The 57,671-nt window shown below is 57.2% G+C and carries 52 protein-coding genes, 1 pseudogene and 1 riboswitch (1 of these 54 running past the window's edge); of the genes and pseudogenes, 21 read left to right on the forward strand and 32 right to left on the reverse strand.

Annotation, left to right across the window (positions count from 1 at the left end):
* Positions 1-108 precede the first annotated feature (108 nt).
* Complete coding sequence (locus D0851_RS08155; RefSeq protein WP_117618192.1) at positions 109-1,377, reverse strand: MFS transporter; 1,269 nt, start codon at positions 1,375-1,377, stop codon at positions 109-111.
* A 181-nt stretch (positions 1,378-1,558) separates the two neighbouring features.
* Between D0851_RS08155 and D0851_RS08160 the strand changes: the two genes are divergently transcribed.
* From D0851_RS08160 to D0851_RS08200, 9 genes are all read left to right on the forward strand, one after another.
* The gene (locus tag D0851_RS08160; protein WP_117618193.1) at positions 1,559-3,418 is read left to right on the forward strand and encodes a histidine kinase; all 1,860 of its coding nucleotides are present in this window, start codon (positions 1,559-1,561) and stop codon (positions 3,416-3,418) included.
* A 17-nt stretch (positions 3,419-3,435) separates the two neighbouring features.
* Positions 3,436-4,092: a two-component system response regulator NarL gene (gene narL, locus D0851_RS08165; protein ID WP_117618194.1), complete on the forward strand. Its 657-nt coding sequence runs from the start codon at positions 3,436-3,438 to the stop codon at positions 4,090-4,092.
* 151 nt (positions 4,093-4,243) lie between these two features.
* On the forward strand, positions 4,244-4,741 hold the full coding sequence (gene ubiT / locus D0851_RS08170) for a ubiquinone anaerobic biosynthesis accessory factor UbiT (protein ID WP_117620328.1): 498 nt from the start codon (positions 4,244-4,246) through the stop codon (positions 4,739-4,741).
* 241 nt (positions 4,742-4,982) lie between these two features.
* The gene (pqqA, locus tag D0851_RS21045) at positions 4,983-5,057 is read left to right on the forward strand and encodes a pyrroloquinoline quinone precursor peptide PqqA (protein ID WP_099617646.1); all 75 of its coding nucleotides are present in this window, start codon (positions 4,983-4,985) and stop codon (positions 5,055-5,057) included.
* 137 nt (positions 5,058-5,194) lie between these two features.
* Positions 5,195-5,431, forward strand: coding sequence for a pyrroloquinoline quinone biosynthesis peptide chaperone PqqD (gene pqqD / locus D0851_RS08180; RefSeq protein WP_117620329.1), 237 nt, complete (start codon positions 5,195-5,197; stop codon positions 5,429-5,431).
* Positions 5,400-6,533 carry a pyrroloquinoline quinone biosynthesis protein PqqE gene (gene pqqE / locus D0851_RS08185; protein ID WP_117618195.1) on the forward strand — a complete coding sequence of 378 codons (1,134 nt, stop codon included), beginning with the start codon at positions 5,400-5,402 and terminating at the stop codon, positions 6,531-6,533. Before pqqD ends, pqqE begins: the two co-directional genes overlap by 32 nt.
* Before the next feature lie 105 nt (positions 6,534-6,638).
* A complete protein-coding gene (locus D0851_RS08190) occupies positions 6,639-7,145 on the forward strand; it encodes a urate hydroxylase PuuD (RefSeq protein ID WP_117618196.1) in 507 nt (168 codons plus the stop codon).
* The gene (gene serC / locus D0851_RS08195) at positions 7,145-8,227 is read left to right on the forward strand and encodes a 3-phosphoserine/phosphohydroxythreonine transaminase (protein ID WP_117618197.1); all 1,083 of its coding nucleotides are present in this window, start codon (positions 7,145-7,147) and stop codon (positions 8,225-8,227) included. The genes D0851_RS08190 and serC overlap by 1 nt, the downstream gene beginning before the upstream one ends.
* Positions 8,220-9,089, forward strand: a complete 870-nt coding sequence (locus D0851_RS08200) for a hypothetical protein (protein WP_117618198.1) — start codon at positions 8,220-8,222, stop codon at positions 9,087-9,089. Before serC ends, D0851_RS08200 begins: the two co-directional genes overlap by 8 nt.
* Here D0851_RS08200 and selD read toward each other — a convergent pair.
* Together selD and D0851_RS08210 are read right to left on the reverse strand one after the other, a co-directional pair.
* Complete coding sequence (selD, locus tag D0851_RS08205) at positions 9,079-10,116, reverse strand: selenide, water dikinase SelD (protein WP_117618199.1); 1,038 nt, start codon at positions 10,114-10,116, stop codon at positions 9,079-9,081. The two genes, D0851_RS08200 and selD, sit on opposite strands and share 11 nt — an antisense overlap.
* A 25-nt stretch (positions 10,117-10,141) precedes the next feature.
* The gene (locus tag D0851_RS08210) at positions 10,142-12,142 is read right to left on the reverse strand and encodes a putative bifunctional diguanylate cyclase/phosphodiesterase (RefSeq protein ID WP_117618200.1); all 2,001 of its coding nucleotides are present in this window, start codon (positions 12,140-12,142) and stop codon (positions 10,142-10,144) included.
* Between the two features lie 555 nt (positions 12,143-12,697).
* On the opposite strand from D0851_RS08210, the gene D0851_RS08215 reads away from it, so the two are divergent.
* The gene (locus D0851_RS08215; protein ID WP_227539488.1) at positions 12,698-13,462 is read left to right on the forward strand and encodes a cytochrome c oxidase subunit 3 family protein; all 765 of its coding nucleotides are present in this window, start codon (positions 12,698-12,700) and stop codon (positions 13,460-13,462) included.
* 24 nt (positions 13,463-13,486) lie between these two features.
* The gene (locus D0851_RS08220; protein ID WP_117618201.1) at positions 13,487-13,747 is read left to right on the forward strand and encodes a cytochrome C oxidase subunit IV family protein; all 261 of its coding nucleotides are present in this window, start codon (positions 13,487-13,489) and stop codon (positions 13,745-13,747) included.
* On the opposite strand, the gene D0851_RS08225 is transcribed toward D0851_RS08220, so the two are convergent.
* The 6 genes from D0851_RS08225 to D0851_RS08250 form a co-directional block, all read right to left on the reverse strand.
* Positions 13,731-14,039 carry a cytochrome C oxidase subunit IV family protein gene (locus D0851_RS08225; RefSeq protein WP_117618202.1) on the reverse strand — a complete coding sequence of 103 codons (309 nt, stop codon included), beginning with the start codon at positions 14,037-14,039 and terminating at the stop codon, positions 13,731-13,733. The genes D0851_RS08220 and D0851_RS08225 overlap by 17 nt on opposite strands.
* A gap of 4 nt (positions 14,040-14,043) precedes the next feature.
* On the reverse strand, positions 14,044-14,649 hold the full coding sequence (locus D0851_RS08230; protein WP_117618203.1) for a cytochrome c oxidase subunit 3 family protein: 606 nt from the start codon (positions 14,647-14,649) through the stop codon (positions 14,044-14,046).
* Between the two features lie 11 nt (positions 14,650-14,660).
* Positions 14,661-15,437, reverse strand: coding sequence for a CbbQ/NirQ/NorQ/GpvN family protein (locus D0851_RS08235; RefSeq protein WP_117618204.1), 777 nt, complete (start codon positions 15,435-15,437; stop codon positions 14,661-14,663).
* Between the two features lie 13 nt (positions 15,438-15,450).
* A complete protein-coding gene (locus D0851_RS08240) occupies positions 15,451-17,280 on the reverse strand; it encodes a nitric oxide reductase activation protein NorD (protein WP_117618205.1) in 1,830 nt (609 codons plus the stop codon).
* Positions 17,281-17,376: 96 nt separating this feature from the next.
* On the reverse strand, positions 17,377-18,789 hold the full coding sequence (locus tag D0851_RS08245; protein WP_117618206.1) for a cbb3-type cytochrome c oxidase subunit I: 1,413 nt from the start codon (positions 18,787-18,789) through the stop codon (positions 17,377-17,379).
* A gap of 15 nt (positions 18,790-18,804) precedes the next feature.
* Positions 18,805-19,251: a c-type cytochrome gene (locus tag D0851_RS08250; protein ID WP_117618207.1), complete on the reverse strand. Its 447-nt coding sequence runs from the start codon at positions 19,249-19,251 to the stop codon at positions 18,805-18,807.
* 374 nt (positions 19,252-19,625) lie between these two features.
* Between D0851_RS08250 and hemN (D0851_RS08255) the strand changes: the two genes are divergently transcribed.
* A complete protein-coding gene (gene hemN / locus D0851_RS08255) occupies positions 19,626-21,005 on the forward strand; it encodes an oxygen-independent coproporphyrinogen III oxidase (protein ID WP_117618208.1) in 1,380 nt (459 codons plus the stop codon).
* A gap of 16 nt (positions 21,006-21,021) precedes the next feature.
* On the opposite strand, the gene norR is transcribed toward hemN (D0851_RS08255), so the two are convergent.
* Entirely contained in the window at positions 21,022-22,599 is a 1,578-nt protein-coding gene (gene norR, locus D0851_RS08260) for a nitric oxide reductase transcriptional regulator NorR (protein ID WP_117618209.1), read from the reverse strand.
* Positions 22,600-22,712: 113 nt separating this feature from the next.
* Between norR and D0851_RS08265 the strand changes: the two genes are divergently transcribed.
* Positions 22,713-23,384, forward strand: a complete 672-nt coding sequence (locus D0851_RS08265) for a hemerythrin domain-containing protein (protein WP_117618210.1) — start codon at positions 22,713-22,715, stop codon at positions 23,382-23,384.
* Positions 23,385-23,450: 66 nt separating this feature from the next.
* The gene (locus D0851_RS20185; protein WP_162893703.1) at positions 23,451-23,624 is read left to right on the forward strand and encodes a hypothetical protein; all 174 of its coding nucleotides are present in this window, start codon (positions 23,451-23,453) and stop codon (positions 23,622-23,624) included.
* Positions 23,625-23,668: 44 nt separating this feature from the next.
* On the opposite strand, the gene D0851_RS08270 is transcribed toward D0851_RS20185, so the two are convergent.
* Positions 23,669-23,890 carry a hypothetical protein gene (locus tag D0851_RS08270; RefSeq protein WP_117618211.1) on the reverse strand — a complete coding sequence of 74 codons (222 nt, stop codon included), beginning with the start codon at positions 23,888-23,890 and terminating at the stop codon, positions 23,669-23,671.
* 16 nt (positions 23,891-23,906) lie between these two features.
* Entirely contained in the window at positions 23,907-24,086 is a 180-nt protein-coding gene (locus D0851_RS08275) for a hypothetical protein (RefSeq protein ID WP_117618212.1), read from the reverse strand.
* A gap of 143 nt (positions 24,087-24,229) precedes the next feature.
* Between D0851_RS08275 and D0851_RS08280 the strand changes: the two genes are divergently transcribed.
* Both D0851_RS08280 and D0851_RS08285 read left to right on the forward strand, forming a co-directional pair.
* Positions 24,230-24,943: a succinate dehydrogenase iron-sulfur subunit gene (locus D0851_RS08280; RefSeq protein WP_117618213.1), complete on the forward strand. Its 714-nt coding sequence runs from the start codon at positions 24,230-24,232 to the stop codon at positions 24,941-24,943.
* A gap of 119 nt (positions 24,944-25,062) precedes the next feature.
* The gene (locus D0851_RS08285) at positions 25,063-26,226 is read left to right on the forward strand and encodes a cytochrome P450 (RefSeq protein ID WP_117618214.1); all 1,164 of its coding nucleotides are present in this window, start codon (positions 25,063-25,065) and stop codon (positions 26,224-26,226) included.
* On the opposite strand, the gene D0851_RS08290 is transcribed toward D0851_RS08285, so the two are convergent.
* The 7 genes and pseudogenes from D0851_RS08290 to D0851_RS08320 all read right to left on the reverse strand — a co-directional run bounded on the left by D0851_RS08290 (position 26,210) and on the right by D0851_RS08320 (position 33,039).
* Entirely contained in the window at positions 26,210-27,319 is a 1,110-nt protein-coding gene (locus D0851_RS08290) for a methyl-accepting chemotaxis protein (RefSeq protein WP_117618215.1), read from the reverse strand. The genes D0851_RS08285 and D0851_RS08290 overlap by 17 nt on opposite strands.
* A 116-nt stretch (positions 27,320-27,435) precedes the next feature.
* Positions 27,436-27,798 carry a DUF488 domain-containing protein gene (locus D0851_RS08295; protein WP_117618216.1) on the reverse strand — a complete coding sequence of 121 codons (363 nt, stop codon included), beginning with the start codon at positions 27,796-27,798 and terminating at the stop codon, positions 27,436-27,438.
* A 35-nt stretch (positions 27,799-27,833) separates the two neighbouring features.
* Positions 27,834-28,538 carry an anaerobic ribonucleoside-triphosphate reductase activating protein gene (locus tag D0851_RS08300; RefSeq protein ID WP_205422294.1) on the reverse strand — a complete coding sequence of 235 codons (705 nt, stop codon included), beginning with the start codon at positions 28,536-28,538 and terminating at the stop codon, positions 27,834-27,836.
* Between the two features lies 1 nt (position 28,539).
* On the reverse strand, positions 28,540-28,686 hold the full coding sequence (nrdD, locus tag D0851_RS08305; protein WP_117618217.1) for an anaerobic ribonucleoside-triphosphate reductase: 147 nt from the start codon (positions 28,684-28,686) through the stop codon (positions 28,540-28,542).
* An 89-nt stretch (positions 28,687-28,775) separates the two neighbouring features.
* Positions 28,776-30,488 (reverse strand): annotated as a pseudogene (locus D0851_RS08310) (ribonucleoside triphosphate reductase); the annotation flags it as partial.
* A gap of 147 nt (positions 30,489-30,635) precedes the next feature.
* Positions 30,636-30,839: riboswitch (cobalamin riboswitch) on the reverse strand.
* Between the two features lie 160 nt (positions 30,840-30,999).
* Entirely contained in the window at positions 31,000-31,533 is a 534-nt protein-coding gene (locus D0851_RS08315) for an iron transporter (RefSeq protein ID WP_117618219.1), read from the reverse strand.
* 72 nt (positions 31,534-31,605) lie between these two features.
* Positions 31,606-33,039 (reverse strand): 4Fe-4S binding protein, encoded by a 1,434-nt coding sequence (locus tag D0851_RS08320; protein WP_117618220.1) that lies wholly within the window; start codon positions 33,037-33,039, stop codon positions 31,606-31,608.
* A gap of 245 nt (positions 33,040-33,284) precedes the next feature.
* Here D0851_RS08320 and D0851_RS08325 point away from each other — a divergent pair, with 245 nt between their 5' ends.
* From D0851_RS08325 to D0851_RS08340, 4 genes are all read left to right on the forward strand, one after another.
* Positions 33,285-33,923: a TetR/AcrR family transcriptional regulator gene (locus tag D0851_RS08325; protein WP_162893704.1), complete on the forward strand. Its 639-nt coding sequence runs from the start codon at positions 33,285-33,287 to the stop codon at positions 33,921-33,923.
* Entirely contained in the window at positions 33,907-35,280 is a 1,374-nt protein-coding gene (locus D0851_RS08330) for an efflux RND transporter periplasmic adaptor subunit (protein WP_117618222.1), read from the forward strand. The genes D0851_RS08325 and D0851_RS08330 overlap by 17 nt, the downstream gene beginning before the upstream one ends.
* Positions 35,277-38,372, forward strand: a complete 3,096-nt coding sequence (locus D0851_RS08335) for an efflux RND transporter permease subunit (RefSeq protein WP_117618223.1) — start codon at positions 35,277-35,279, stop codon at positions 38,370-38,372. Before D0851_RS08330 ends, D0851_RS08335 begins: the two co-directional genes overlap by 4 nt.
* A gap of 107 nt (positions 38,373-38,479) precedes the next feature.
* Entirely contained in the window at positions 38,480-38,950 is a 471-nt protein-coding gene (locus D0851_RS08340) for a cytochrome c (protein WP_117618224.1), read from the forward strand.
* 6 nt (positions 38,951-38,956) lie between these two features.
* On the opposite strand, the gene D0851_RS08345 is transcribed toward D0851_RS08340, so the two are convergent.
* The 4 genes from D0851_RS08345 to D0851_RS08360 all read right to left on the reverse strand — a co-directional run bounded on the left by D0851_RS08345 (position 38,957) and on the right by D0851_RS08360 (position 41,366).
* Positions 38,957-39,847, reverse strand: a complete 891-nt coding sequence (locus D0851_RS08345; protein ID WP_117618225.1) for a U32 family peptidase — start codon at positions 39,845-39,847, stop codon at positions 38,957-38,959.
* Positions 39,848-39,860: 13 nt separating this feature from the next.
* Positions 39,861-40,856, reverse strand: a complete 996-nt coding sequence (gene ubiU, locus D0851_RS08350; protein ID WP_117620332.1) for a ubiquinone anaerobic biosynthesis protein UbiU — start codon at positions 40,854-40,856, stop codon at positions 39,861-39,863.
* A gap of 86 nt (positions 40,857-40,942) precedes the next feature.
* A complete protein-coding gene (locus tag D0851_RS08355) occupies positions 40,943-41,089 on the reverse strand; it encodes a lmo0937 family membrane protein (protein ID WP_117618226.1) in 147 nt (48 codons plus the stop codon).
* 70 nt (positions 41,090-41,159) lie between these two features.
* A complete protein-coding gene (locus D0851_RS08360; protein ID WP_117618227.1) occupies positions 41,160-41,366 on the reverse strand; it encodes a CsbD family protein in 207 nt (68 codons plus the stop codon).
* A 276-nt stretch (positions 41,367-41,642) separates the two neighbouring features.
* On the opposite strand from D0851_RS08360, the gene D0851_RS08365 reads away from it, so the two are divergent.
* Entirely contained in the window at positions 41,643-43,670 is a 2,028-nt protein-coding gene (locus D0851_RS08365; protein ID WP_117618228.1) for a methyl-accepting chemotaxis protein, read from the forward strand.
* Positions 43,671-43,800: 130 nt separating this feature from the next.
* On the opposite strand, the gene hemN (D0851_RS08370) is transcribed toward D0851_RS08365, so the two are convergent.
* The 9 genes from hemN (D0851_RS08370) to D0851_RS08410 all read right to left on the reverse strand — a co-directional run.
* Positions 43,801-45,219 carry an oxygen-independent coproporphyrinogen III oxidase gene (gene hemN, locus D0851_RS08370; RefSeq protein WP_117618229.1) on the reverse strand — a complete coding sequence of 473 codons (1,419 nt, stop codon included), beginning with the start codon at positions 45,217-45,219 and terminating at the stop codon, positions 43,801-43,803.
* 327 nt (positions 45,220-45,546) lie between these two features.
* Positions 45,547-47,235 (reverse strand): HAD family hydrolase, encoded by a 1,689-nt coding sequence (locus D0851_RS08375; RefSeq protein WP_117618230.1) that lies wholly within the window; start codon positions 47,233-47,235, stop codon positions 45,547-45,549.
* A 79-nt stretch (positions 47,236-47,314) separates the two neighbouring features.
* Positions 47,315-47,779: a universal stress protein gene (locus D0851_RS08380; protein ID WP_117618231.1), complete on the reverse strand. Its 465-nt coding sequence runs from the start codon at positions 47,777-47,779 to the stop codon at positions 47,315-47,317.
* Positions 47,751-49,370, reverse strand: coding sequence for a BCCT family transporter (locus D0851_RS08385; RefSeq protein ID WP_117618232.1), 1,620 nt, complete (start codon positions 49,368-49,370; stop codon positions 47,751-47,753). Before D0851_RS08385 ends, D0851_RS08380 begins: the two co-directional genes overlap by 29 nt.
* A 169-nt stretch (positions 49,371-49,539) precedes the next feature.
* The gene (locus tag D0851_RS08390) at positions 49,540-52,662 is read right to left on the reverse strand and encodes an efflux RND transporter permease subunit (protein WP_117618233.1); all 3,123 of its coding nucleotides are present in this window, start codon (positions 52,660-52,662) and stop codon (positions 49,540-49,542) included.
* Positions 52,659-54,095: an efflux RND transporter periplasmic adaptor subunit gene (locus D0851_RS08395; protein ID WP_117618234.1), complete on the reverse strand. Its 1,437-nt coding sequence runs from the start codon at positions 54,093-54,095 to the stop codon at positions 52,659-52,661. The genes D0851_RS08390 and D0851_RS08395 overlap by 4 nt, the downstream gene beginning before the upstream one ends.
* Positions 54,096-54,100: 5 nt before the next feature.
* The gene (locus tag D0851_RS08400; protein WP_117618235.1) at positions 54,101-55,420 is read right to left on the reverse strand and encodes a TolC family protein; all 1,320 of its coding nucleotides are present in this window, start codon (positions 55,418-55,420) and stop codon (positions 54,101-54,103) included.
* Between the two features lie 617 nt (positions 55,421-56,037).
* Positions 56,038-57,168, reverse strand: a complete 1,131-nt coding sequence (locus tag D0851_RS08405) for a hypothetical protein (protein WP_162893705.1) — start codon at positions 57,166-57,168, stop codon at positions 56,038-56,040.
* Positions 57,161-57,671, reverse strand: partial view of an FtsX-like permease family protein gene (locus D0851_RS08410; RefSeq protein WP_117618237.1) — the 3' portion only. The gene runs 1,997 nt beyond the window's last position; the window shows 511 of its 2,508 coding nt (coding positions 1,998-2,508); its start codon lies off the right edge, out of view; the stop codon is at positions 57,161-57,163. Before D0851_RS08410 ends, D0851_RS08405 begins: the two co-directional genes overlap by 8 nt.

Genomic DNA, 57,671 nt, shown 5'->3' on the forward strand with positions numbered 1-57,671 from the left:
GCTGCTCTGATTCAGCTCCGATTTGAGACCATTGTGTGTGAGAAAAACCGCAAAATCTGCGTGGTTACTACCACATAACCCGCCTCTACCACCCTGGTGGTAGGTGGTTTATATCCCCCGGTGGAGAAAGCTCTCACGCTCGTGCCGGCGGCTCTCACGGGCAAACAGGAACAGGCAGCCGGCAAGCAGGAGGAAGAGAATCATGAAAACGGCGCTGCGAATGCCCAGCCAGTGGTTAACACCACTGAATATCACCAGCAGGCCAAAGGCCACGGAGTAGGCGCTCACCAGCAACAAACCGGCAACAAATGCCGCCACCGTGCGATTTTCAACAATAACCAGCCTCTGCAGGCTGCCCATGGTGCAACCCATGGCCAGCCCCAGGGTTACCACAAACACGCCCTCGACCCGCATGGGCAGAGCGAATTTCACCAGGATTGTGGCGTCGACGCCCTGGATAAACAGCGTCATGGGTGGGTACGACAGCACAAACAATGCGATGAGACAGACCACCAGCGCCCGGCTGACAACCCTGGCGCTGCCGAACCGGTCTGATAACCCGCCCCCGGCAATCTGGGCCAGGGCACCCGGAATAACGAACCACTGTGCCAGCCGTGCGCCAGAGTCCACCGGCAGCTCAAACTGGCCAGACAGGTAGTCCGGCAACCAGAGAGCCAGCGCAAAGAAGCTGCCAGCCACAATGCCAAAGTAGCCACACAGTTGTCCGGCCCGCTTTCGCCTCATTCTTTGCAACAATACCCTGACAGATGTTTCAGCGGCGGAGTCCGCCGCCGCATCTTCCGGATCGGTCAGCATGATCAGCAGCGCAAGAACCAGGACAAGCACGACAAGATAAGCCAGTGGAACCGCGTGCCAGGAAAAAGCCTCATGGACCAGCGGCACCAGATAGTAATTGAAGCCGGCACCGATAACGCCTGCGCCGAACACACCCAGCACCAGGCCGAGGCGCGAGGACTCGCAATGGCGCGTCACGAACTGCAACCCGGCACTGTAATAGCCCCCGGCCAGCCCAAGCCCACCAGCGGCGATGAGGTAACCCGGGAAGGTATCGGTGATCAGAAGTATCGCCATGCAGGCGGCCAGCCCGGACAGGCAGATCAACATGATCCGGCGGGCGCCGAATTTCTGCGCTGCCAGCCCGGCAGGAATGGCCAACGCGGCACTGACCGCCATAGGCATTGCCAGCAAGAAGCCGAACTGGAGATTGCCGAGGTTCAGCTCTGAGCGCAGGTGCACGCCAGCTACCGCAAACAGGGTCCAGCTTCCGGCAGCAATGACAAAGCCTGCCACCGCCAAGGGCAGCACGACGGCCAGTGACGCCAGCCGGTCATCTGCTCGATCCGCCTCTGACTCCATTAATGTCACTCTGTGAAACAAACCTGACTTTCAGTTTCATCCTTTGATCCCTGGAGGGTCAAAGATTATGATGGGTTACCAACTATTGGGGTAATTGACTATCCTCAAGGAGGTATGAGGGACCACAAAGCCCGGGCATAATCCGCCCCGGCGTGCCAGACGCACCGATGCGCGAGATCTCATGAAATCCAGAAGCCCACTTGTTAACCGAATTGCCCTTGTCGTCGGCGCCGTGGTGCTGACCGCGCTGGTGAGCATGGCCACCACACTTGCCGTGTCCAAGAGCATTGAGGGCAATGCCACTGCCATTAACCTGGCCGGCGCCCTTCGCATGGGGGCTTTCCAGTTGCTCGCCCGAAGCGCCGGCCCGGTAACGGCGGAATCCGGACCGGGCTCAATGGGGCAGATGCTTGACCGTTACCGGGAAAAACTGGCCGACACAGGTATCACCAGGACCATTCCGGGGGCCCGGGACCACCCTCTGGCCAGCCAGTACCAGGCTATTCTGGATTCGTGGGAAGAGGTGCTGCGGCCCGCGCTGAACGATCACCCCCAGGGCACCCCGGTAACGGGTGTCATGCTGACTGCAACCGAAAAGTACGTTGACGATGTGGATCGGCTGGTGAGCATGCTGGAACAGCGCACCGAAGCCCGGATCGATCTGTTGCATCTGATCCAGATCATCAGCCTGGCCTTTTCCGTCCTGATTATTGTCGCGCTGTTTATCGATCTCAAGAACCGCATTCTCCGGCCACTTCGCAAACTGGTCAGTGTAGCCATCGCCGTGGGCGACCAGGATTTCTCCAGGAAGACCAATATGAGGGGCTCCGATGAACTCGCCCAGCTCGGGCAGGCATTTGACCAGATGACCAGCGAGCTGGCGCTGACCTACTACGAACTGGAAGAAAGAGCCCGCCTGAAAACCGAGGAACTGGAAAAAAGCCACGCGGCACTGCAGTTGCTCCACTCAGCAAGCCGGGACCTGTTTGCCAACCACGATTTATGCCATGGCTCCATCCCCATGCTACAGGAGCTGGAACAGCTTCTCGGCATCGGGCCCATCCGCCTGTACCTCCATGACAGGGAATCCTCGGAGCCGGTGGAGGCTGTCACCACGGCCAGCCAGGAGCGGCCCTTCTATTGCAACGACCACCATTGCAACGCCTGCCTGGTCACGCCTGAGGTGTATGACGAACTTCCCCTGGAAAACAACGACGGGCGCCGGCTGCTGCTGCCGATACGCACCCCCGGCCAGCTGCTTGGCACCCTGGAAGTCTGGTACCCCGCCGACGAAGGCCTCTCGAAAACCGCCCGCCGGCTTCTGGAAACCCTCAGCGACCAACTGGCCACCGCCATTATCCTGGAGCGGCAGATTACCGAGGAACAGCAACAGACCCTGGCTGAGGAGCGCACCGTGATCGCCCGGGAACTGCACGATTCCCTGGCCCAGTCACTCTCCTACCTGAAAATGCAGGTTGCCCGGCTGAGGCGCCTCAACATCGACGGCGAGCAGCAATCGGTTCACGAAGCCATTCTGGATGAACTCAGCACCGGCCTGAACAGCGCCTACCGCCAGCTGCGGGAGTTGCTGGCCACCTTCCGACTGAAGCTGGACACGCCGGACCTGGCCACGGCACTGCGAAAGACCGTCGAGGAATTTTCGGTGCGGCTGGGCAAGCCGGTGGAGTTGCAATACAACCTGCCACCCCAGACCCTGTCACCGAACGAGGAAATCCACACCCTGCAGATTGTCCGGGAAAGCCTGGCCAATGCGGTCAAACACGCAGATGCCACCGACATCAGCGTCGATGTGCTGTTCGAATCCCCCCAGGTCCGGGTACAAATCCGGGACAATGGCAAGGGCTTGCCCGGCGGCGACCAGCCGGTCAATCACTATGGACTGATCATCATGCAGGACCGCGCCAGAACCCTGGGTGGCCAGGTCAAGGTACAAAACCGGGATGAAGGCGGCGTGGAAGTCACGCTATTATTTGTGCCCAAAAGCCGGAACCTGATTCCCACAGAAGCTTCAAACGCCTGATTACAAGAGAGAACCCGATGTCTGAATCACCCGCTAGTATTCTGCTGATCGACGACCACCCCCTTCTTCGCCAGGGCATCAAACAGCTCATCGAAATGGAAGACGACATGGTCGTTGCCGGAGAGGCCAGCAATGCCGCCGACGGCATTCGACTGGCCACTGAACTGGAGCCGGACCTGATTCTGATGGACCTGAACATGCCGGAAATGGACGGCATTGAAGCCCTGAAAAAACTGCGTGAGCAGAACATCAGTTCCCGTATTGTGATGTTTACCGTCTCGGACCAGGAAGACGACGTGGTGGCGGCACTGCGGGCCGGCGCGGACGGCTACCTTCTCAAGGACATGGAGCCTGAAGACATGATCGCCCAGCTTCACCAGGCGGCCGTCGGCAAGATGGTTATCAGTGACCGCCTGACTACGCTGTTAGCCGAGGCCTTGCGCTCCAACAAACCCCAACAGGCATCGCGCCCGGATTTCGACAGCCTGACCCCCCGGGAAAAGGACATTCTCCGCCTGATCGCCGAAGGCCTGTCCAACAAGATGATCGGTCGCAAGCTGGACATCAGTGATGGTACCGTCAAGGTCCATGTGAAGCACCTGCTGAAAAAACTGAACCTGCGCTCACGGGTGGAAGTTGCCGTGTGGGCGGTAGAGGAAGGCCTGCACCGCTGAGGGGCATTCCACCGGGGTCAGATGAAAATGGGGTCAGATGAAAGTTCATCTGACCCCATTTTCATCTGATCCCAGGCACTTCTGAGTTATATCAAAGTCCCGGCTCCGGTTTTCATCTACCCTGCTCCAGTCACCAAACATGGAGCTGATCATGCTGCTGCCCAGGTTGCCATCATTCCCCTCACACTTGCCACTGCTTGACCAGACCCTGACAGTACTCCGGGAATACCTGCCCTCCCCCGCGCCGGTGCTTGGCGCTATTGATCGCGGAATCCCGGTGCCCCTCAAACAGTTGGCGGCCGAGGCGCCCCTCAATCGGCTGTTTGCTCAAGCGATCAATGACGGAGAATTTGAAGACTTCGAAGGCCATCGTATCCGGCTGGAAGTGAGCGGCGGGCAACCGGGCATCACCATTGGCTTCTGGGCCGGCCGTCTGCGAGTGATCGATGGTCCGGGCGAGGCGACGATCCGGGGCTCATTAGCCGCCTTCAAAACCCTGGCGGAGCGTCGGCAAGATCCTGACCAGCTGTTTTTCCAGCGACGCCTGATAATCGAAGGAGACACCGAGCTTGGGCTGGCGCTAAAAAACCTGCTGGATAGTCTGGAGTGGAATTTCACCATCCGTCGGTTTCTGTTCAGTCAACAATAGCCCTGCAATGCCACCGCCCTCTCTTGATAACAATCAATAATAATACACCTATAACAACTGGCCGAACTAACGCTTTCCGGGCTCGCCTGGCTGTTTCGCCAGGAAGCCGGATAATTAATACCAAAGCGCCAGGTAATTAGGCCAAAGGTACCATTTATCCATCTGTTTCGTGGAGCCTAAAGTGAATGCAGCCAGAAAAACCACTGGCCATAAACATTCATTACATATACTGGAGATTGCCATGAAGTGGACCGACCCGGATTTCAAAGACCTGAGATTGGGCTTTGAAGTAACAGCCTACGTTTACGTTCGCTAACTGTCCCACTCTGTTCCCGTAAGTAATCTCTGCTGCGGGAACAGCTTCCGAATGTGCACCATTTCATCAGTGAGGCACCCGTGGCTGATTCAAACAATCACAACAGCCGGTCCAGATTCCGCATCGCCCCGGTATTCATGTTCCGGTGGGAAGAGTCCCAGCAAGCCTACGTTCTGATGTACCCCGAAGGCATCGTCAAGCTGAACACCACGGCCGGCGAAATCCTGACCCGCTGTAACGGAACGAACACAGTCGACGACATTGTTCATCAACTGTCCAAACTGTTCTCCGAACAACCTGAATTCATCGAACCCCGCGTTCACCAGTTTCTGGAGGTGTGCCATGGCAAAGGCTGGATCCAACCTCAATCTTGATGGCCAGGGCAACCCCGTGTGGCTGCTTCTGGAACTGACCTACAAGTGCCCTCTCAAATGCGCATTTTGCAGCAACCCGACCGATCTCGATGACCATCAGGATGAGCTGACCACCGCCGAATGGAAAACCGTGATTCAGGATGCCCGCAAGATGGGAGCCATGCAGATTGGTTTCTCCGGTGGCGAACCCACTCTCCGCAAGGATCTGGAAGAGCTGGTGGCGGAAGCCAACGAACTGGGGTATTACACCAATCTGATTACATCCGGCATCGGCCTTACCCGCAAGCGGCTGGAAAACCTGAAAAAAGCCGGTCTGCGCCATATCCAGCTCGGTTTCCAGTCGAGCGATCCACAAACGGCCCATTGGCTTGCGGGTGTCGACTGCTACGAAAAGAAAGTCAACATGGCCCGGGAGATCAAAGCCCTTGGTTTTCCGATGGTTCTTAACATGCCGATATCCAGCCTTAACATCCACCAGGTACCGGACATCATCGATCTGGCCGCCGACATCGGCGTTGAATATCTGGAACTGGCTAACGTGCAGTATTACAACTGGGCCCTGGTGAACCGGGACCAACTGATGCCCACCCGAGAAGCGCTGGAGACAGCAGAGGCCCAGGTTGCCGAAGCCCGCAAGCAGCTCGGCGACAAAATGACCATTTTCTTTGTTATACCGGACTACTACGAAGGCCGCCCCAAGGCCTGCATGAATGGCTGGGGCAGTATTCACCTGACCATCGCACCGGACGGTGTGGTACTGCCCTGTCAACAAGCCCGCTCCCTGCCCGATCTCAACTTTCCCGGTGTTCGCGATCATGACCTCAGTTGGATCTGGCACGAGTCCGAGAGCTTCAACCTCTACCGGGGGGACAGCTGGATGAAAGAGCCCTGTCGCAGCTGCCCGGAAAAAGAGCGGGATTTCGGTGGTTGTCGCTGCCAGGCCATGCTGCTGACCGGCGATGCTGCCAACGCAGACCCAGCCTGCAGCAAATCGCCCCAACATCACATTGTCCAGGAAGCCGTAATCCGGGCACTTGGCACAGAGCAGGACCACAAAAAGCTTATCGCCCGCGATGTGAGCTGGGTACCAACGGAGGTGTGATATGAAATTACCTCACGATTCGCTCGCGGGAACTCTGGCCACGGCCATTGCCCTGACCGTTGTACTCTATCTGGTAACGGGTGCCTGGATTCGGTCGGGCCTGTCATGAGCTGGATGTTGATGGATATCGCCCTGCGCTGGCTCCACATCGTGTTTGCGTTGATCTGGGTTGGCCATAACTACGCCAATGTGGTCAAGACCCCAAGGTTCATTCCCTTGCGTATTGATCCTGACGAAAGGAGTGCCAGATCCTCCGATCTGACCCGACGCATGCACCAGGAACATGGCACCTTCCGGTACGCGTCCCTGGTGGTTCTGGCGTCAGGCGCCCTAATGCTCTGGAATCGCGACATTCTTGCGGACGTACTGATGCTCCAGGGTCACCATGCGGTTATTGGAGTCGGCGCCTGGATCGGTGTCATCATGGTGCTGAACCTCTGGTTCGTACTCTGGCCCCATCAGAAGAAAGTACTGGGTTTTGTACCGGCACCGGCCACAGAGCGGATCCGCTGTTCACGAATCACCTTTTTATCCTCCCGAACCAACACCATCCTCTCTTTCCCGCTGATTTTCTTTATGACTGCCGGAAGTCACGGGCTGGCGCTGTTCTGATGGACCGCGTATATAACTTCGCTGCAGGGCCGGCCGCCTTGCCGCCAGAAGTGCTGGCGCGGGCCCGGGCAAGCCTGGCCGATTGGCAGGGGCTGGGCTACTCATTACTGGAAGCGCCATTTACCAGCGATGAATTCAAGGCCCTGATGGACACCACCCGGCTCCAGGTGAGGACGGCCCTGGCAGTGCCAGACCGCTATCAGGTGGCTTTTCTGCAAGGCGGCGCATCGGCGCAGTTCTCACTGGTTCCGCTGAACCTGTTACCGCCCACGGCCACCGCCGGCTATGTGGAAACGGGCCACTGGTCGGCAAGGGCACTTGAGGAGGGACGCCGGTATGGCCGAAGCCACCTGGTTGCCAGCACCCGAGGCACTGGTTTTGATCGTGTTCCTGCGGTTTCTGAATGGGCGCTGAATGAAAGTATCCACTATTGCCACATAACCCCCAACGAGACCGCAAATGGTGTCCAGTTCCCCGGAGACCCGGATTGTGGTGATATTCCCCTGATCGCGGATATGACCTCCGAGTTCCTGTCACGCCCTGTCGATATCGAACGTTACGGCATGATTTACGCGGGAACCCAGAAAAACCTGGGTCCCACCGGCCTGGTTATTGCCATCATCCGCGAGGATCTGCTGGGACAGGCACGACCGGAAACCCCGACTGTGTTCAATTATCAGTTACTGATTGAACGTCAGAATCGCATCAATACGCCCCTGATGTTCGCCATTTACCTGGTTCACCTGATGCTCGACTGGATTGAGGAGCAAGGCGGGGTCGAGGCTCTTCATTCCCACAACATTGCCCAGAGCCAGGCAATTTATCGCATCATTGACGAAGACGACTTCTTTTACTGCCCGGTAATACCAGAGCACCGTTCCATTATGAACGTGTGTTTTGGCACACGTGATGAAAGCCAACAGCAGCGGTTTCTTGGCGAGGCTGAGGCAATGGGGCTGGCGAATCTGGCGGGGCACAGCCACGGCGGAGGACTTCGAGCCAGCCTCTACAATGCCCAGCCGGACGCCGCTGTCGCAGCTCTGGCCTCTTTCATGAGCCATTTCCGTCAGCGTTATGGCTAATCTGCTCACCAGACCAGCCAGTGACCGGGAGCGGGCCTTCATGAGCGCCTGCAACCAGGCCAGCAATCTCCCGCCTGCACGGGAGCGCCTGAGCGAGGGCGCCACTGCCATAAACTGCATGGGGTTGTCATTTACCAATCGCCTGGGGATTGCCGCGGGTTTTGATCAATGTGGAAAGCTGGGCCGAAGTGCCGGCAACCTGGGATTTGGCGCTATTGAACTGGGCAACTGGACCCAGGAAAACTGGCCCCGAAGCCTACCCGCCCAGCACCCCGAAGCAATACTCAATACCCGGCTGGGAATTCGGCTGGCGGCAACCGCCCCTGTATCACCGGAGCAGGAAACCGCGCAACTCCTTCAACTGATCGAGAGAGCCTGGTTTACGGCGGACTACCTGACCATAGCTCCTGGCTGGCTTCAGCAGGCAGTTCCCTTCCGCCAGCTTTACCGCAATCTGCTCCGATTGCGGGAGGCTCAGCAGACACTGGAAAGTCAAACCCGAAAGTCCTGCCCCGTTGTTTACAAGCTCCGGGTAAAGCCGGGGAATGAAGAGGCCTGCAACCTCATTCCCTACCTCGCCTGCCAGGAAGTCGATGGCATCCTGATCAGCTTCGACTTCGGCAAACCCGTCGCCGATGCCCATTACCGCCAATGGCGGGACCCTGAACTTCAGGCGAGCACCTGCCGGGCCATTGAGGCCTGCCAGCATCATCTCAAAGGAAATACAGCTCTGCTGACCAATGGCGGCGTGTGTTCGCGCCAGAACTATCTGGACCGGCTCAATGCCGGTGCCGATCTGGTACAACTGCACAACGCGCTTGTGTTCGAAGGGCCTGACATTGGCTGGAAACTCAGTCAATAACCCGAACCAAAGGCTCACCTGAAGCGCGCTCATGCAACTGGCCGAAGGGATAGAGTTCCAGCCCGTGTTCCCTGGCCTTTTTCTCAAAGTCGGCCCGGTCCTGTTCGGCGACGCAGACCAGCAGGCCACCACTGGTCTGGGGGTCGAAAAGTAACGTCTTGTCCAGGTCTGTCAGGCCCTCAAAGGCATCGCCCAACGATGCGGCATTCCGATGGGTACCTCCAGGAATGCAGTCCGAATCAATATAGCGTGCAAGGTTCGGCATCTGCGGCACTGAATTTCGGTTAATGGTGGCGCCAACACCGCTACCCCGGCAGATCTCCAGCAAATGGCCGGCAAGACCAAAGCCGGTAACATCCGTCATGGCATGTACGCCGTCCAGTGAAGCGAAGACTTCACCTACTTTATTGAGGGTGCACATGGTTTCAACGGCGACCGCCAGATCAGCCTCGTTGATCCTATGCTTTTTCAGCGCACTGGTTAGAATTCCCACGCCAATCGGCTTGGTCAGGTACAGCAGGTCGCCAGGCCGGGCGCCATCGTTACGCACAATACGATGCACCGGCACCTGACCGGTAACGGCCAGCCCGAAGATCGGTTCCGGCGAATCAATGCTGTGCCCCCCGGCCAGTGCAATTCCAGCCTCCGCACATACCGCCCGCCCGCCCTCAATCACCCGGGCGGCGATCTCCGGCGCCAACTGGTTTACCGGCCAGCCCAGTATCGCGATTGCCATCAATGGCTTTCCGCCCATGGCATAGACATCACTGATGGCGTTTGCAGCCGCAATCCGGCCAAAATCATAGGCATCGTCCACCACGGGCATAAAGAAATCCGTGGTACTGATAATCCCCAGGCCATTGCCGACATCCAAGACGGCAGCATCATCCCGGCTGGCATTGCCGACCAGAAGTCGCGGGTCGTGATAATCGGGGGTCGTGGTGTGAAGAATGCGGTCCAGGACATCCGGAGCAATTTTACAGCCGCAACCGGCTCCGTGACTGAATTCGGTAAGTCGTGTTGACAAAGCGGGGTCCTTTTGTGGATGTTTTCTATTGAGATAGCGTCAGGCTTTCGGCCCATTGCGGAAAAGGCTTCCAGCCGGCAAGCCAGCCCGCCAGTTTTTCCCGGGCCAGTGGTGGTGATATCGCGTAGCCCTGGGCAAACTCGCAGCCCAGGCTTAGCAGTATTTCACCCTGCTCAATGGTTTCCACGCCCTCCGCAATCAACTCTCTGCCAAAAACCCGGGATAATCCGATGATCCCTCTCAAAATCGAATAATTCTCCTCAGTATCGTTCACACCGCTGACGAATTCGCGGTCTATCTTGAGGGCATGGACGGGCAACCGCTTGAGATAGGAAAGCGATGAATATCCGGTCCCAAAGTCATCCAGTGAAAAAGTGACACCCAGTTGCCTGCAATCGTCAATAATACTCACAACGTTATCAAGCTCACCCAGAGTCGCCGACTCCAGTATTTCCAGGTCAAGGCGAGCTGGGTCCAGGTCGGGAAACCTTCCCAGAATATCCCGGAGCCCGTCAGCGAACCCCGGCGCCTGCAACTGGATTGCTGCCACATTCACACTGATATTCATGTGAATTCCCCGAGCGTCCCACTGACTCATCTGCGTCAATGCTTCACATAAAACCCACTCACCTACCTCCACCATCAAAGGATGGTGTTCTATCGCGGGCAAAAAACCGCCAGGGGATAAAAAACCGCTATCTGGATGCTGCCAGCGAATAAGCGCCTCAACCCCTTTCACCTCTCCGGTCCTCAGACTTACTTTTGGCTGGTATAAAAGCCTGAACTGGCCGCATTCAAGCCCCTTCCTGATGTCCGATAAAAGCCGCTGGCGGCACCGGCCTGCTTTCTTTTCCCCAACGTCCAGGAACAGCCAGCTTCCTTTGAGCTCCTGCTTGGCGCGGAAAAGCGTGTGGTCTGCCTGGCGTAGAAGTAGGTCGGCATCTTCGTCGACATGCCCAAGCTCACTATCGGGAAACAATACAATCCCTGCTGTAAATGACACCAACGCCGAGCCGCCTCCCAGATCGAAGGGCTGGCGGGCAGTCAGTTGCAGAGCACTGAGCCGGATTTCCACCTGACTGGCATCCGGAAGAAGCAGGGCGAACTCATCGCCACCGATCCGGGCGAGAGCGGCATCGGGAGGTAGTGCATCCAGCCAGCGCCGGGCAAGCAATCCCAGCATGCGGTCGGCCGTTTCTTCCCCGAAACGCGCGTTAATCTCTTGAAAGTTGTCAAGATCCATGGAAACCAGCGCTGCGGAATCATTTTTCAGATCGCCACGGTCAAGCAGCTCCCGTATGAACCGGGTAATACCATTCCGGTTCCACAAACCGGTAAGGGGGTCTGCGTAGGCCAGGAATTCCACCTGCCTCTGATGATCACTTGCCTGGTCCTCCAGAGCCCGGTTCAACCGCTCACTCTGCAGTCGCTGCAACTCATCCTCAGCTTTGTGCCTGATCATTTTTTCCCGCATCAGTTGAATGGTGCTGGCAGAGAGTTTCCCGTAAATCTCCAGCAATGCGGTTACAAGAACGGATACGGAACCATTGAGCTCAGAATCAACCCGCTCTCTGGCCTCCTCCAAAGGTTTGCCTGCTTTCATGGCTTTTACAGTCAGGGCCATGCGCCGGTCTGATTCAAGGATGTGAAAGGCAAGCCAGCGAGTCAGATAATCAAACAGCTCGGCCAGGACATCTGCTTGTGGCGCTTTGCTTTGGCGAAGCATCTGGATCCGGACAAAAAACATCTGGTGTGAGTCGTGGTGATTCCGGGCCATCTCCGACGTGCCAAGACTTTCCGCCCAGACACCCTCCTCATATTTGAAATGGTAGGAGGCATAGGCAAGAAGCTCATCAAGCAGGTGTAAACTATCCAGATCCGAACTGTCTGAGGCAAAATGCCACGCCAGACGATTCAGAATAGTCACCAGCACCCGGTGCTGCTCATCAATGTCCTCCAGGCCCGTCTCGAAGTTACGGTTCCAGGGAAAGATCTCGAAGACATCCGTCTCGCTCTGCCAGGGCATTGTCACTTTTAACGCGCTCCCGATTGCAAAAGTAGGGCAACAACTGACAGTTTAGTTCAAAACCATGCCCCGGGCTTTGCTGTATATCAGAAGCGCAACAGTTACCGGGCCGACGGACGCTGGCCACCATAACGGTTCAGATCAGCCCCAACTCCAGGCGAGCTTCCCGCCTCGTTCACCCACTGAGAACAACTCTTGTCACCTGGATTTCGACTTCTCGACTCTTCTCTGCGTTTTTCACGCCCCCGCTTTAGTTGGTTGGATTTACACTCATTACTTACAAGACCCAGCCACCTCAGGTGCTGATCCCAGACCTCGTCTTTAATATGCTCCGGTTTTTTGCAAACCATCGTTATTTCCTCACCCGAATGGACCGTTGCTTTGCCTGGAAATGTTCGTTGTGAGATCTCCAGCAAACATTAAGGCAAATATTAAGCCAGATCGGAAAACTACTGGGATTACAACCTTCGGCTTTTAAAACCGAGGCAATAAGGACACAAAAACCGCTCCGTCCTGGCGAACAGTGTCGCGATGACATCAGTTACCAGGAAAACCGTGTCCAAAGAACAACGGCACCGGCATGAGAAACGAAAACTCTTGTTTTTTTGGCTAATTAACAACAACTTAATCAGTGGCACACAAAATGCTTATACATCCGCGAGAAAAGCCCTTTTGGTTTGTAACACTGAAATATTTGAGGTCCTTAGCCGGGTTGTCAAAATGGTACACGAGCACTTACTGACGAATGTCACCAGAGAGCCGGTCAGCGAAGAACTGCCGGGCGATTTTGCGATGTGGTTATTTATCCTCATGGAATTAACCGTATTTGCTATCTTCTTCATCAGTTTCGCGACCATGCAAAACCTTTATCCCGCCATGTTCGGGACTGGGAAATCCTCGCTTCATCCAGTGGCTGGCCTGATATGTACACTGGCACTGATTACCAGCAGCTATTTTGTCGCTCTGGCGGGAATCCGGTTGCGGCAGGGAAATGAATCCCGCTGTAGCCTGTTTCTGGCGGCGGCGCTAATGGCAGCAACGTTCTATCTGATCACAAAATTCTCGGAGTACTCGCAACTGATCCAGGCCGGATACGATCTGTCGACCAATACGTTCTACACACTCTATTTTTTCATAACGTTTTTCCACCTGATGCACGTTGTCCTGGGTATGGTAATTCTGGGTTACATGCTCCACCGCACCCGTCAGGGCGCTTATGCAACGGGGGAACATTCAGGTTTCGAATCCGGAGCCTCATATTGGCACATGGTTGACCTGGTCTGGATCATACTTTTCCCCATCATTTACGTAATCCACTAGAGTTGAATTCATCGGAGTGGCTGAATGAGTGCACTGACTATCAAGGCAACCAATTCCTGGCTGATCCTCATCTCCCTGACACTTCTATCGCTGGCCGTCTCCGAATGGGTAGAGAACCCGGCCATGATGATCCTGTTCGTCGTTTTGGCCGTGATCATCAAGGGTCGGAGTATTGTCGACATTTTTATGGGTCTGAATACCGCACCAGTTGTCTGGCGCCGGCTCCTGCTCAGCTATGTCATAGTGGTTCCCGCAATCATCGGTGCAGTTATTGTGTGGCTGTGAATTGCAGGTAGCCCACGAAAATTCCGACCAGTGATGTCATGACAAAGAAATAACCCGTTATAATCCAGCGAGTGAGCGGCGCAGCGTGCCGCAGGCCCATAAAGTCCCGTATGATCCAACGTCCCTTAAGAAGAACAATCAGGCAGATGAAAAAGGTTGCCATGACAGAAGGGGGGCCGGACTCGCCAACCAAAACACTAAGTAGCGTCAGTCCGACCAGTCCCAGCCATACCAGATTTGTCCTGTCCAACTTCTTCCTTCCTGCGTCGTAGTTCTGTGGTGTTTGCAGCATGAACTTATCTCAGGACGTAGATTAAGGGAAAAATGAGAATCCAGACCAGATCAATCATGTGCCAGTAGCTGGCGGCCCCTTCCAGGCCGTCGTGAGAGTCGACGGTATAATGACCCAGGGCGGCCAATACAGCGGTGCCGAGGATGGTACAGGTGCCGATGACAACATGAAGGAAGTGATTGAACATCAGATAGTAATAAGTAGCGAAAAAATAGTTGGTACGGGCTGTGATGCCTCTTGCTTCATTCCACTGGTATTCCCATGCCTTGACCAGACAATAGGTCACGCCGGCACCGACCGTGCAAAGTAACCAAATCACGGTCTGGCGTTGTGCGCCCCGTTTGATTGCCTGAACCGCCCGGGCAACACAAAAGCTGCTCGTGAGCAACACAAGGGTATTAAGAAAGCCAGCCAGGGTGTTCAGCTGTATGGGGCCTTCACGGAATTCCTCTGGAAAGTAAAACTTGGCAACCAGAAATGCGAGAAAGAAAAAAGCGAATTCCGTCAGCTCCGCATAAATGAAAATCCATACGGCGATACTTCCCGGCGTGTGGCTCTTTGTCCGGGCAACATCAGGGCCGGTTGATCTGAAAAGCTCAAATGTCGTCATTCTGCCAACCGTCAAAAGTGTGCGTCGACCAACCTCAGCAGCGGTTGCTGAGTTGTCGGTTCATCCGTCAGTGGCTCGATCAAGCAATACAGGCAGGCCTTTCGGGCGGGACAGCCACTTTTGAGCATCTTTCCGGCGTAGATCAGTAAGCGGGTTGAGACAGCTGCCGTGAGATCGATATCAGTCAGCCGGCGAATATCCGTCGCCAGTTTTACGAGTTGCCCGGCAGTGGCCTCATCAATACCTGCTTCATGGGCAATGATCGAAGCTTCAACCGAGGGCTCCGGATAATCAAAACTCATGGCAACAAACCGTTGCCGGGTGCTGGGTTTCAGGCCCTTGACCATATTCTGGTAAGAAGGGTTGTAGGAGACCACTAGCATAAAGTCGTCATGAGCGGTCAGGGTTTCGCCGGTGCGCTCAAGGTGAACGGTTCGCCGGTGGTCCGACAGCGAATGCAAAGCAACCGTTGTATCCTTGCGAGCCTCGATAATTTCATCGAGATAACAGATCCCGCCCTCACGAGCAGCCCGGGTTAGCGGGCCGTCCTGCCAATAGGTTCCCTCGGGGCCAATGAGGTGTCGCCCCAACAGATCCGCAGCGGTCAGATCATCGTGACAGGAGACGGTATAAAGAGGGCGTTCCAGCTGTTCTGCCATATGTTCAACAAAGCGTGTCTTGCCGCAACCTGTCGGGCCTTTGATCAGCACTGGCAAACGATGCTGAACCGCATATTGAAATATTTCACATTCATCATTCTGAACCTGGTAATAACTATGGCTATTCATGACCACCTCAAAATCAGTGCGTTGATACGTTCAGGTAAATCCGGGGCAATACTTTCGGGAGCTGGGTGGGATCATTGACTACGGCAAAACCATCGCGGCCAAATAGGTAGGGCAGGTAATCATGGCCCTGCTCATCCACCGTAACGCAGTAGGGTGTTATCCCCAGTTGTTGGGCTTCAATAATCGCCTGTCGGGTGTCTTCAATCCCGTAACGCCCTTCGTATTGATCCAGGTCGTTGGGCTTGCCGTCACTGACCAACAACAGGACACGGTGAGCCTGGGGCTGCATCTCCAGGATCCGGGTGGACTGCCGGATTGCGGCCCCCATACGGGTATAGAAACCTGGTTTGATTCGGGCAATACGGCCACGGACCCGATCACTGTACGGCTCACCAAAGTTCTTCATTAGCTGATAGCGGACATGACTGTTGCGCACGGAGGAGAAGCCATAGATAGCGAACTCATCCCGTGTCTGGTTCAGGCCTTCGGCCAGCACCATCAGACTGTCGCGGATTACATCAATCACCTGGCAGTCGTCATTGACGTAACCTTCGGTCGACAGGGACAGGTCCGCCAGGATCAGGCAGCAGAAATCACGATGGGTCTGGCGCTGATCGAGAAAAAAATTCTGTCTGGCGGTATCCCTGAGCGGTCTGCTGAAGTCATCAAGCCAGGCATCAAGGTCGAGGTCCTGGCCGTCCGGCTGGCCCCGAAGCCGGGTGCGCCGTAGTCCCAGCAGGGAAAACTTCTGCTTGACCTCCTCACTGGTCTGCCGGAGATGTGCCGGTAACATGACCGGCTCTGCTTCATCCGCCAGAAGCGGTTGCAAGAGGCAGGCATCGGGCCGTAAACGCCCTTGTTTGTAGTGCCACTCCGGTAAGCGGATTCCCGGTCCCAGGCACAGTTCGTCGTTTTCCGCTGCTGGCAGATCCAGATCAAACTTCACCTTTGCCGCATTGGCTTTGCGCTGGCGTGAAACCGTAATCAGGTCGATGTCATTGGCGATCTGCTCGAAATCATCATCGCTGTCATCATCCTGACAGCGATCAAGATTGATCTGTTCGGTCCAGCTCATGAGGCTGTCGGGCAGAAACACCAGCAAGCCATCCGTTTCATGCTCATCATCGATTCGCTGCGCCTGTTTGCGTTGCTGCAGGGTTTGTTGTTCGGACGAGCGTTCTCCCGCTTCAGATTCCGGCCCGGATCCGGCCGTGCTGACCGGTACGCTGAACAGGGTCGGCGGTGTGGGGTACAACCATAGCCAGACTGGAAAGCAGTCAAATGCCGATGATGGCAGATCAGCCCGAAGCCCCGGATTTCGCAATGCTTGGGCAACCGCCAGTTCCTGGCGCCGGAGATCCTCGGGAAGATTCTCAATTGACGGTCTCAATGCCATCAGTTCGGCCACAAGCTCCTTATACTGCCTGTTGAGGCCGGGATAAGACGATGTCAATGCCAGGACGGCCTGCTGATTGTCCCGAAACCAGTCGCGTACCTGTGGCAAGTGGGCGGCCACCGCCACCAGCCAGTAATAGAGCGATGTATTGAGCCGGGCGGACGAAAATACCGCCAGTGACGACGGCAAACGCACACTGCGGTCATCCTGCCAAGGCAGTGCAAAACGCTGATGGCTGCCGGCGACACGCTGCATGCCTGTTCGCCTGAGCCGGACCTTTCGGGTATCGGCAGGCTCCAGGGTTTTGCCCGGTGCGCCGCCCAGCGCCCGATAGTAGAGCGTAAGCTCTGCCTGCAGATCCGCGAGATTGACCGATGCGCTGGTAAAATCAGAGGTCACCTGCCGGGTAACCCAGCGATCCCAGACCTTGCCGATAAATTCTTCCATAGTTGCTCCCCGGGTATGTGGGCCACCCCTCGCCCGAACCCGCCCAAAAAACCGGGTCGCAGGCAGAGGCAGCCAACCGTTTACCTGATTATGTCACTATGAAGTTTGCGGCAGGGCCGCCCCGGCCTCAGCGCGAGCGACTTCGCGGCCAACGAAAAAGCTGGCGAAGTAGGCGGCCAATCCCAAGGCGAACATGACACCGAAGCCAAGACGAACCCAATAAAATCCCATCAGTTCGCCTTGTGTGGCCATGAAGCTGAGTGCATCGCCTGACTCTGGTATCCGTTGCAGAGCGACCTGCCAGGCGCCGGCGACTGTCAGCGCCAGGGTAATACCAACCATGCTGATAGACATGGCCCAGAAGCCGAACTTCTCCACTTTCTGGGCAGCCAGCGGATTTCCCTGAGGGCGGCCCCGGAGGATTGGCATGGCATAGGAAATAATACACATCACGATCATCGCATAGGCACCAAAGAACGCCAGGTGGCCATGGGCTGCGGTTAACTGCGTACCGTGGGTGTAGTAGTTGACCGGAGCCAGAGTATGAAGGAAGCCCCAGACTCCAGCGCCAAGGAAGGCCATCACCGAGCAGCCCAGAGCCCAGGTTACGGCAACCTGGTTTTGGTGCGTGCGGCGACGCTCTTTGACCACCTTGAAAGCAAACAGCACCATCATAAAGAAAGGCACCGGCTCCAGCGCGGAGAATACCGAACCCATCCACAGCCAGTATTTGGGAGGACCAATCCAGAAGTAATGATGGCCCATTCCGATCAATCCGGAGATCAAGGCCATGGCGATGATCAGGTACAGCCATTTTTCAATGTATTCACGATCTACGCCGGTGACCTTGATCAGTACAAAGGCCAGAATCGCCCCAAGAATCAGCTCCCACACACCTTCAACCCAAAGGTGTACGACAAACCACCAGAAATACTTGTCGAGCGTCAGGTTGGCCGGGTTGTAAAAGGAGAACAGGTAGAAAACCGCCAGCCCGACCAGGCCGGTGATCAGCACCATGTTTATAACGGTCTTCCGCCCTTTCAGAATGGTCATTCCGATGTTGAAAACAAAAGACAGGCAGACAATAACAATACCAATCTTGGTGATAGTGGGCTGTTCCAGGAACTCCCGGCCCATGGTTGGCCACAGGTAATTTTTGGTGATTCTCGCCAGTTCCGCATAGGGAACAAGAAGATACCCGAGAACGGTTGCAACACTCGCCACGGCAAAAATCCAGAAGGTAATTCTGGCCAGCCGGGGGCTGAACAGCTCGGTTTCGGACTCTTCCGGAACCAGGTAGTAACTGGCCCCCATGAACCCGAACAATATCCAGATGATGAGGAGGTTTACGTGGACCATCCGCGCGACATTGAACGGGATGGCGGGGAATCCGATATCGCCATTGATATACTGGATGCCCATCAGAAGACCAAAGGCAATCTGCCCAGCAAGCAGTATCAGCGCAAAAATAAAATAAGGTTTTGCAACCTGTTGAGAAGTGTACTTCATCATTGTTTTCCTGCCTCAACCTTCAATATTGGGTGGCCAGTTGTTGTCATCGACTCTGGACGTCCAGATCAGGAACTCCGCCAGGGCATCGACTTCTTCCTGAGTAAGATTGAACTGGGGCATTTTGCGCCGCCGGGGGTTATCCATGGGTTGCGCCGCAATCCATGACTGCATATAGCCCTTGAAGACTTCTTCATTCCCCATGCCTCTGCGATCAAAGACGTTAGCCAACTCCGGCGCATAGTAAGCGCCTTCGCCCATCAGGCTGTGGCACCCGATACAATTGTTGGTTTCCCACAGCTCCTTGCCATGGGCTACTTCAGGGGTAATGTTCTCACTGCGGCTTCGCTCCGGGAGTTGCCGTACGGTATCAACGGTCAAACCCAGGAGGAGCAACAGAAAGAAAAAACTACCGCCGTAGTAAATGTTCCTGGCCATACTTTTGGTAAATTTCTCAGCCATAGCTGACTCCTGTTATGCATTGGTGGTTCAAACTGCAAACCGATTAGGCAATTGGCACGCCAAAGTTTTATCTTGTTGCTTTAACTGGTTTTTTCCGATGCATACGGGGAGTGTGTGGTACGAACGACAACGCTGAATTCAGGTCGTTTCGATAGCGAGTGTCACTTTGACAATGCATCGTCATGACACAGGGGTGTTGTCAAACTGCAGATTGGGTTGTGTCAGAGTGACACCGGGTATTCGGGCAATTCCCGCAAGCAGAAATCTTTTCATTAGAAAACAGTTGGTTGAAGAGCTGGCCCCGGAATTGCTGTTGTATTGCAGCAGGCAAAACAGGCAGCAGTCCAGACACCCGGGAAAATGAGGAGTGCCCCATGACGGTCGATTTCAATGCGGATCTTCTGGTGAAATATGACACCTACGGCCCGCGCTATACCTCGTATCCAACTGCCGTGGAGTTTTCTGGCAGTTTTGGGGAAGCGGAGTACCGGCGTGAGCTTGAGCAAAGTAACCAGTTGCAGACGCCCCTATCCCTCTATTTTCACATTCCCTTCTGCAAATCCCTCTGTTTCTACTGCGCCTGCGCCAAGATTATTACCCACAAGCAAGAACGCAGTATTCCCTATCTTGAGCGCATTCATACCGAGATTGCCCGGCAGGCGGAGCTTGTCGATCCGAATCGGGAGGTCAGTCAACTTCATTTCGGAGGCGGTACACCCACTTTTCTGCATGATGACCAACTCTCGACGCTGCTGGGGGAGATCAGCCGGAATTTCACCCTGGCGCCCCCCGAGTCCCGGGAGTTCTCCATTGAGATCGACCCACGGGCGGTACGCAAGACCACGATCCCATTGCTGTATGAGCTTGGTTTCAATCGCATCAGTCTGGGTGTGCAGGATTTTGACCCCAAAGTTCAGAGTGCGGTGAACCGGATTCAGTCGGTCGAACAAACGTTCGCGGTGATTGACGCAGCGCGCGCCGCGGGCTACCGGTCAACCAATGTGGATTTGATCTACGGCTTGCCGCACCAGACGGTTGAGAGCTTCAGTACCACCCTGGATACCATGCTTTCGAAAAGACCGGAGCGTCTGGCCATCTATAACTACGCGCATATGCCTGACAAGGTAAAAGCCCAGAAACTTATCAATATTGACGATCTGCCATCACCGGAAACCAAGCTGGCCATCCTGGAGATGACCGTTGAGCGGCTGCAGGGGGCCGGCTATGTCTATCTTGGAATGGACCACTTTGCACTGCCTGACGATGAGCTGGCCCTGGCCAAAAACAGTGGCCAGCTGCAAAGGAATTTTCAGGGCTATTCCACATACGCCGACACGGACCTGATCGGAATTGGCATGACCTCAATCGGTAGAACAAATCACAGTTTCAGTCAGAACAAGCGACAGGAGGACGATTATTTTGCGGCCATCGACAGTGGCTCTCTGGCTATCGCCCGAGGTTATCAGCTGTCTTTTGACGACCGGATCCGGCGTGATGTGATTCAGTCGCTGATGTGTCAGAACGAGGTGGTTTACGAGACAGTCAGCGCACGTTATGGCATCGATTTCTTCGATTATTTTTACAGGGAGATGCGACAGCTTGCCGGGATGGCCATGGATAACCTCGTTATTATCAACGCTCACCGGGTAGCGGTTACACCGACCGGGCAATTATTGCTACGGAACATTGCCATGGTATTCGATGCCTACCTCCACCCAACCGAAAGCAAGCACCAGTTTTCCAAGGTTATCTGATCCACAAGGGGTTGCTTCAGGGCCTGCTGGTCACGCTTTTGAGACCAAGCCGCTTGGCCATTCGGTGCAGGTTGCCCCGATCCATGCCCAGGGATTTTGCGGCCTGTGACCAGTTCTGGTTGTTTGCCGCCAATCGCTCGGAAATGAGATTTCTCTGGAAGTCCGCCAGCGCATCGTTCATGGCGGTATCCGCGGGGGTTTCGGGTTCCGGAGAGGCATCTGGCTCGATATCCCGGGTAGACCGGGAAATTATCGGTTGAACCTGGCCTCCATCGATAAGGTCACAATGCCGCGATTCAATAGTGGCTATGCCCCGCCGCTGCTCTGACCTCGCCCTGAGTGATGCCCGGCTGATGACATGCTCCAGCTCACGGACATTACCCGGCCAGGAATAGGCGCCCATCTGACTTAGCGCTTCCGGAGCAATACGGAGGCTCTTCAGACCGAGCTTGAGTCTCATTTTTTCGGCAAAGTAACCGGCCAGTAGCGGAATATCTCCATGACGGTACCGCAGCGGGGGCACCTCCACCGGAAAAACACTGAGTCGATGGTAGAGGTCGCGACGGAAATGACCGTTTTCGACATCCTCTTTCAGGTCCCGGTTGGTAGCCGCCAGAATGCGAACATCCACATGCCTGGTCTTATCCGATCCCACCCTCTGAACCTCACCATTTTGCAAGACCCTTAACATTTTGGCTTGTAGGAGCGGAGACAGCTCACCAATCTCATCAAGGAACAGGGTGCCGCCGTCCGCCAGCTCAAACTTACCGTCCCGATCCGAGGTGGCGCCGGTGAAGGAGCCTTTGGAATGCCCGAAGAGTTCGCTTTCAGCAAGAGACTCCGGCAGCGCCGCGCAGTTGATATGAACCAGCGGCTGGTCCAACCGCGATGACAACAGGTGAATGGTCCGGGCTACCAGCTCTTTGCCAACGCCGGTCTCACCACCAATCAGGACAGACAAATCCGAGGCCGCTACCAATTCGAGCTCTTTGTTGAGGTGCTGCATTTCAGCGCTTTTACCAATGAGTTCTCCGCCATCCCGTTTCAGCGCCTCACTAACCAGTTCCTGCGCCAGCAGGTTTTTATGTCTGGCCTGCTGCTCCAGCCATTCGATCAGCAGAGCCGAGCGCATGGCAGCCGCCGCCAGGGCAGAAAATGCTGACATGGTCTGATCATCGACGCCATCGAACATGCCCGGCGTCAAGCCATCCAGCGTCAGAATTCCAAGCAGCTGTTGATCAACATAAAGGGCACAACCCATGCAAGCGTGAACTTCCAGGTTGCCTTCGTGCCCCAACACCAGACCGTCATAGGGGTCAGGCAACTCGGAATCGGCGGGAAAGCGCACCGGTTGCTCCGATGCGATGATCTGCTGGAAGCGGGGGTGCTGGCGAGGATCAAACCGCCGCCCCAGTGTGTCGGTCGACAGGCCGTCTATCGCGACCGGCACCAAGAGGTCATTTTCATACTTGAGCAGCACGGATGCATCACATGGCAGAACCCTGCGCACGGCGCCCAGCAGCCGCTGGTAACGATCCTGCGCAGACAGGTCTTTTGTCAGATCGACTGCGATATCCAGTAATGCATCAATCATTTTCACCCTCCAAACTTATGCCCCTGTTGATGCGCCGAGAAAATGAGAACAATTCTTGACACTAATTAAAATGTATTCTATATATATCTTAAAGTAAGAGAGGAGGATCAGCAATGAACTATCAGGATATTCTAGGCAGCTGCAGTGAAACCACCGTCGGCCAGTTGGTCAGCCGGTGCCCCCAGACCCTGGACGTATTCCGAAAGTACGTGCCGGAAATTGAGGCCCACCGCCTGACAACCGTCGACATCGTCGCATCCATTGCCGATGTCGAGCCGAAGCGGTTGTGTCAGGAACTGTTTGATACGGTGATGGAAAAGTCACCGATTGAGGAGCTGGACACAGATGTGCTGCTGGAGCTCATATTACGGGGCTACGATGCCGGGCATATGGCGAAACTGCCAGAAATTCACCGGCTCGCCCGCAAGATCGAGGCAGTGCACAGGGCGAACCCTGACGTCCCAAAGGGCATCACACTGGCCATCAAAAAGCTGGAGCACACGCTCACCGACCACATTGAGCGGGAGAATGCCTACGTTCTGAAGCGGATGGAGCATGACCAGCCACCGAACCCGGACACGCCAATCGCTCAAATGAACGAAGAGCACTCCCTCATCAAACGGCAACTGGACAAGCTGCGTCAGATGACCCGGAACTACCGGGCTCCGGAGTCCGCCTGCCGGTCCTGGCAGCGGTTTTACCGGGAGTTGAAAGCGCTGGATTTCCGGTTGTCCGAGCAGATGTATCTGGAAAGAGAAGTGTTATTCCCGAGGTTTCAGTTCTGAGGGTAGATTTATACGTTAGGAGCAAATGCGCATGAGTAAACAATCTCCCGGCCAGCTATTCACGAGGTGCTGAAGAATACCCTGCAGGCTCACAAGACCCTGACAGACATCTACGAGTTACGGTCCAAGCTGGCGCAGAACGCCCGGGAGGCAGAAGAGCTGTTCCGGGAGTTGGCGGCCAACCAGCAGGCCGAAGCCCGGCTGCAGTCCAGGGATATTGGCCGGCTGGAGATGTATTAGTCGTGCATCATCAACATCTACCCGCAACATGAACCCCGGTCAGATCAGGGCCCATGTTGCAGCAGGTACTCCCGATACACCCGGATCGATGCCAGCAGACTTTCCCGGTAGGCCGCACCGTACTGGTTGCCACCGGAGTCCGCCTCCCGGACGGCAGACTCGTACTGACCGATACCCTGCTTTGCAAAAGCCGCGGCGGTTGCCACACCGTCCCGGCCCTCGACAAACGCCAGTCGCTCCCACTCCCGGCTTTCCGGCGTATCCATGGCCCGCCTCCCATTGTTATTTCAGGGCTTCATGTAGCATAGTCGGTGTACGCTCCGCTTCAACCATCCCGCTGCGCACCAGAAAATCACCGAAGTGTTCCCCGGCTTCACGCTGCTCCCGGTACGCCCGGAACAGGGGCCGCAGCTCGGCCAGAACCGTGTCGACATCAATGTTCTCACGGTACAGCCGGTTCATCCGCTGTCCGGAGAAATCTGCCCCCAGGCAAAGAACGGGATATTGCCCATAACCCCCTGAAGTAAGGTGTTGGCGGGTTGGCCATTGCTAACCTAACCTTAAACCCATACAGAGAATGTATGAAATTCCAGGAGGGTAGCAGAATGTCGGTCTTTACCGTTCGCCTGTATCGTTACAACCCGGAACAGGACAACGCCCCCTACAATCAGGACATCGACGTTGACGGTGAATTTCGCAACCGCATGGTTCTCGATGTCCTGGAACACCTCAAAACCCGTGATCCAACACTGTCTTTTCGTCGTTCCTGCCGGGAAGGTGTTTGCGGTTCGGACGGGCTCAACATCAATGGTCGCAATGGCCTGGGCTGCATAACCCGGGTAGAGGATGCCCTCGGGAAGAAGGATATTCTGGAGGTCCGGCCGTTACCGGGTATGCCGGTTATCCGGGATCTGGTGGTAGACCAGTCACTGTTCTTCAAACAGTACGAACGTGTTCAGCCCTGGCTGATCAACGATACTCCTGATCCTGCAATCGAAAGGCTGCAGAGCCCGGAGGACCGCGCAAAGCTGGATGGGCTATACGAGTGCATTCTCTGTGCCTGCTGCACCTCCGCCTGCCCCTCCTGGTGGTGGAACCCGGAAAAGTACATCGGGCCATCCGGATTACTGCAGGCGTACCGGTTTTTGGTGGATTCACGGGATACAGCTACGAGTGAGCGACTGAAAAAGCTCGAAGATCCGTTCAGCGTGTTTCGCTGCCGAGGCATTGGCAACTGCACGGCTTACTGTCCCAAGGGGCTCAATCCCATGAAGGCCATCGGTCATATCAAGACCATGCTGCTTCGCGAACAGGTCTGATCACCCATGACAACGGGTTGATTCGGGAAATTTAACCAGACACCAATTGATCTATCTTCAAGAAGAAAACCCGGCCCTCTGATAGTCTGACGGGACATGTTTCTTCCCGAGGATGAGCAATGGCAGACGATCCCCGCAAGCCTGACTGGAACCCCCGAACGGATGAGGTTCTAAGGGACCAGATACGGGCCTACGATGCCATGCGCGCCCAGTGCCCGGTCGCCTGGAGTGATTACCAGCACTGGACGCTATTCAGGCATGGCGATGTAATGCGAGTGCTGGAAGATCACCAAACCTTCAGCAGTGCCGCATCTAACCATCTTTCGGTCCCCAATGGCATGGACCCGCCTGAACACACGCCCTATCGACAGGTAATCGAGCCCTACTTCTCGCAACAGGCAATGAGCGAATTCGAGCCAACCTGTCGCAACATTGCCCGCAACCTCATCAATAGTTTGCCCGACGGCCAGCCGTTCGATGTCGTGGAAAAGTTCAGCAGAGCCTTTGCCCTGCAGATACAGTGCGCTTTTATGGGCTGGCCTGATTCTCTCCATGAACCACTCCGCGAATGGGTACTAAAAAACCACCGGGCCACCCTGGCCCGTGACCGGCAGGCAATGGCTGAAGTTGCCCATGAGTTTGACGGCTATATTCACGACTTGCTGGAAACCCGGCGCCAGGCCGGAGCCAATGCCCCAAGAGACGTCACAACCTCGCTTATGGAAGAAGCCGTCAATGGTCGCCCCATGACCGATGGAGAGCTCACCAGCCTGCTGCGGAACTGGACTGTCGGTGAACTGGGCACAATCAGCTCCAGCGTATCGATTCTCCTGAGTTACCTGGCTGAACATCCGGATCTGAGACAGAGCCTCGCCAACGATACCGGCGCGTTGTCGGACGCTATTGATGAAATACTTCGTACGGATGCGCCACTGATGTCTAACCGCCGGGTCACAACCCGGGACGTGGAGATTGGCGGAAGAAGGATTCCGGCAGGCGAGAAAATCACCATCCTGTGGGCGTCCGCCAACCGTGACGAAAAGGTCTTCGGCGACCCGGATGCATTTTGCCCACAGAAGAACCGCGACCAGAATCTGCTTTACGGCGCCGGCGTTCACGTTTGCCCGGGGGCACCTCTGGCAAGGATGGAGCTCAGGGTTCTGGTGGAGGAATTTCTTTCCAGTGTCGACACCCTGAAACCTGCCCCCGGCAAGCAGCCTGAGCGGGCCGTTTTCCCGACCGGAGGCTTCAGTTACCTACCGATGCTCATTGAAAAGCGATAAGGGCTGCACCCGACACCAACCGGCGCAGCCGCGTCATAACATCAAGATTGTTGGTCTCCATGGCCTCCAGCGCCTGCAGTGCATCTTCGGGCCGGTTTTCATGGTGTGCTTTCACGGCTTCAATAGCATAAACATGCACCAGCCGGTGAGGCTCTTCAATAGCCCGGAAATCCATCCGGCCGGCGTATTGCTCATTGCCATCCCCCTGATAGTACCACTGCCCCAGGCGGCATTCGCTTTCGGATGGCAGGCTGTCGGCCCGCCTGTCCGAAAGCCCGGCCAGAACCTGGTAGACTGTCAGTTTGATTTCCAGCTCTTCAAGATTCGCCAGTTCAATTTCTGACAACAGAGCAGCATTACCTAAAGCAGTTGACGACGTGTCAGCCAGGTCGATCAGAGACAGCAGGCGATCCCGTGCCGATTCCGCCTCTGCCGCCAGTTTTTCCATTTCTTCACTGCTGGCCTTACTGGCGGCTGAAACCGAGGTGGTCTTGGCACGAATCCGGCTGATGGCATCGTCAATTTCCCGGGTGGCTTCTCCGGCCCGGAACGCAAGATTACGCACTTCGGTAGCCACTACACTGAACCCCCGGCCATGCTCGCCGGCACGGGCGGCTTCGATACTGGCGTTTAAAGCCAGCAGAGAGGTCTGATCAGAGACTCCATCAATCACATCCACTAGTGTATTAATACTGCCGGTTTCCGATTCCAGCGCCTCAATCTGGCCAGCGGAATTGAGCACTCGCTCCCGGGCGCCGCCCAGTTGCTGTATCAATAGCGCCATACCATCTCGCACCCGACTGGATTCATCCCGGGTTTTCAAAGCTTCACTTCTACGAGAGCCCAGCAGATCCGATAACTCACTGAAAGACCCCTTGAGCTCGGAAAGGGATGAGCCAAACTGACCGAGGCCAGACATCAGTCGGTGACTGAGCTTGAGCTCAGCCTGGGTTTGCTCCAGAGCATCGGTTTCTGCCTCCAGACGGCTCTCAAGCACCCTCTTCTGCTCACTGATCTGTCCGTAGGCCTCCTTCAATGCCGACAACTCCCCTTCAAGCAACTCTGCGCGCTTTGTGGACGGCCAAAAAGTCATAAAAACTCCAGCTTCTTAATTTAATACATATTTAATGCATATTATATCCATCTTTTTGGAGGCAACTGTACGGATTTGTAACAACCACCAGCAAGACCAGTGGCGCGGCGCCTGCTTCAAAGTTGATTATTCAGAATGAAGTCCCGCAGCGCTACCGCATTGTTATGCCCGGTATCTTTCGCCGCAAACACCAGAGTAATGCGGTTGTGCTCTTCAAGCAGGTTTTTGAGTTTCTCAAGCTCCTCCCCGGCCTCATCCGTGGCCAACTCCCTGAGGTATCGTTCCCGGAATTCTGGCCATTTATCCGAATCGTGGCCGAACCACTTCCGTAGCCCGGTGGACGGTGCCAGCCCTTTCAACCAGTGGGCAATGTCGGCATCTTCTTTGGCAACCCCTCGAGGCCAAATACGATCCACAAGCACTCGCGGACCGTCTGAGCGTGCGGGGGCCTCGTAGGCACGTTTCAGCCGGATGTCCATTGTTCCCTCGTTATGTGAACGTAATATCCCCGAGCCTACTCCCGGAGTTCCATGCTTGCAAAAATCGGGGTGAGGGCCAGCCTGACCGTGTCTCTATCATTTCGGGATATGCACCCAGTGCCGATCTGCTCATTCAGCATCTGATCGCTGCGAGCGACCTGTACGGCAAATCTATCAACACCGCGGTCAGCCAGGCACTGACCCACCCCCATAATCTGCTCCGGACCATGCAACCCGCCATGCCAGGTCATCCGGCACTCAAAATCCACATTGGCTTTTTGCAACGCCTCAATAGCGGCCCAGCTTTCCGGGCCGGAGTAGCGACTCGTGGTTACTGCTTCGTAGTCAGAAGGCATGGCTTTGATATCCAGCCCTACCCAGTCCAGCCAGGGCAGGAGTGGTTTTAGCAGGTCAAGGTGGGGGGCTCCGGTATGCAGGCCGTTGCGAAAACTCATCTCGCGGGTCTGCTTAAGGGCGGGCAGCAGGGCTTTCTGGATGGTCGGTTCGCCACCGCTGAACACCACCGCATCCAGCAAGCCTTGCCGGCCCTCAAGATGATGCTTTACCTGCTGCCAGGTAACTTTCTCATCATCGGTCTTCAGTGGTATGAGGTGAGGGTTATGGCAATAATGGCAACGCCAGGGGCAACCCTGAAGAAACAGGGTTGCCGCCAGGTGTTGTGGATAATCGACGGTGGAGAAGGCAGCCATGCCCCCGATCACCAGGTTATCCGCGGTCATTTCAACGCTCCCGGAAGTGAGTGCGTTCACGGTGTTCGGACTGCTTGCCCTTGTTGAAGGCAGACACCGGGCGGTGATAACCCATTACCCGTGTCCATACTTCACAACGCTGGCGTTGGCTGTCATCGGCAAGCTTCTGGTTTTCCATGCTAATCTCCTTTTACTCGTCTTGGGAAAGTTCCGGGGGTGGCTGTTGCAGCAGCCACCCCCGGTTTTACCGGAGCCCTGCCCCGGAAATCAGGCCACAGCCTCTGGCTTCTGGGGTAACGCTTGCTCTGCCATCAGCAGTTCATCGCATTTCGGACAGAATTTGTGCTCGCCATTGAGGTAACCGTGCACTGGGCAAACCGAGAAGGTGGGCGTTACTGTGATATACGGCAATCGGTAATTCTCCAGCACCCGTTGTACAAACCGACCGCAGGTGGCAGCATCGATGACGCGCTCGCGCATATACAGATGTAGTACGGTGCCACCGGTGTAGCGGGTTTGCAGCTCATCCTGAAGGTCCAGAGCCTCGAAGGGGTCATCCGTATAACCCACTGGGAGCTGACTGGAATTGGTGTAGTAGGAAGCATCGGGTATGCCTGCCTGCAGGATACCGGTAAAACGTTTCTGGTCCTCCCTGGCAAACCGGTAGGTGGTGCCTTCGGCTGGCGTGGCCTCCAGGTTGTAGAGGTTGCCGGTTTCTTTCTGGTAGGCCTTCATGCGTTCGCGAACGTGGTCAAGAACGTCCAGAGCAAGCGCCCGGCCTGACTCGCTGGTGATGTCTTCCCGGTCATCCGTGTAATTGCGGACCATCTCGTTCAATCCATTCACCCCAATGGTGGAGAAGTGGTTTCTCAGGGTCCCCAGGTAGCGTTTGGTGTAAGGGAACAGACCCTCTGCCATCAACTGGTCAATCACCCTGCGCTTGGTTTCCAGGCTATCCCGGGCCAGGCCCATCAGCTTATCCAACCGGGCAAGCAGCGCGCTCTTTTGCCCCTTGTAGAGATATCCAAGGCGAGCGCAGTTTACGGTAACGACACCCAGAGAGCCGGTTTGCTCGGCGGAACCGAACAGGCCATTACCGCGTTTGAGCAGCTCGCGCAGGTCCAGCTGCAGGCGACAGCACATGGAACGGACCATGTTGGGCTCCAGGTCTGAATTCAGGAAGTTCTGAAAATACGGCAGGCCGTAGCGGGCGGTCATTTCAAACAGTCGCAGGGCATTGTCCGACTCCCAGTCAAAATCCCGGGTGATGTTGTAAGTGGGAATGGGAAAGGTGAATACCCGGCCCATGCTGTCACCAGCGGTCATCACTTCAATATAGGCCTGGTTGATAATGTCCATTTCGGCCTGCAGGTCGCCATAACTGAAGGGCATTTCCACACCGGCAATCACCGGGATCTGTCCACGCAGGTCTTCCGGGCACACCCAGTCCAGGGTGATGTTGGTGAAGGGAGTCTGGGTGCCCCAGCGGGAGGGTACGTTCAGGTTGTAGACAAACTCCTGGACACACTGGCGAACCGCTTCATAGCTCAGGTTGTCCTTACGGATATACGGCGCAAGGTAGGTGTCGAAGGAGCTGAAGGCTTGGGCCCCTGCCCATTCGTTTTGCAGGGTGCCGAGAAAGTTCACCATCTGGCCGATGGCGCTGGACAAGTGCCTGGGAGGCCCGGCTTCCACTTTGCCCGGCACACCGTTGAGCCCCTCATGCAGCAGAGTTCGCAAGGACCAGCCGGCACAGTAACCACTGAGCATATCGAGGTCATGAATGTGCAGATCGGCATCACGGTGGGCCTGGCCGATTTCCGGGGTGTAAACCTCGTTCAGCCAGTAGTTGGCAATCACCTTGCCGGCGGTATTCAGAATCAGACCGCCGAGGGAGTAGCCCTGATTGGCGTTGGCGTTTACCCGCCAGTCGCTGCGATGAAGGTATTCACTAACGGTGGCCGAGATATCCAGCAAGGATGGATCGGCAGCTTCTGAGGTGGTCGTGGCGGGCATGTGCTCCTCCTGGAATCGCATCAGGTCTGTAGAACCTTCGCGTATACAGGAGATCACACACGGGCAACCAGACCCGGGGCTTGACCAACTGTTCACCCTGAGTCGCGAAGGTGCAGTGCATGTTGCCCTGGCAGGTCTTCGGACTCAGGGGCGTGAACCTTCCGGTTCGGCCTTGCGTGGCGACTTCCCGGCTTGCGCCAGTGTCATCATGCCACGGTTGTTCCCCAATACCGCTGCGCGTCAGTTCCGGAGTCTCACCGGATTCCTTGCCACAAACACAACATATTGTGGCTTACCAGGACACAATTACTATATATATTAATGCAGAAAAATTCAACCAAGAAAATTTATCTCGTTTACTTCTTAAAAATCGAACAAAGGGAGAGAATGAGCGAGGGATTGGGAAACAGAGGAAAGGCGGCGGCAACACCAGCCAGCCCGGTAACGGACAAGCTGGCTGGAGGCCTTCAATTAATCAGTAACCACCTTTCTTGCCGGTACCCACGTAGGCAAAATCCCACTCCACATCGAACGGAACCCACCATTTGCCGACACCGGTTTCTTTGTCCTTATGGCGATAAAATCCCTGATAGGGGGGCGGATCAATGTGATAAACCACATGGTATTTGCCCGGGCCGTCCAGCTTGATGTTGGCACCGTAGTGCGGTCCATCAGAGGCCACCATCGGCATGAAAGCGCCGGTTCTGGACCAATCCGAACCATCTTTGGTCAGCGTGAAGGTAATTCCCAGATAAGGAACCCAGGCACCGGCACCGTTATTGTTACCAGGCAGTGCGGCGATATCCGCTTCCAGATGGATATCCTTTTCACCCATGCCCGGCAGTTCCGGTGTCATCATCACCGGCTGCAGGTACACCGCGCCGATTTCCATGCCATGCTTCTCTACGGGCTCACCGACCACCACTTCGCCAGCAATAGCGTGGCCGGCAAGCACCAGGCTGCCGGTCAACATGGCAGCAGCAGTGAATGCGCGAGTGCTTGTTTTCATAGCCTTACTCCTCTTTTAGGGTGGTTTCACATCTTCTTTTTTGATCGGGAACTTGCCGGAATGCGGTAGATCTCAGAGCACCGCCATCCACCAGGCGGCAGCCATGGCACTGCTGCCCGCCGCACTCGGTAACAGCGCCAGCCAGCGGCCACGGCCAACACCCAGGCCCTGCAGAATTCGCCAGGCCAGCCAAACACTCCAGACCCAGCCGAGAAAAATCATTGCGGCTTTCGCATTACTGACCTGCACGGCGGTCATACCCAGGCGCAGAAAGGGGGTGAACAGCTCGGTGGCGAGGCCGATCATCAGAGCCATCAGCGCCACGGGGGCCTGGCTGTAACCAATCTGGACGAAGGCCTGAAACAGGCTTGCGGTACCGCCCTGCAACCTGGCCAGCCCGGCACTCGCCAGACATGCCACACTCAGCACCAGAGCAGACAATGCCATGACCGCGACCATGGTGCCGGCGATCATGAAGAAATCGAGCCAGCGAAAGACTTCCCGGCGCTCCGGATGCACACTCATCAGCCAGGCCGGCCCAGGCTTACCAATCCAGTACTGGCCCTGTTCGATAAACCAGGTACCTGCCACTTGCCGCCAGTCGCTGTAAAATGGCAGCACCAGCCATAAGAAGCCACCCAGAGCCACACCGGCACCCAGAAAGATAAACAGGATTTCCCAACCATCCGGGGCATGATGACGAATGGATTCCAGTTCCTGACCCGGCCTGCGGAAAGACACCGCCAGGCCCGCTGTATGGCCGGGCAGAATACAGCGCAGGCATTCGATGCAATGGCGAGTAGCCCGTTTACGGGGCAAGTCGATATAGGTAGGGCAAATGGTTTTGTCAGTGAGTTCGTCCGGTCCGGACTTCCACTTTCGCGGGCAAAGCTGCACCGCACCCAGGCGGGCAAATACCCCCAGTAATAACCCTATGGGGCACAGGTGCCGGCACCATACCCGCTTGTTGCGCCCCCAGAGCCAACCGACGATGACGGCCATTACGAAGGTGCCGCCGAAGATTTCCAGAGTCGCCTCCGGGTGGTCACGTACACCGGTGGTCTGGCCCAACAGGGTGATAATGATAAAGCTGAGGATGGGCGTGCCCGGCCAGCGAACCCATGCCGGTGTCTGCATTTTCAGTCCATGGCGGTTGGCCAGTTCCGACGCGGCCCCCATCGGGCACAGAAAACCGCACCAGCTTCTTCCGGTAATCACCACCGAGAAAAACACCAGAGGGAACCACACACCCCACAGCAGATAGTTTGCCAGCACCCGGCCATCATCCAGAAAGGTTGCCTGTTCTGCTGACTCCGGCAGATACACAGGGACGACCAGCACAGCCAGGAATACCAGGAACATGACCACATGCACCCAGGGCAACCAAGGACCCAGACGGGAGAGAATGCGTTCTACACCGGGATGCTTTGAAGCACGATCAGAACCCCCAACAAAACGCGTTGGCGCTGAGGTTTCACTGATGTCTTTTATGGGAATGGCATTCATAGCGTTACCCCTGATGAACCACACCAACTTTACAACAGAAAAAACCTAATGATAATGATTCTTATCAAACCCCAGTCTTTGGTCTCATCTCCATGAGCCGGGTGGAAAATTGACGGGCACCTCGTTTTCAACCAACCGGCGAGGTTACTTCAGCGGCAGCTCAGCATCGGGGCCAATTTTGGGCTTGCATGTTGGCAGCCTGCCGTCGAGAATAAAGTAATTGATTACTTTCTTTGGGCCAAACCATGCCAGACAAGCAGCCGCCCCCCAAGCGCGATTATCAGAGTACCGAGCAACGCCAGTCCTCCACTATTGAAGCGGTGGTGCACCTGTGCGGCGAGCAAGACCCCTCTACTCTGACGACTGCCCGTATTGCCGATGAAGTCGGGCTATCCCAGGGCGCCCTGTTCAAGCACTTCCCCAACAAGAACAGCCTGTGGGAATCGGTGGCGGGCTGGGTTGCCGAGCAGCTTACCCAACGGGTATTCAGTGTTGCAGACCAGCATGAACGGGCCGATCAGGCCCTGGAAGCCATGTTTCTGGCCCATATCGGATTCATTGCCAGCCATCCCGGCATTCCTCGGTTGATGCTGGGACAGCTCCAGAAACCGGGCAACCACCGGGCGAAACGCATTATCCGTCAGACCCTGGCCACCTACCGGCAGAAAGTAGTCTCTCTGCTGAATCTTGGTATTGAACAGCAATGCATAACCCCGACCATCGACACGGAAGCTGCTGCCGTGCTCTATCTGGGTGCCATTCAGGGGCTGGTAGTTCAGGGCATGGTGGGTGGCGATGTCCGCGACCTGGAACAGGTAGCCCCTCGCATATTCCGGTTGTTCAGCGCAAGCTTCCAGGAGATTCCCGATGACCCGAAAAAATAAGCTCATCCTCGCCCTGACGCTGATTGCCGGCATCGCCTTCGTGGTGATCATGGTGAAACTGAAGCAACCACCGGAGCGCACAGCTGAACAGCTGGCAGCGACACCAGCCAGACTCCTTGAAGTTACTCCCCTCACCGTTCGCACCGAAGCCCGTGGTTATGGTCAGGTGTTACCGGCCCGGAGCTGGAAGGCCGTGGCCAATGTGGGCGGTCGCATTATCTGGAGGAGCCCGGAGCTGGAAAGCGGCAACCTGATCCCCGAAGGCACCCGCTTGCTACAGATAGACCCGACCCGCTACGAACTCGCGGAAGCCTCCGCCAAGGCCGATATCGCCGGCCTTGAGGCAGAGCTTCGGCAACTGGATCAGGAAGAGCAGAACGCCCGGGAACTGCTGAAACTGGAAAACCGCCGGCTGGCCCTGGCCCAGCGGGAGCTGGAGCGGGCAAAAACCCTGACGGATCGTGGTGCCCTGTCTGAAACCCGGCTGGATGAACAACAGCGGGCCACCCTGCAGCAACAACAGGCTGTGCAGTCACTGAAAAACCAGCTCAACCTGATTCCGGTAAAACGGGAGACCCTGAACGCCCGCCTGGCCCGGAGTGATTCGGCCCTGGCCAGTGCCCGGGAAGACCTTAAAGATACCCGGTTTGAAGCCCCCTGGGATATGCGGGTTCACCAGTCCGAAATCGAAACCGGGCAACAGATGAGCCCCGGCCAGACCCTGTTTGTGGCAGACGACATTTCTGCCGCAGAAGTCACGGTGCAGCTGGAAATGTCCGAGCTTCGGAACGTGCTGTCCCAGATCCCGGGTGCTCCCGCCCCGACAGCCCCTGGGGAAGCACCCGAGGGTTTTCCCGATTTCCACCAACAACTGCCGCTGGACTCACTGACGGTGTGGGTGTACCCCACCGGCGCTCCCGACAGTCGCTGGCCCGGCAAGCTGACCCGGGTCACCAGCAGTCTTGATCCGGCCACCCGCACCATTCAGGCGGTGATAGCGGTGGAGGAGCCTTATCGCAATGCCAACCCGCCAGCCCGGCCACCGCTGGTACGAAACATGTTTGTGCAGTCGTCTATCACAGCGCCTACACCCAATCCAGTGCTGGTGGTGCCGGCCAGCACCATTCACCAGGGCGAGGTATACCTGGCGGACAGAGATGACCGCCTGAAACGCCAGCCAGTCACCGTTGCCTGGCAGCAGGGTGACCTTGCTATCGTTACAAACGGTCTGAAGCCGGGTGACCGCCTGATTCTCGATGATCTGGTGCCGGCCATTGAAGGCACACCGTTAGCCCCGCAAACCGATGATCAGGCCCTTAAAGCTCTGCAGCACCAAGTTATGGGAGAGCAACGGTGATCCGCTGGTTCGCCGGCCACCCCACCGCCGGCAATCTGCTGCTGATTCTGATGCTGGCGATGGGCTTGTTTGCCGCACCGAACCTAACCCGGGAAACCTTTCCGGACTACCTGCCGCCGGAAGTCAGCATCACCATAGAATACCGGGGGGCCACTGCGGCGGATGTGGAAGAAGCCATCTGCCAGCGCCTGGGTGAGGCGCTGCAGCGGGTGGACTACATGAAGGAAATCTCCTGCACTGCCCGGGACAACCAGGCCCAGACCATTGCCAGCATGTCACCAGAGGGCGATATGGGCCGGTTTCTGGATGATATTCGCACCGAAACCGAGGCCCTGACCGACCTGCCCGAAGAAGCCGAAGACCCGATTATCCGCGAGCTCTACCGCACCAACCTGGTGGCCGCCATCGCGGTTTACGGACCCATGAGCTTCGCCCATCTGGAGACTTACACCAACCAGCTGCAAGACCGGCTTTTCGCCATGGAAGGCGTGGCCGATGTCATTCCCGTTGGTCTGTCCCAGCGCCAGTGGCACATCGAAGTCTCCCGCGACCTGCTGCGCCAGTATAGCCTCGGTGTGCGAGACATTGCCCGCGCCATCAGCAGCCAGAACCTGAACATGCCCCTGGGCAACATTGAAACCGACAGCCAGGATATACAGCTGCGGTTTGTCGATGAACGGCGCTCACTACAGGCCCTGGCCAAACTTCCGGTCGTCGGTGGCGAAGCCGGTGCCGTGCTGACCCTCGGCGACCTTGCCACCATTACCGAAGCCCATGAACGGGAAGAGGAACGGGTGGAATTCAACGGCCAGCGCGCCATCGTTCTGGAGGTTCACAAGAACCGCCATGACGATGCCCTGAGGGTCATGGACTCGCTGCAAACGTTCGTTGATGAGGAAAAAGCCCGCCGGGCTGGCACTGTAGAACTGGAAATCACCCAGGATATGACGTCGATCGTCAAGGACCGCCTGCAAATGTTGGTGGCCAACGGTATCACCGGCTTACTGCTGGTGGGTCTGGTAATGGCACTGTTCTTCCGCCCCCGGCTCGCCTTCTGGGCACTGTTCGGCCTCCCTGCCGCCTTTGCCGGAGCCTTTGTGATGATGGTCCTGACAGGGCTGTCCCTGAACATGATCACCCTGGTGGCCCTGCTTATGGCTATCGGTATTGTTATGGATGACTCGGTGGTGATCACCGACAACATCGCCCAGCGTGCAGCCGAGGGTTGCAGCCCGCTGGAAGCGGCGGTCACAGGCACACAGGAAATCCTGCCCGGGGTGCTGTCGTCATTCCTGACCACGGTTGCCGTGTTCGTTCCTCTGGCATTTCTGGCAGGAGAGTTGGGGTCAGTGCTGGAGGTCTTGCCGGTCGTTCTTATTGCCGCCCTGGCCGCCTCACTGATCGAAGCATTCTGGATACTGCCCCACCACCTCAGAAACGGCCTGGGCAAGAAGCGCGAGAAAGCGCCTTCCCGCTTCCGCTCTGCTTTCGACAGTGGCTTTGAAAAGGTTCGCGAAAAAGTGGGACAACTGGCCGACAGCGCCATCCGTTTCCGTTACGGCGTATTGGCGGCCATGCTGCTGACTATCCTTGGCTCGGTGGGGCTGATGGCCGGCGGTCATGTACGGATGGAAGCCATGCCGGAGATTGATGGTGACGTACTGGAAGCCCGGGTGCTGATGCCCCAGGGCACACCCCTACATCAGACACAGGCCATTACCAACCGCATAACCGAAGCCATGCAAAGACTCAACGAGGAATACGCTCCGGAGCAGCCCGGCCGGCAAGCTCTGGTGAGAAACATCCAGACCCGCTTCAACCAGCACGCCGGGGCCGGCGAGCAAGGCGCCCATGTGGCAACGGTTATGGCAGACCTGCTGACCGCCGAAATCCGTACCGTGGATCTGGTCACCCTAACCGACCGCTGGTACCAGGAGATCGGCGAAATCCCCGGCCTGATTGCCCTGAACATCCAGGAGCCCGGCTTCGGCCCCGCGGGCGTTCCCATCGAAGTCCGCCTGCAAGGCACCGATCTGGACGAACTGAAAGCCGCGGCCCGCTATCTGAGCGAAGAAGTCGCCAGCTATAACGGTACCTTCAACGTGCTGGATGATCTTCGCCCCGGCAAGCCCCAGCGGATACTGACACTGAACGACAGCGCCCTACCCCTCGGCCTGAACACTGCTGAAGTAGCCAGCCAGATCCGCACCGGCCTTCTGGGCGATATTGTGGATACGGTGCAGATCGGTGACCAACACATCGAAATCCTGGTGCGCCAGGCCAGCGCCGAACGCAACACCCGCCAATTCCTGGAAGATACCGTGATCACCACGGCAAAGGGCCAGATGGTTCCGTTGCGCGAAGTGGCGACCATCGCCGAGGAACGGCAATGGTCACAGGTCACCCGCATTAACGGTCTGCGCACAGTAACCGTATCGGCCGATGTGAACGGCCGAAAAACCAACGCCGATGCCATCGTGGCGGACCTGCAGAACCAGGCGTTTCCGAAGCTCCGTGAGCAATGGCCAGAGATCAGCCTGCAGGTGGAAGGCCAAACCGCCCGCTCCCAGGAAACCGGCCAGTCCATCGCCCGGGGGCTGCTGATCGGCCTGCTGGGGATCTTCCTGATCCTGTCGTTCCAGTTCCGCAGTTACCTGGAGCCGATCATTGTCATGCTGTCGATCCCGGTGGCCTTTATGGGCGCGGTCTGGGGTCACCTGCTGATGGGCTACAACCTGTCCATGCCCTCGCTGATCGGCGCGGCCTCACTGGCGGGTATTGTGGTGAACAATGCCATTTTGCTGGTTCAGTTTGTCAAAACCTACCGGGAACGGGGCATGACCGCCACCGAAGCCGCCGGTGCCGCCAGCCGCGCCCGCTTCCGCGCCATTCTGATTACCACAAGCACCACCATCGCCGGCCTTCTGCCCCTGCTGGCCGAAACCAGCACTCAGGCCATGGCGGTGATCCCGCTGGTGATTTCGGTCGTCTTCGGACTGCTGGTGTCTACCATTCTGATACTGCTGGCATTGCCGGCGCTTTACGTAATTCTGGAGGATCTGGGATGGGCCGCCTCCGCTAACTCCGGATAGCCCGGAAAGTGGGGACAGCTGTCAGAAATTAGCATATCTCAACAGGCATACTATCTGATAGTGATAACCTGAACGGCGCTCGCCATTCATTAATAGAGGGCTATACCATGACAAAAACAACCTGCGCACTTCTGGCCACCCTGGCACTGAGCATCGCTCTGCCGTTCACTGTCACGGCGGATGAACCAGTCACCCCCAAGCTGACCGACAAGCTGGACCGTCTGCTGCGCGAAGAGATGCGATCCATTCAGTCGACCATGGGGCAGATTCATTCGGCCATCGTCATGGGCCAGCATGACAGTGTTGCAGAGAATGCCCAGAAGATTCACGACAGCTTCATCCTGCAACAGTCACTGACCGAACAGGATCGCAAAGACCTGATGTCGGCAGTACCCAACGGTTTTATCAAGCTGGACAAGGAATTCCACCAGCTTGCTGCATCGCTGGCAGAGGCAGGCAGGGGTAAAGGCACGAAAGAGCAGCACAAGCTATTCAGCGAAATGACCGGCAACTGCATCCAATGCCACAGCAAGTATGTGTCTGACCGTTTCCCTGGCGTTCAATCCTTAAATGACTGACCGGCCTTAGCCGACCAGTTCCATTCCCGGTTTGCCGTACCAGTATCCGTTGCAGGGTGGCGCTTCCACCAGTTGCAGCGGATCGGTTGCCGGTGTTACACCCCGGCGCACCTGATCAAAGCGGTGCACCACTTCATCCATACCCTGATGTTCCGGGCTCAGTCGGATCGTTGACACCCCCATCCGCTCCATCTCCGGCAGCTCCCGCATCAGGTCATAGCGCGAGCCAGACAAGGTGGAAATACCGTTGATCCGGAACAGCTCCTGAGATTCCCGGGAGCGCAATTCCATACCATCGGGATGCTCGATGCAGCGGAACTCGCAGTTATCTTTCGGAAGATTGTAATGCCGTGCGGTGAAGCAACGGGATGACCAGGCCAGGGGCAGGAAGCCCCAGGCGAATACCTCTGCCGGCAAGTCCAGGCCTTCCTCTTTCAAACCCTTGATCAGCTGATCCAGGGTTCCCTTGCCCAGTTCCACCGGCAGGTTCCAGCCCCTGAGGCCCTGTTTTGCCAGCACCTTGAGCGTGGCCACGTTGTAGACGTTCATGGACGGGCCGGTTATGAAGGGAATGTCATTACGAATAGCCACCTGCAAAGCGCTCTGGTCATTCGCTTCCACCACAAACTCGTTCTGGTCACAGATCCGGCGCAGACGGCGCAGATCCGCGTCGGATTCGATCAGCGTCTGGGTGGAAAGCACTACGTCCTTCCCGCAGGCTTTCAGATCACGGGCCAGATCAAACCAGTCATCCGGTTTCAGCTCACGGCGACGACTGCACACGGCTTCGCCCAGATAGATGGTATCCACCGGCCACTCGGCGGCGTTGGCATAGAAATCGAAAACGGTTTGCCTGGACCAGAACCACAGAATCGGGCCCAGCGATAACTTCATCATAATCGGTAGAACCTTATTTCCACTTGCGATGGTATGCGCCCAGCGTTGTCAGGCCGCCTTCGGAAAGTCCCGCCAGGGTGCTGCGCCACTGCGGGTCAACCGTAAACATGCCGGAGCCGGACTCGAGATGATCAAGCGCGTGGCGCCAGGTGCGGGCAACATCGGCGATATAGGCGGGGCTGCGCTGACGACCCTCGATTTTTACGGCACTTATGCCCAGCTCCCGGAGATCCGGGAGAAGGTCCAGCGTATTCAGGCTGACCGGTTCCTCAATGGCGTGGTAGACACTGCCCTCCACTTCGAAACGGCCTTTGCACAAGGTCGGATAGCCGGCGGATTCACCCTGGCCATATCGGTCAATCAGCACATCGTTCAGCCGGGATTCAAGCCCCCGCGGTGTCTCCTGCCAGCGCACAGCCTTGGCCGGAGAGCAGGCGCCACGGGTATTGGGGGACTCATCGGTCAGGTAGGAAGAGAGATAACATCGACCCTCGGCCATGATGCACAGACTCCCGAAGGCAAACACTTCCAGCTCGACCGGGCTGTGTTTAGCCACACCACGAACCTGGTCCAGCGAGAGAACCCGGGGCAGCACCGCCCGGCGGATATCGAAGTTATCCTTGTAGAACGAGAGCGCCTCGTGGCTGGTGGCAGAGCCCTGCACCGACAGATGCCGGGGAATATCCGGGTACTTGTTGGCGGCATAATCCAGAAGGCCCATATCGGCCAGGATAATGGCATCCACACCCAGGCTTGCGGCGCGGTCTACCGCGCCCTTCCACTGCTCCCAGCCATCCGGTTGCGGGTAGGTATTGATGGCACAGAACACCCGTGCGCCTCGCAGGTGGGCATAGTCAATACCCTCGGCGGCACGTTTGTCGTTGAAGTTCAGGCCGGCAAACTGGCGGGCGTTGGTGCTGTCCCGAAAACCCAAATACACGGCATTGGCACCGTTATCCACCGCGGTTTTCAGGGCTGGCAGGCTACCGGCCGGGCAGACGAGTTCCATGGCATTCTCCACTTCAAGAATGCCGGTACCTTACCGCTACTCGCGCAGGAACTGCCTTGACCTTTGTCAGCGCAAGGTTCGAAGGTTCAGAGACTACGGCCCCGGATTACCCGAAGCAGTATTACCACAATCGCGACCACCAGCAGAATATGGATAAAGCCGCCCATGGAATAGGAGGTCACCAAACCCAAAGCCCAAAGAATCAGTAGAACAATGGCAATTGTTTCCAGCATGGCTATGCACCCCTGTTGAGCCCAGCACCAAACCATGAGCATTTTGACTCATGGTTCGGACGGACCGATCTTAATTCTTACCGAAGAATTCCTTAACCTGCTTTTCAGCCTCTTCGCGGGTTATGGCATACCGCTCCTGAATCAGGCCTGCAAGCTTGTCCTTTCGCCCTTCCGCCGCAAGAAGTTCGTCCTCTGTCAGATTGCCCCAGACCAGCTTTGCTTTTCCAACCTGTTGTTTCCACTTTCCTTTCATTTCGTCTGCACTAAACATGCTCATGATCACACCCTCCTCTGGCTATAACTTCGGTTTCAAGCTAGCTCGTCGCCATACCCGGGTCTGTTCGCTGGCACACACAGAGGAATACCTCCAAAGTGGTGCTCTACGCACTTATACCTATGCATATTTTTCTTTATATATGCCAGTTATTTAACAATCACTTACAGTAGCTTACAGGCCTGAAACTACCTCCACAGCTACCCCGTCTCGCCGATAGCAGCCGGCCTACCGGCACCGGGATAATGAGCGCATTCCCTGATCAAACAAGGCAAGGCTATGAACTTCATCAATAATCTCTCCATGCGGGGCAAGCTGACCACTCTGATGGTGCCTGCCCTGCTTGTTATTCTCTATTTCGCCGCTGAGAGCATTGCTCTGAGCTACAACGAGCTGAGCAATATGCGCCAGTTGCGTTCCATGGTGGAACTCGCTGAAATCGGCGACCCTCTGACCGAGAGTCTGCAGAAGGAACGCGGCAGGTCCGCAGTCCTCTTCGCCAGCCAACCCCGTACCGACGCCGCCCGCCAGGCCGAGCGTGAGCTGGCGGAGCAACGGCGGCAAACCGATACCCGCATTTCGGACTATCGCCGCGGAATTGACGCCCTGCTGGCAGGCGCCTCCTTTGATCGCAGCGTTGAAACCAGCCTACAGGCAGTGAGCCAGGGCCTGGCCAACCTGAATTCCCTGCGCAGTTCAATCGATAACCGAAGCATTGCCGCGGGCGATTCCGCGTCGCGCTACACCGCAATGATCATGGAACTGATTGACCGGATTGCTCTGATTATCCGACAGACCACCGATCCGGAGCTGACCCGTGACGTTAATGCTTACTACGCCCTGGCGGAGTTGGCAGAGCGAGCAGGCCGGGAACGCGCGGTTGGTGCATTCCTGATTCGCAGCGGAAACTTTGATCTTCCTACCCTGCGCCGTATCGCCGGACTCGGCGGGCAGCAGCAAGCCTACTTCAACGAAGCACTGGCGATGCAGGCCTCGGACACCGCACTTCGCGCAACTCTTGAAAAACAGTCGGGCACTGCTGCAAGTCAGTCCCTGGAGGAGAAGCGCGAAACCCTGTTCAGCAGTCCTTCCGGCATGTATGCCCTGGATGCGGCAGACTGGTTCAACAACACCACCGAACGGATTGGCGAGCTCAACGGGTTTCGTAAGGACATGCTGGCTGATGTAATGGCTCTGGCCACCGCCGGGGTCGCCGACGCCCGCAATGACCTAATCACTGCATCCGCCATTGCGGCAGGCGCGGTTCTGGCGATGCTGGTGCTTATGCTGGTCATCATCCGTGCCATCAACCTGCAAGTCGGGCGCCTGCTTGAAGGCGTGCAGTTCGCCATGGACAACAAGGACCTGACCCGTGACATTGAAATCGCCAGCACGGATGAAGTGGGCACTATTGGCAAAGCGATCAACGAGTTGTTCGGGCGCTTCGGCAACGCCCTGTTGCAGATCGACAAATCCAGCGTTCAACTGGCGACGGCTACCGAGGAAACCAGCTCCACGGCTGGCCAGAATTCAAGCCAGGTGAAAAACCAGCAGCAACAGATCGAACAGGTGGCGGCAGCTACTGAGGAGATGTCGGCCACTTCCGAGGAAATCTCCCGGAATACCCAGCAGGTTGCTGATGCCGCAAGAAGCGCCATGGAAAAAAGTCACACTGGCGAGCAGGTGTTGCACGGCAGCGTGAAGAGCATCCGCTCGCTGGCCAACTCGGTTCAGAAAGTTAATGAGGTTATTGAAGAGCTGGAGAACCGCAGCTCAACCATCAGCGATGTGGTGGATGTGATTCGCAAGGTGGCGGACCAGACCAACCTGTTGGCCCTGAATGCGGCTATAGAAGCGGCCCGGGCGGGCGAGCATGGTCGGGGATTCGCGGTGGTTGCCGATGAAGTACGCACCCTGGCGCAGCAGACCCATGAATCCACCACCCAGATTGAGGACATCATCAACGGCTTCCGGAATATTACCGGCAATGCCAGCCGTTCCATTATTGAAAGTCACAACCTGGCTAACGCCACCAGCGAACAGGCTTCAGAGCTGGAGCAGACCTTTGCGGACATCCTGACCGACGTAAACAGCATTTCCGATATGGCCAGCCAGATTGCCACCGCTTCCGAGGAACAGGTTGCAGTAACCCGGGAACTGGCAGGCAGCATGGAATCGGTCAGTGAGGCCGCGATCCTGACGCTGACCGGGTCCCAGGAAATCACCCAGGTGACCGGCGAGCAGGCACGGCTGGCGAGGGTACTTCAGGACCTTGCCAATGAGTTCAAGGTGCCGGCGTACAGCTGAAACCAACAGAAGTAAAAAGGGGTCAGATGAAAGCCTTCATCTGACCCCGACTTCACTCGACTTTGAATATGGGGTCAGAAGAACGCTTTCTTCTGACCCCGAGTTCGGCCCCCCGTCTTCGACAGGCCTGTCAGATAATCCGGGAGAACCGCTGGCTGGCGCCTTCCTTGCGGTAGAGATCAAAGATCTGGCAGATGGCCCGGATCAGCAACCGGCCTGCGGGCTGGACCTGAAGAACGCTGCCGTCATCGGCAATCAGTTCATCCTGCACCATGGGCTTCAGGCGGCTGAGTTCATCCGCGAAGTAGCGGTCCAGGTCTTCCTGCCACACCGCCGCGAACTGCTGGCGATCCAGCCGGAACTGGCAGATGAGCTGGCCGATCACCCAACGGCGAATGCGGTCGTCACGGGTCAGGTTCACGCCTTTGGTGATCGCCAGTTGGCCGGCATCAATGGACGCTTCCCAGGACGGCAGGTCGTGGTTGTTCTGGAAATAGGCATCGTCGGTCTGACCAATGGCCGACACACCCAGGGACACCAGATCGCACTCCGAATGGGTGGTGTAACCCTGGAAGTTCCGGTGCAGCCGGCCTTCCCGCTGGGCCACAGCCAGGCTGTCATCCGGCTTGGCGAAGTGGTCCATGCCGATGTATTCGTAGCCGGCTTCCAGCAGGCGGTTGATGGTGTTGTGGAGAATGGTCAGTTTCTGCTGCGGGCTCGGCAGCGTATCGGACTGGATCCGGGTCTGCGGATAAAAGCGGTCCGGCAGGTGCGCATAGCTGAATACGGAGAGCCGGTCCGGCGACATTTCGATGACCGCCTCCAGGGTTTCCGCGAAGCTTTCCGGGGTCTGGTAGGGCAGGCCGTAGATCAGATCCAGGTTAATGGAGCGGAAGCCAATCCGCCGTGCCTCACTCAGCACGGCCTCGGTCATGTCCCGGGGCTGGATGCGGTTCACCGCCTTCTGCACCTCGGGGTTCACGTCCTGGACACCCAGGCTGATCCGGTTGAACCCAAGATCCCAGAGTGTGGGCAGGGTGTCCTGGTCCACTTCCCGAGGGTCGATCTCAACGCTGTAGTCCCGGTCATCACCGGTTTGCAGATTGAACAGCTCCCCATACCCCGCCATCAGATGTTCCATCACCTCCTTCGGCAAAAACGTGGGGGTGCCGCCGCCCCAGTGCAGCTGGGTAACCGGTCGGTTCGCACCGAACAGCCTTGACTGGATGGCGGCTTCTTTCAGCAGCCGCTCCACGTAGGGCATGGCCTTGTCACGTTTCTTGGTGATCACCTTATTGCAGGCGCAGTAGTAGCACAGGTGCGCGCAGAACGGCAGGTGGGTGTAGAGTGATAATGGCCGGTCGCTGGCCTTGCTGCGGGCGGCGGCCTTGACCATGTCCTCAATCGGGTAGTTCTGGTTGAACTCAACGGCCGTTGGGTAGGAGGTGTACCTCGGGCCACTGAGGTCGTAGCGGCGGATCAGGGCGTCGTCCCAGATGAATTCCGGCAATGCGGAGTCTTGGGTTTTGAGTGCAGGGTCGGAGGTCATAGTAAACTCGGGGTCAGATGAAATTGGGGTCAGATGAAAGTTCATCTGACCCCATGTTCAGGGGAGCTGGAGGGATTTTACGGTAATCCTTCGGCTCGCATTTTGATGCGGGTCAGCTGAGTTTCAGTTTACCAGTTTGTTGTATGAACCACCCTTGGGCTGTTGGCGTACTTCTACTACCTCTTTTGGGGAGTTTTGGTGTTCGGAGGCGAATGGCTGGCGGTCCATGCCGATGCCTATGACTGGATAGAGCTGCCCAATGTGCTGGGCATGGTGATGCACGCCGATAACTTGCTGGCACGATTGGAACACATATAACGATGGTGCTCACGGCGGCCCGATTTCGCAGGCCAGCACCAGCGCCCAGAATTCCGAGAAATCGTTGACTACGACATCCGGCTTGTCGGGATGTTTGTGGGTGCCCGGAAATATCTTGTTCAGCCACGGCAGGTCCCATTGCGCGCCGTTAAAGAACACCGAGGTCATGCCCGCCCTCTTGGCGGCAATCACATCGGTGGTGCTGTCACCCACATACCAGACGCTCGGGTCCGGCGGATAATCCAGTTTCTGAACTGCCAATACCAACTGATCCGGATGCGGCTTGCGCATTGGTGTATCGTCGCCGCACACATCCACATCGAAAAGATGGGTCCAGCCGGTGTCTTCCACCGCAGCCAGCTCATGCTCAAAAAACTCCCGGTCCCGGTTTGTGATCACCCCGATCTGAATCCCCAGACGCCGCAATCCCTCCAGCACTTCACACACCTTGGGTTCAAAAGCTTTCACCGTGCCATAGTGCTTCCGGTAGTGGTGATTGAAGGCTTTGTGGGCAATCTGTTTGGCTTCCTGATCCTCCCCGAACAGCACTTCAAAAATGTCGGTCCGGGAGATTTTCCGATCGGCCTTCACCTTGGGGTGTAGCCTGGCGAACTCGCGCACGTAGGCAACCAGCCTGACGTCCTCCGGTGTCTTGCTGTCCTCAGGGGCCAGCATCCGGTCCATCAGCCTGAGCCGGTGAAAGTCCGGCAACATGTCATCCACCGCGTGGTACATGGCGTCCAGGGTATCCACCAGAGTCGCGTGCCAGTCGAACAGGATGACCGCCGGCCGGACCAGTTTGACGGCCGCCGGGTGCCAGTCCGGTTCTATCCGGGGTTCGGGGCGCTGAGGGGGTGGGTAGGGTCTCGGTCTTACCTCCGCGGGCGCCTGACGGAACGCCTCAGGCTCATTCCTTTCGAGCAGCGCCAGCAGATCCATCAGGTCCTCGAAGCTGTCAAGAATGGCGGCGGGGGCGTCCCGGTGTGAGAACCAGCTGTCTATCCGGCCCGGTTCCCAGCAGGCACCGTTATAGAAAATGCCGGACACACCGGCCTTGTTGGCGGTCAGCATGTCGACGTAACTGTCACCGATGTACCACGCCCTCTCATCGGCCGGCAGCCCCAGTTTCTCAAGGGCCTTGAGGATGACTTCGGGATCCGGCTTGTACTCGGTCACATCATCCGCGCACACCGTGGCATCGAACAGATCCCGCCAGCGCCCCTCGTCCACCGTGCGCAGCTCTTTGTCGAGGAACTCCCGGTTCCGGTTGGTCGATACCGCCAGCCGGATGCCCATCGCCTTCAGGGCCGACAGGTACTCATAGGCACCAGGCTGGAAAGGTCTGACCTGCCCGAAATACCAACGGTACGCCTCGTTATAGGCCTTGTGGGCAATCAGCTTCGCGGTTTTATCCTCGCCAAAAATGGCGTTGAATATGTCAGTCCTTGATACCCTGCGCTCCGCCAGTATGCGTGGATGCAAGCGGCGAAAAATCCGGATATAACGAACCAGCCTGGCATCATCGGCAGTGCGGCACTGACCCTCCGGCAGCAGCCGCTCCACCAGCCCCAGATCCTCCAGCTGCGGCAACATGTCTTCCATGGCACTGAACATGGCATCGTGGGTGTCGACAAGCGTGCCATGCCAGTCGAAGATCAGCACTGACGGAGCAGACAGATGATCACTGAACCGGGCCATAAGCAATCCTTTGAAGCTTCAGAAGCGGCCCAAAGTGCAATCCGTGAGCCGCTCCGATCCGTTGTCGCTGTTCGACCAGTCAGTTGCAGCCTTCTTCACTCTTCCCGGGCTCGGCCTTCTCCAGCGACGGCAGAACCAGTACCGGACAGGGGGCATTCACCGAGACATACTCCACGGTCGCCCGACGCAGGGACCAGTGACCACAGCCGCCACGGGATACCAGTAACATCAGGTCGGCACAGAGCTGGCCCGCCAGGCCCACCAGTTTTTCGCCGGCATTTCCCGCCACCACATGCAGATGCGCGTCACGGTCCAGAGGCAGGTATTTGCGTGCAAGCAGATCCAGCACCTCCCGGACCTGCGCCTCTTTCTGCTCGGGCGCTTCTCCGGTGACGTGAGGAAAGAACCCGCCACCACCGGGATTATAGACGCTGGCCAGGTGCAGCTCACCATCCTCCGCCAGCAGGTCCATGGCGGCTTCCAGGGCACGCTTGCCCTCACCGTCGTCTTCCGGGTCAATGGCGATCAACAGTTTCCGGTACATAGTCGTTCTCCTGTTTGGTTTCGGGGGTGGCTTCCACTTCCGGGAAGGCCCGCCCCTTTACCAGTTCGTTCATGCTGTAGCCCCGGTAATCCGCACGCAGCGCCCTGAGCAGGGCCACCGCCATGAAGATCAGCAAAACACAGAAGGGCAAACCCAGGGAGGTGATCACATTCTGCAGGGCATCCAGCCCACCCGCCAGCAACAGGGTGGCGGCAATAACGCCCTGGGCCGCCGCCCAGAAGATGCGCTGGCGCACCAGGGAGGGCTGGTCTTCCCGACGGGTCAGCATGTCGATCACCAGGGAGGCGGAATCGGATGACGTGGTGAAGAAAATGACGATGATGACCACACTCAGGGCCGATGCCACGTCTGCAAGAGGAAAAGCATCGAGAAAGGCGAAAATAGCCACGGAAGGGTCCTGCTGCACCTGCTCGGCCAGCGCGCTCTGGCCATTCATCTCCAACTGGATAGCAGATAACCCGAAGACTCCGAACCACACCAGCGTGAAGGCCGTGGGGGCAAACAAAACACCGGCGACGAACTCACGGATGGTCCGGCCCCGGGAGATCCGGGCAATGAAGATACCGACGTAGGGCGCCCAGGAAATGGTCCAGGCCCAGTAGAACAGGGTCCACTGCCTCTGCCAGTCGGTTTCCCTGAACGTCTCGGTCCAGAAAGCCAGCCAGGGCAAGGCGTCGAAATAATTACCCACGCTCTGGACCATACCTTCGGCAATAAACACGGTGGGCCCAACAGCAAGCACGAACGCAAGCAAGACCATGGCCAGCACGATGTTAAGCTGGGACAGCCGACGCACGCCCTTGTCCAGTCCCAGGGCCACAGAAGTCGCCGCAATGCTGGTAATGGTGGCGATCAGAATAACCTGGACCAAGCCGGTGGAGGGTGTACCAAACAGATAGTTCAGACCACTGTTCAGCTGCAGGGTCCCCAGCCCCAGAGAGGTTGCCACACCAAACAGGGTACCGAGCACAGCAATCACATCCACCGCCCAGCCCCATGGACCGAACGCCCGCTCCCCGAGGATGGGATAGAACAGGCTGCTGATGCGCATGGGCAGATTGTGGCGGTAGGCGAAGTAGCCGATCGCCAGTCCCGGCATCGCAAAAATGGTCCAGGTATGCAGGCCAAAGTGATACAGCGCGATGGTCATGGCATCGCTGGCGGCCCGCTCCGAGCCCGGTTGCACGCCGTCAAACGGGGGACTGGCAAAGTGGGACACCGGCTCCGCGACGCCCCAGAACATAAGTATGGTGCCGATGCCAGCGGCAAACAGCATGGTAAACCAGGTCAGGTTGGAATAATCCGGGCGGCTGTCGTCTGCTCCCAGACGGATATTGCCGTAACGGCTGACCGCCAGGCCCAGCAGGAAGATCAGCAGGGCGCTGACAGAGAGAATATAGAACCAACCCAGGTTACGGGCCACCCAGCCGGTGAGCAGCCCGAAACTTTCGGCAACGGCTTCATCAAACGGGACAGCCAGGGCAACAAAGAAGGCCGCTACCCCGGCGGAGGTGAAAAACACCCCTGGTATGGTCTGCAGTCCCAACCGGCGTTGCAGCCGTTCCAGCATAAAGCCTCCGTTTCTTCGGGAAAGGATCCGCCAAAGGCCTTACGCTACCACACCCGCGAACCGATTGCGGGACAGGGATCAATTCCGCTTCAGCCTCCCCCGGGGAACCTGTCCGGAAAGACTCCGGGACAGGGCCAGGCAAGAGCCTGAAAAGTAAACCGGCGACGGCTCACTCTGCAACGCCCGCGCGCTTCCAGAGGTAGTAACCAACCGGTATCACCAGCAGTGCCAGAATCACGGCACTGATCATGCCTCCGACCATGGGCGCGGCAATCCGGCCCATGACTTCCGATCCGGTTCCACCGCCCATCATGACCGGTATGAGACCGCCGATGATGGCGGCCGCGGTCATCATTATCGGCCGCACCCTCATTCCGGCACCGTGAAGCACTGCATGGCGAAGGGTTTCCCGCCTTGGCTTCAGCCCGCTCTTTTCACAGGTTTCCAGCATCGACTCGTAGGACTGATTGAGATAGACCAGCATGATCACACCAATCTCCACGGCAACACCGGCCAGGGCGATGAAGCCGACGCCGACGGCAACCGAGAAATTGTAACCCAGCAGATACATCAGCCAGATGGCGCCAACCAACGCGAAAGGCAGGGTAGCCATGATGATACCCACTTCCGCAAAGCGCCCGAAGTTCAGGAACAGCAGGAGGACAATAACGACCAGTGTCACTGGAACCACCAGGCTCAGTTTCTGCTTGGCACGGAGCATGTACTCATACTGGCCAGACCAGTTGACGGAGTAACCGGCGGGCAGATCCAGCTCCTCCTTCACGGCGGCCTGCGCCTGCTGGACATAGGTGCCGATATCCACACCTTCGATATCCACATAGCTCCAGCCATTCAGGCGGGCGTTTTCACTCTTGATGGAGGGCGGCCCGTCCTCCACCCGGATATCGGCCACGTCGGCCAGCGCGATCCGCTGACCGGATTCAGTCACCACGGGAAGCTGCTTCAGTTTTTCGGGTGAGTCCCGGTAATCCTCCGGATAGCGGAGGTTAATCGGGAAGCGCTCAAGCCCCTCTATGGTCTGCGCCACGTTGATTCCGCCAATGGCCGAGGCCACAACCTGCTGAACATCATCGATATTCAGGCCATAGCGGGCGGCACGCTCCCGATCAATATCCACCTTGATGTAGCGCCCGCCGGCGACCCGCTCGGAATAGACAGAACTCGTGCCGGGAACCTTCTCCAGGATCTCCTCAAGGCGTTTGCCAATGCCCTGGATAACCGAGAGATCCGGGCCGGCCACCTTGATGCCCACGGGGGTCTTTATGCCCGTTGCCAGCATGTCGATGCGGGTTTTGATCGGCATGACCCAGGCATTGGTCACCCCCGGGAAGCGAATCAGCGAATTGAGCTCCTGCTTGAGCTTATCGGTGGTCATCCCGTCCCGCCACTGATCCTTGGGCTTGAGCTGGATAAAGGTCTCAATCATTGTCAGCGGTGCCGGGTCGGTAGCGGTATCCGCCCGGCCCACCTTGCCAAACACGGTTTTCACTTCGGGCACCGTGGCAATCAGCTTGTCCGTCTGCTGCAGCAACCTCCTGGCCTCGGCAATCGAGATAGCCGGGTAGGTGGTAGGCATGTACATCAGGTCGCCCTCATCCAGGTTGGGAATGAATTCACTCCCGATCTTGGTTGCCGGCCACAGGCCGACAACCAGAACCAGTACCGATGCCAGAACCGTTGACAGCGGAAACCGGAGCACCAGCTTCAGGGCCGGCATATAGGCGGCGACCAGCAGCCGGTTCAGCGGATTCTTGTGCTCCGGCAGCACCTTGCCACGAATGAAGTAACCCATGAGCACCGGGACCAGCGTCACTGCGAGAGCGGCACTGGCCGCCATGGCGTAGGTCTTGGTGAACGCCAGGGGCGCAAACATCCGCCCTTCCTGGGCTTCCAGGGCAAACACCGGCACAAAACTGACAGTGATGATCAACAGCGAGAAAAACAGCGCCGGCCCGACCTCCGAGGCCGATCTGGCTACTATTTCCCATCGGTTCTCGGGCGTCAGCGGCGTCCTCTCCATATGCTTGTGCATGTTCTCGATTAACACGATGGCGCCGTCGATCATGGCACCGATGGCAATAGCGATCCCCCCGAGCGACATGATATTGGCATTGATACCCTGAAAGTACATGACGATAAAGGCGGTCAGGATGCCCACCGGCAGGCTGATAATTGCCACCAGCGACGAGCGGACGTGGAACAGGAAAACCATACACACCAGGGCCACCACCACAAATTCCTCGAGCAGCTTGAACCCGAGGTTATTGACCGCGCGCTCGATCAGGCCGGAACGGTCGTAAACCGTCACCACCTCAACACCTTCAGGCAGGCTCGACTGCAGCTCTTCCAGCTTGGCCTTCACACCATTAATGGTTTTCTGGGCATTTTCACCAAACCGCATTACCACAATGCCGCCAATGGTCTCCCCGTTGCCGTTGAGTTCCACAACGCCACGTCTCGCCTGCGGCCCGATCTCAACGCTTGCCACATCCTTCATCAGGACCGGCGTGCCATTTACGTCAAGACCCAGTGGAATCGACAAGAGGTCTTCACGGGACTGGATATAGCCAGTCGAGCGGACAATGTATTCCGCCTCGGCCATCTCGATCACCGATGCACCGATTTCCTTGTTGCCCCGCTTGATGCTGTTCTGGATGTGGGACAGGGGGATACCGAATGCCCGGAGTTTTTCGGGATTCACCTTGACCTGGTACTGCTTGACCATGCCGCCGACCGTGGACACTTCCGAGACACCGGGCACTGTCTGCAGCTCGTACTTCAGAAACCAGTTCTGCAGAGTGGTCAGTTGGCTCAGGTCGTTGTTCCCTGTCCGGTCAACCAGGGCATACAGGTAGACCCAGCCTACCCCGGTCGCGTCCGGACCCAACTGAGGCCGGGCCGATTCAGGCAGGCTGGGTATTACCTGGGAAAGGTATTCCAGCACCCGGGAGCGGGCCCAGTACATGTCCGTATCTTCATCAAAGATGATATAGACGTAGGAGTCGCCGAAGAACGAGTAGCCCCGGACCGTCACCGCACCGGGCACCGAGAGCATGGCCGTGGTCAGCGGATAGGTCACCTGATCTTCCACTACCTGCGGGGCCTGGCCGGGGTAGCTGGTTTTAACGATGACCTGGACATCCGAGAGATCCGGCAGTGCATCCACCGGCGTCTTCGACACCGAGTACAGCCCGAACCCGGTCAGCAATACGGCGGCAAGCAGTACCAGAAAGCGGTTTTGGACAGACCAGTTAATGACCGACGCAATCATGAGGCGCCTCCGTCATGGTCCATCTTGCCATGGTCCATTTCGCTCTGGTCCATTTCGCTCTGGTCCATTTCGCTCTGGTCCATTTCGCTCTGGTCCATTTCGCTTTGGTCCATTGCGCTCGGGTCCATCCCCTCATGATTCATGGCTTCAGGGCTGTCCTTGGCATCAGCCTTGCCCGCCTCCATGGTGTGCCCTGAATGGTTCATATCCGGGTCCATCGCCCCTGCGGACGGCGGCGACATCCGGCGGAAATCCGATGTCTTGCTGGATTCAGAGTCAATCAGGAACTGCGCCGAGACCACCACTCTGTCGCCGGGAACGACGCCTTCCAGAATCTCGGCATACTTATCCCCTACCCGTCCGGTGGTAACGTTAACCGATTTGAAGGCACCTTCTTCCAGCGCCAGAACAACGCGGTCGCTCTGTCCGGTGCGGATAACGGATTCCCTGGGCACCAGGGTGCGCCTTTCGCTCGGATCGCCCTGCATGTTAACGCTGGCGAACATGCCCGGCTGCAACATGCCATCGGTATTGTCAAAGCGCATCCTGACCTGTGCGGTCCGGGTCTCGAGATTGATTTCCGGATACACATAATCCACGCGCCCCATCCACCGGCGCCCGGGCATGTAGTCCAGGGTCATCTCTACCGGATCGCCGGTCCTGATGGCCCAGAGCTGGCTCTCAAACACCTCTCCGATCACCCAGACCTCGTCGAGTGAGCCGATGGACATGACCGGATCTCCGGGCCTGACGAAGGTACCCTCACGGACCCTCAGGACATCAATAACCCCGGAGGCCGGGGCATAGAAGGTTATGGTCCGCTGTACGTTACGGGTCTTCCTGAGTGTCCGGATCAAACGGTCCGAGACATTCAGCGACGACAAGCGCTCCTCAGCCGCCCTGATCAGGCGCGGGTTTTTCCGGTCCAGTGCCAGGAGCAATTCCTCCTGGGCATTCACCAGGGTGGGTGAGTAGAGGGTGTAAACAGGCTTGCCCTTCTCAACCGGGTCGCCCTCGGACTTTACATAAAGTTTCTCGATCCACCCTTCAACACGGGGGTGCATGTGGTACAACTCGTCTTCGTTATACTGCACGTAGCCCACGGTAATAATATTGCTGGGCAACTGCCCCCTGATGGCCTCGTCCGTGCGAACGCCCAGGTTATTGACAATGTTCGGCGCAACCCGGACGGTGCCTGGCGAGTCGTCAGCGCTCCCGCTGTCCTCGTAAACCGGAACCAGATCCATGCCCATGGGCGACTTGCCCGGTTTGTCACTTCTGAAGCTGGCGTCCATGGGTGACACCCAGTACAAGGGTTTCTTTTCCGCGGACGCTGGTGCCGTTGCGGTTTCGGAGGCCAGCCAATAGGCCGCCCCGGCCCCGGCAATGCCACCAAGCAGTATAAAGCCCAGCGGGCGAACAAAATTAGCCATGATGGTCAGTCCTGATAGCGAGTCTGTGAAAGTGAAGGTACTTCGGAAGAGCCTGAGGTCAGGTAACGGAAACTGGCGAAGTTCCGGGCCCGCTCCGCGGTCATCCCGATCAGCTCAATCTTGGCGTTGAGATCGTCGATCCGCGCACGTACGGCTTCGGCGAAATCGCCGTCGTCGTTGTTATAGGCGGTCAGTGCGGCCTCGGCCTGCTCTTCCATTTGCGGCAGCAAGAACTGCTGGTATATCCCGATGCGGTCATCAAGTCGTTTAACCCGGGCAAGGGCTGAACGGGCCCTTGCCTGAATCACGCGAAGCTGCAAAACTCGCTCTGTCTTTTCTGCTTCGAGCCGGGCCGCTGAGGCGTTCAGCTTCCGGTCCTGGAGATTGCCGGTAAACAGCGGGAGATCAAAACCAATCCCCACGGAGAAGAGATCCGCCCGGTCCTGCCCGCCGGGCACGCGATCCCGGTAGCCATATTGCGCAGAAACCGTCCATTCGGGCTTGTAAGCCTCGCGGGCAAGATCCACATCAATGGCCCGGGCCTTGATCTGCTGGTCCGTGGAACGGATCAGGGGGTGACGGATAAGGGTGCCCGCACTGGTTTCCGACCAGCCGTCCCGAAGCGCTGTCAGCAGTTCGGGGGGCACCGTTTCGGTTACCTCCAGCGAGGCATTTTTCGACCCGATCCACTCACCCAGAGCTTCCTGACTTGATTGCAGCTTCAGCCTCAGGTCGGTCAGCCGGTCATCCAGGCGCGTAAGCTCCAGGGTGCCCCGGACAACGTCCTGCTGCCGTGAGATCATGGTGGCGGTTATGTAACCCGCCTCGGCTACGTCGGACAGCTGCTCGAAAAGATCCCTGTTATCCTCAATCAGACCGATGCTCTGTTGTGCCTCCCACACATCAAGCCAGAGGCGGGTCACCGTTTCCACCACCCTGGCGCGCCGGTTCTCCCTCTGAAAAGGTTGCTCCTGCGCCAGCTCTTCTTTCCTGTCCTGCGACAACTGCAGGCTGTCGCCGCGCGGAATCCGCTGCGAGATTCCGACCGTGGCCTGGGTCATCGCTTCCTGCCCGGTGTCGAACGTGTCCACGGGCAGATTCGCGGCGCCAAGTGACAGCCGAGGGTCGGGCAGGGCCCCCTCGGCAATGGACTCCTCCAGTAATGCTTGCTGTATCTGGGCACTCTGGCGAAGCCATGGATCGTATTCAATGGCGGCATCAATCACATTCGCCAGTTGAAGTCTGGGCTCCGCCCAACCGGGCAGGCTGGTCAAAACCAACGCCCCGAAGATGGCGGATCTGAAATAGCGAGCAGGAATAGCCAAGGGTAGGTCTCCACAGAAGTCTGTTAATCTGTTCAGGTACGCGATGCTAAATCTCAAACCTGAACTCTAACTGAACTTACCTGGGTTTTCAGGATATTTTGATCTGGCTCAATTTGTGTTTCATGTGATAAAAACCGAGAGAATCTTTGGTTTTTCATTAACTATCCAGAATCACTCCGAAAACTGATGCTTTAAAAAACTCATCAGACAGGATCGGCAATTATTTTCTGAATATAAAGCCTTTACCACCAGCCCAACAATGTGAAATACCTGAGGGTCTCAGTGGTATAGCACATAAAGACGAGCAAGCACATTTCAGCGCATAAAAAAGCCGCAGAGGCTTCTGCGGCAAGGACAAACCTGAGATAACACAAAGGACAATCGTGTCAGGTACGATGACTGCCCCATGTACTGCAAAGTAAAACACAATACCCTGAAACAAACCTGAATTTCTGACACCTCTTAAAAAAAAGATGACCGTCGAGTGGCCTATACACTAAATAACTGCCCATTAAACCGCCACACGATTCATTTGCTGAAATGTACATATAAAGGAACGCCTGGGTAGAGTGATACTTCTTTGATTGTGGGCGCCAAAATACGACCAGACAGAATATTCAGAAGTACCATTGCATCTCCACCAATCCCAGAGGCTCAAGCATTCCGTACTCGCTGGTGTCGTTACCACCAAACCATTGGGCTCCGGCTGTGAGATAGATTTCCTGGCTGAAGGGAAGCGTCCAGGTGGACCGGGGATAGAGTACCCAGCTTGCATCATCAACATTGCGAATGGCCACTACCCGATACTGCCAAAACGGGTTGATATCCTGCCATGCGAGCAACCCGGTATAATGGCGCCCGGCATAGAGCGGATCTGTGGACAGCAGGTTTCCAAGGCCAGAGTTTCCCGGCGGTACGGGCCGGCCGTTGTAGAAATATTCCAGTGCCAGGTTGAACCCATTGCGAAACGACCAATTCAGATCCGCCACTCCCTGCCAGTAGCTGTCGCTGGCGTCCGGGTCGCTCCAGACGAATTCCGTGCGCCAACCGGTGCCGATCACCGAGCCACTGCCGTCAAAGCCTATCCTGGTGACATCGGCAAACTCACCTGCCATCAGCCCGGCATCTACACCACCAATATAGCGCTTGACCCGGGCTGCCGTACTGGCCTCGCCGTCATTGTGTTGCGGGGCATGGACAGCGCTGATGCGTCCTAAGGCTCCCCAGGGTTTGTCCCAGAGAATGGCGTCCACACCCACCCGTTCATCCGGCTCCAGTTGCAAGGGGCTGACAGGATTGAGGATGTCCATCGGGTTCCAGATCAGGGCCGTGGACCAGTTCACCTGCTGGCGCCCGAAGCGGAAATCACCGGCCGGCGACCGCCACTGCACCGTGCCACGATAGAACTGGTGGCGCGCCAGCAATGTCCCCGACTCGTGAATATCCCCCTGCAGATCCCAGTAGCGAGGTTCCGGGGCATCCCGGAGCAAGGCGAACTCCGGGCTGTCCAGAAAACTGCCCGAAACCAGTTCCAGGTCGTAGGCCGCGTCCACAATCCAGTCCTGATATCGATATCGGGGGTTCAGACGCAGGCGGGTAAGGTTCGAAACGTAGCGATCACCGTCGATCAACGAGCGCGAGCCGACGCTGAGATTCTTCAGCGATCCGGACTGGCTGAACCCGGCCTCAACACCTGAAGCCAGCATCAGGCAGACCAGCCCTGACGCCACTTGCCAGTGCCTAGCCATGATGAATGGCCTCGACCGGGTCCAGCCGCGCCGCCCGCCATGCCGGATACAGCGCCACCGTCACCGAACAGAGAAACAGCAGCAGGCTGGGCAGCCAGACATGATCAAACATCAGCACCGGATAGACCCGGTCGGTAATGCCCGGAATGGTTTCCAGCGCCCCGCTGATCGAGGACAGGTCAATGCCGGCCTGGTTCAGCCAGTAGACCAGCGCACCGCCCGCCAGGGTTCCGGCCACCATGCCCAGTACCGCCAGAAAGAACGCCTCGAACACAATCGTCAGCAGCAACTGGACACCTCGGGTTCCCAGTGCCAGCATGACGCCCAGTTCCCGGGTCCGCTCCATCACCGACATCACCATGGTATTCATGACCCCGATGGCCACCACGACAAAGACCACCGACAGGATGAGATAAAAATCCACCTGGCTCATTTCCACCATCTGGACCACCACCGGCAGCAGGGTTTCCCAGTCCTGGGCCACCAGTCCGTCCCCGCTCAGC

This window comes from Marinobacter sp. Arc7-DN-1 (genome assembly GCF_003441595.1).
GTDB classification, from domain to species: domain Bacteria; phylum Pseudomonadota; class Gammaproteobacteria; order Pseudomonadales; family Oleiphilaceae; genus Marinobacter; species Marinobacter metalliresistant.

What these genes read in the sequence shown, in the direction of transcription:
- D0851_RS08360 (WP_117618227.1), bottom strand. Translation starts at nt 41,366, where the DNA reads ATGAGCATGTTTAGTGCAGACGAAATGAAAGGAAAGTGGAAACAACAG.
- D0851_RS08380 (WP_117618231.1), bottom strand. Translation starts at nt 47,779, where the DNA reads ATGTACCGGAAACTGTTGATCGCCATTGACCCGGAAGACGACGGTGAG.
- D0851_RS08190 (WP_117618196.1), top strand. Translation starts at nt 6,639, where the DNA reads ATGAGCTGGATGTTGATGGATATCGCCCTGCGCTGGCTCCACATCGTG.
- D0851_RS08375 (WP_117618230.1), bottom strand. Translation starts at nt 47,235, where the DNA reads ATGGCCCGGTTCAGTGATCATCTGTCTGCTCCGTCAGTGCTGATCTTC.
- serC (WP_117618197.1), top strand. Translation starts at nt 7,145, where the DNA reads ATGGACCGCGTATATAACTTCGCTGCAGGGCCGGCCGCCTTGCCGCCA.
- D0851_RS08200 (WP_117618198.1), top strand. Translation starts at nt 8,220, where the DNA reads ATGGCTAATCTGCTCACCAGACCAGCCAGTGACCGGGAGCGGGCCTTC.
- D0851_RS08405 (WP_162893705.1), bottom strand. Translation starts at nt 57,168, where the DNA reads ATGGCTAGGCACTGGCAAGTGGCGTCAGGGCTGGTCTGCCTGATGCTG.
- D0851_RS08265 (WP_117618210.1), top strand. Translation starts at nt 22,713, where the DNA reads ATGAACTATCAGGATATTCTAGGCAGCTGCAGTGAAACCACCGTCGGC.
- D0851_RS08355 (WP_117618226.1), bottom strand. Translation starts at nt 41,089, where the DNA reads ATGCTGGAAACAATTGCCATTGTTCTACTGATTCTTTGGGCTTTGGGT.
- hemN (WP_117618208.1), top strand. Translation starts at nt 19,626, where the DNA reads ATGACGGTCGATTTCAATGCGGATCTTCTGGTGAAATATGACACCTAC.
- D0851_RS08315 (WP_117618219.1), bottom strand. Translation starts at nt 31,533, where the DNA reads ATGAAAACAAGCACTCGCGCATTCACTGCTGCTGCCATGTTGACCGGC.
- norR (WP_117618209.1), bottom strand. Translation starts at nt 22,599, where the DNA reads ATGATTGATGCATTACTGGATATCGCAGTCGATCTGACAAAAGACCTG.
- D0851_RS08390 (WP_117618233.1), bottom strand. Translation starts at nt 52,662, where the DNA reads ATGATTGCGTCGGTCATTAACTGGTCTGTCCAAAACCGCTTTCTGGTA.
- D0851_RS08250 (WP_117618207.1), bottom strand. Translation starts at nt 19,251, where the DNA reads ATGGCTGAGAAATTTACCAAAAGTATGGCCAGGAACATTTACTACGGC.
- D0851_RS08340 (WP_117618224.1), top strand. Translation starts at nt 38,480, where the DNA reads ATGACAAAAACAACCTGCGCACTTCTGGCCACCCTGGCACTGAGCATC.
- D0851_RS08395 (WP_117618234.1), bottom strand. Translation starts at nt 54,095, where the DNA reads ATGGCTAATTTTGTTCGCCCGCTGGGCTTTATACTGCTTGGTGGCATT.
- nrdD (WP_117618217.1), bottom strand. Translation starts at nt 28,686, where the DNA reads ATGGAAAACCAGAAGCTTGCCGATGACAGCCAACGCCAGCGTTGTGAA.
- D0851_RS08220 (WP_117618201.1), top strand. Translation starts at nt 13,487, where the DNA reads ATGAGTGCACTGACTATCAAGGCAACCAATTCCTGGCTGATCCTCATC.
- D0851_RS08270 (WP_117618211.1), bottom strand. Translation starts at nt 23,890, where the DNA reads ATGGATACGCCGGAAAGCCGGGAGTGGGAGCGACTGGCGTTTGTCGAG.
- narL (WP_117618194.1), top strand. Translation starts at nt 3,436, where the DNA reads ATGTCTGAATCACCCGCTAGTATTCTGCTGATCGACGACCACCCCCTT.
- pqqE (WP_117618195.1), top strand. Translation starts at nt 5,400, where the DNA reads ATGGCAAAGGCTGGATCCAACCTCAATCTTGATGGCCAGGGCAACCCC.
- D0851_RS08235 (WP_117618204.1), bottom strand. Translation starts at nt 15,437, where the DNA reads ATGAATAGCCATAGTTATTACCAGGTTCAGAATGATGAATGTGAAATA.
- ubiT (WP_117620328.1), top strand. Translation starts at nt 4,244, where the DNA reads ATGCTGCTGCCCAGGTTGCCATCATTCCCCTCACACTTGCCACTGCTT.
- hemN (WP_117618229.1), bottom strand. Translation starts at nt 45,219, where the DNA reads ATGACCTCCGACCCTGCACTCAAAACCCAAGACTCCGCATTGCCGGAA.
- D0851_RS08210 (WP_117618200.1), bottom strand. Translation starts at nt 12,142, where the DNA reads ATGCCCTGGCAGAGCGAGACGGATGTCTTCGAGATCTTTCCCTGGAAC.
- D0851_RS08325 (WP_162893704.1), top strand. Translation starts at nt 33,285, where the DNA reads ATGCCAGACAAGCAGCCGCCCCCCAAGCGCGATTATCAGAGTACCGAG.
- D0851_RS08365 (WP_117618228.1), top strand. Translation starts at nt 41,643, where the DNA reads ATGAACTTCATCAATAATCTCTCCATGCGGGGCAAGCTGACCACTCTG.
- D0851_RS08225 (WP_117618202.1), bottom strand. Translation starts at nt 14,039, where the DNA reads ATGCTGCAAACACCACAGAACTACGACGCAGGAAGGAAGAAGTTGGAC.
- D0851_RS08385 (WP_117618232.1), bottom strand. Translation starts at nt 49,370, where the DNA reads ATGCTGGAACGGCTGCAACGCCGGTTGGGACTGCAGACCATACCAGGG.
- D0851_RS08330 (WP_117618222.1), top strand. Translation starts at nt 33,907, where the DNA reads ATGACCCGAAAAAATAAGCTCATCCTCGCCCTGACGCTGATTGCCGGC.
- D0851_RS08245 (WP_117618206.1), bottom strand. Translation starts at nt 18,789, where the DNA reads ATGAAGTACACTTCTCAACAGGTTGCAAAACCTTATTTTATTTTTGCG.
- D0851_RS08300 (WP_205422294.1), bottom strand. Translation starts at nt 28,538, where the DNA reads ATGACCGCGGATAACCTGGTGATCGGGGGCATGGCTGCCTTCTCCACC.
- D0851_RS08155 (WP_117618192.1), bottom strand. Translation starts at nt 1,377, where the DNA reads ATGGAGTCAGAGGCGGATCGAGCAGATGACCGGCTGGCGTCACTGGCC.
- D0851_RS08285 (WP_117618214.1), top strand. Translation starts at nt 25,063, where the DNA reads ATGGCAGACGATCCCCGCAAGCCTGACTGGAACCCCCGAACGGATGAG.
- ubiU (WP_117620332.1), bottom strand. Translation starts at nt 40,856, where the DNA reads ATGGAACTCGTCTGCCCGGCCGGTAGCCTGCCAGCCCTGAAAACCGCG.
- D0851_RS08295 (WP_117618216.1), bottom strand. Translation starts at nt 27,798, where the DNA reads ATGGACATCCGGCTGAAACGTGCCTACGAGGCCCCCGCACGCTCAGAC.
- D0851_RS08230 (WP_117618203.1), bottom strand. Translation starts at nt 14,649, where the DNA reads ATGACGACATTTGAGCTTTTCAGATCAACCGGCCCTGATGTTGCCCGG.
- D0851_RS08240 (WP_117618205.1), bottom strand. Translation starts at nt 17,280, where the DNA reads ATGGAAGAATTTATCGGCAAGGTCTGGGATCGCTGGGTTACCCGGCAG.
- D0851_RS08280 (WP_117618213.1), top strand. Translation starts at nt 24,230, where the DNA reads ATGTCGGTCTTTACCGTTCGCCTGTATCGTTACAACCCGGAACAGGAC.
- D0851_RS08345 (WP_117618225.1), bottom strand. Translation starts at nt 39,847, where the DNA reads ATGATGAAGTTATCGCTGGGCCCGATTCTGTGGTTCTGGTCCAGGCAA.
- D0851_RS08275 (WP_117618212.1), bottom strand. Translation starts at nt 24,086, where the DNA reads ATGAACCGGCTGTACCGTGAGAACATTGATGTCGACACGGTTCTGGCC.
- pqqD (WP_117620329.1), top strand. Translation starts at nt 5,195, where the DNA reads ATGTTCCGGTGGGAAGAGTCCCAGCAAGCCTACGTTCTGATGTACCCC.
- D0851_RS08290 (WP_117618215.1), bottom strand. Translation starts at nt 27,319, where the DNA reads ATGACTTTTTGGCCGTCCACAAAGCGCGCAGAGTTGCTTGAAGGGGAG.
- D0851_RS08320 (WP_117618220.1), bottom strand. Translation starts at nt 33,039, where the DNA reads ATGAATGCCATTCCCATAAAAGACATCAGTGAAACCTCAGCGCCAACG.
- D0851_RS08160 (WP_117618193.1), top strand. Translation starts at nt 1,559, where the DNA reads ATGAAATCCAGAAGCCCACTTGTTAACCGAATTGCCCTTGTCGTCGGC.